At 63.4% G+C, this 55844-nt stretch carries 57 protein-coding genes; 30 read left to right on the top strand and 27 right to left on the bottom strand.

The features are described 5' to 3' along the window. Nucleotides 1-220 precede the first annotated feature (220 nt). Complete coding sequence (locus tag NKH38_RS24595) at nucleotides 221-1765, top strand: helicase HerA-like C-terminal domain-containing protein (RefSeq protein WP_352763928.1); 1545 nt, start codon at nucleotides 221-223, stop codon at nucleotides 1763-1765. 71 nt (nucleotides 1766-1836) lie between these two features. Next, entirely contained in the window at nucleotides 1837-2706 is an 870-nt protein-coding gene (locus NKH38_RS24590) for an aldose 1-epimerase (RefSeq protein ID WP_352763931.1), read from the top strand. A 4-nt stretch (nucleotides 2707-2710) separates the two neighbouring features. Here NKH38_RS24590 and NKH38_RS24585 read toward each other — a convergent pair whose 3' ends face one another. From NKH38_RS24585 to NKH38_RS24545, 9 genes are all read right to left on the bottom strand, one after another. Continuing rightward, entirely contained in the window at nucleotides 2711-3187 is a 477-nt protein-coding gene (locus NKH38_RS24585) for a DUF4189 domain-containing protein (RefSeq protein ID WP_023687219.1), read from the bottom strand. Continuing rightward, nucleotides 3184-3879, bottom strand: a complete 696-nt coding sequence (locus NKH38_RS24580) for a hypothetical protein (protein ID WP_023727661.1) — start codon at nucleotides 3877-3879, stop codon at nucleotides 3184-3186. The genes NKH38_RS24585 and NKH38_RS24580 overlap by 4 nt, the downstream gene beginning before the upstream one ends. Before the next feature lie 13 nt (nucleotides 3880-3892). After that, nucleotides 3893-4468 (bottom strand): invasion associated locus B family protein, encoded by a 576-nt coding sequence (locus NKH38_RS24575; protein WP_023670757.1) that lies wholly within the window; start codon nucleotides 4466-4468, stop codon nucleotides 3893-3895. A gap of 9 nt (nucleotides 4469-4477) precedes the next feature. Further along, a complete protein-coding gene (locus NKH38_RS24570) occupies nucleotides 4478-9055 on the bottom strand; it encodes a YadA-like family protein (RefSeq protein WP_352763936.1) in 4578 nt (1525 codons plus the stop codon). A gap of 1 nt (nucleotide 9056) precedes the next feature. Continuing rightward, nucleotides 9057-9476, bottom strand: coding sequence for a hypothetical protein (locus NKH38_RS24565; RefSeq protein ID WP_352763939.1), 420 nt, complete (start codon nucleotides 9474-9476; stop codon nucleotides 9057-9059). Between the two features lie 233 nt (nucleotides 9477-9709). Beyond that, on the bottom strand, nucleotides 9710-10645 hold the full coding sequence (locus NKH38_RS24560; protein WP_352763941.1) for a helix-turn-helix domain-containing protein: 936 nt from the start codon (nucleotides 10643-10645) through the stop codon (nucleotides 9710-9712). A 790-nt stretch (nucleotides 10646-11435) separates the two neighbouring features. Next, nucleotides 11436-11636, bottom strand: a complete 201-nt coding sequence (locus NKH38_RS24555) for a hypothetical protein (protein WP_023684556.1) — start codon at nucleotides 11634-11636, stop codon at nucleotides 11436-11438. A 289-nt stretch (nucleotides 11637-11925) separates the two neighbouring features. Then, on the bottom strand, nucleotides 11926-12735 hold the full coding sequence (locus NKH38_RS24550) for a L,D-transpeptidase (RefSeq protein ID WP_023692792.1): 810 nt from the start codon (nucleotides 12733-12735) through the stop codon (nucleotides 11926-11928). 175 nt (nucleotides 12736-12910) lie between these two features. Continuing rightward, complete coding sequence (locus NKH38_RS24545; protein WP_023673689.1) at nucleotides 12911-13573, bottom strand: haloacid dehalogenase type II; 663 nt, start codon at nucleotides 13571-13573, stop codon at nucleotides 12911-12913. 168 nt (nucleotides 13574-13741) lie between these two features. On the opposite strand from NKH38_RS24545, the gene NKH38_RS24540 reads away from it, so the two are divergent. From NKH38_RS24540 to NKH38_RS24525, 4 genes are all read left to right on the top strand, one after another. Continuing rightward, the gene (locus NKH38_RS24540; protein WP_352763944.1) at nucleotides 13742-14620 is read left to right on the top strand and encodes a branched-chain amino acid aminotransferase; all 879 of its coding nucleotides are present in this window, start codon (nucleotides 13742-13744) and stop codon (nucleotides 14618-14620) included. A 105-nt stretch (nucleotides 14621-14725) separates the two neighbouring features. After that, entirely contained in the window at nucleotides 14726-15328 is a 603-nt protein-coding gene (locus NKH38_RS24535; RefSeq protein ID WP_023673687.1) for a superoxide dismutase, read from the top strand. Between the two features lie 159 nt (nucleotides 15329-15487). After that, complete coding sequence (locus NKH38_RS24530; RefSeq protein WP_023684552.1) at nucleotides 15488-15925, top strand: c-type cytochrome; 438 nt, start codon at nucleotides 15488-15490, stop codon at nucleotides 15923-15925. 9 nt (nucleotides 15926-15934) lie between these two features. Then, on the top strand, nucleotides 15935-16885 hold the full coding sequence (locus tag NKH38_RS24525) for a cytochrome c (RefSeq protein WP_023731016.1): 951 nt from the start codon (nucleotides 15935-15937) through the stop codon (nucleotides 16883-16885). Nucleotides 16886-16891: 6 nt separating this feature from the next. Here NKH38_RS24525 and NKH38_RS24520 read toward each other — a convergent pair whose 3' ends face one another. The 3 genes from NKH38_RS24520 to NKH38_RS24510 form a co-directional block, all read right to left on the bottom strand. Further along, nucleotides 16892-17281 carry an SET domain-containing protein gene (locus NKH38_RS24520; protein WP_023673684.1) on the bottom strand — a complete coding sequence of 130 codons (390 nt, stop codon included), beginning with the start codon at nucleotides 17279-17281 and terminating at the stop codon, nucleotides 16892-16894. A 146-nt stretch (nucleotides 17282-17427) separates the two neighbouring features. Next, complete coding sequence (locus NKH38_RS24515) at nucleotides 17428-18054, bottom strand: LysE family translocator (RefSeq protein WP_023702202.1); 627 nt, start codon at nucleotides 18052-18054, stop codon at nucleotides 17428-17430. Then, entirely contained in the window at nucleotides 18051-20222 is a 2172-nt protein-coding gene (locus NKH38_RS24510; RefSeq protein WP_352763947.1) for a S9 family peptidase, read from the bottom strand. The genes NKH38_RS24515 and NKH38_RS24510 overlap by 4 nt, the downstream gene beginning before the upstream one ends. A 114-nt stretch (nucleotides 20223-20336) precedes the next feature. Here NKH38_RS24510 and NKH38_RS24505 point away from each other — a divergent pair, with 114 nt between their 5' ends. Together NKH38_RS24505 and NKH38_RS24500 are read left to right on the top strand one after the other, a co-directional pair. After that, nucleotides 20337-20711, top strand: a complete 375-nt coding sequence (locus tag NKH38_RS24505; protein ID WP_023702200.1) for an SH3 domain-containing protein — start codon at nucleotides 20337-20339, stop codon at nucleotides 20709-20711. A gap of 412 nt (nucleotides 20712-21123) precedes the next feature. Next, nucleotides 21124-21549 (top strand): Ros/MucR family transcriptional regulator, encoded by a 426-nt coding sequence (locus NKH38_RS24500; RefSeq protein ID WP_023673680.1) that lies wholly within the window; start codon nucleotides 21124-21126, stop codon nucleotides 21547-21549. A 126-nt stretch (nucleotides 21550-21675) separates the two neighbouring features. Here the strand turns inward: NKH38_RS24500 and NKH38_RS24495 are convergent, their stop codons facing one another. Continuing rightward, the gene (locus NKH38_RS24495) at nucleotides 21676-22104 is read right to left on the bottom strand and encodes a SufE family protein (protein ID WP_023673679.1); all 429 of its coding nucleotides are present in this window, start codon (nucleotides 22102-22104) and stop codon (nucleotides 21676-21678) included. 116 nt (nucleotides 22105-22220) lie between these two features. Further along, nucleotides 22221-22589: a DUF5330 domain-containing protein gene (locus NKH38_RS24490; protein ID WP_023684546.1), complete on the bottom strand. Its 369-nt coding sequence runs from the start codon at nucleotides 22587-22589 to the stop codon at nucleotides 22221-22223. 531 nt (nucleotides 22590-23120) lie between these two features. Between NKH38_RS24490 and NKH38_RS24485 the strand changes: the two genes are divergently transcribed. From NKH38_RS24485 to NKH38_RS24475, 3 genes are all read left to right on the top strand, one after another. After that, the gene (locus NKH38_RS24485; protein WP_023709816.1) at nucleotides 23121-24866 is read left to right on the top strand and encodes a sensor histidine kinase; all 1746 of its coding nucleotides are present in this window, start codon (nucleotides 23121-23123) and stop codon (nucleotides 24864-24866) included. After that, the gene (locus NKH38_RS24480) at nucleotides 24841-25629 is read left to right on the top strand and encodes a peptidoglycan-binding domain-containing protein (protein ID WP_023670159.1); all 789 of its coding nucleotides are present in this window, start codon (nucleotides 24841-24843) and stop codon (nucleotides 25627-25629) included. The genes NKH38_RS24485 and NKH38_RS24480 overlap by 26 nt, the downstream gene beginning before the upstream one ends. A 73-nt stretch (nucleotides 25630-25702) precedes the next feature. Then, complete coding sequence (locus NKH38_RS24475) at nucleotides 25703-26050, top strand: DUF1491 family protein (protein ID WP_023670160.1); 348 nt, start codon at nucleotides 25703-25705, stop codon at nucleotides 26048-26050. On the opposite strand, the gene NKH38_RS24470 is transcribed toward NKH38_RS24475, so the two are convergent. From NKH38_RS24470 to NKH38_RS24455, 4 genes are all read right to left on the bottom strand, one after another. Then, complete coding sequence (locus NKH38_RS24470) at nucleotides 26037-27044, bottom strand: hypothetical protein (RefSeq protein WP_352763950.1); 1008 nt, start codon at nucleotides 27042-27044, stop codon at nucleotides 26037-26039. The two genes, NKH38_RS24475 and NKH38_RS24470, sit on opposite strands and share 14 nt — an antisense overlap. A gap of 396 nt (nucleotides 27045-27440) precedes the next feature. Beyond that, nucleotides 27441-27989, bottom strand: coding sequence for a DUF1254 domain-containing protein (locus NKH38_RS24465; RefSeq protein WP_023702197.1), 549 nt, complete (start codon nucleotides 27987-27989; stop codon nucleotides 27441-27443). Continuing rightward, entirely contained in the window at nucleotides 27982-28566 is a 585-nt protein-coding gene (locus NKH38_RS24460; RefSeq protein WP_023670163.1) for a DUF1214 domain-containing protein, read from the bottom strand. Before NKH38_RS24460 ends, NKH38_RS24465 begins: the two co-directional genes overlap by 8 nt. Nucleotides 28567-28639: 73 nt before the next feature. Then, the gene (locus NKH38_RS24455; RefSeq protein ID WP_023687235.1) at nucleotides 28640-30799 is read right to left on the bottom strand and encodes a transglycosylase domain-containing protein; all 2160 of its coding nucleotides are present in this window, start codon (nucleotides 30797-30799) and stop codon (nucleotides 28640-28642) included. A gap of 127 nt (nucleotides 30800-30926) precedes the next feature. Here NKH38_RS24455 and NKH38_RS24450 point away from each other — a divergent pair, with 127 nt between their 5' ends. The 3 genes from NKH38_RS24450 to NKH38_RS24440 are packed head-to-tail and all read left to right on the top strand — an operon-like array spanning nucleotide 30927 to nucleotide 32766. Next, complete coding sequence (locus NKH38_RS24450; protein WP_280800251.1) at nucleotides 30927-31055, top strand: aminomethyltransferase family protein; 129 nt, start codon at nucleotides 30927-30929, stop codon at nucleotides 31053-31055. Nucleotides 31056-31075: 20 nt separating this feature from the next. Beyond that, a complete protein-coding gene (locus tag NKH38_RS24445; protein ID WP_348528070.1) occupies nucleotides 31076-31231 on the top strand; it encodes a hypothetical protein in 156 nt (51 codons plus the stop codon). Next, on the top strand, nucleotides 31213-32766 hold the full coding sequence (locus NKH38_RS24440; RefSeq protein WP_352763955.1) for a trimethylamine methyltransferase family protein: 1554 nt from the start codon (nucleotides 31213-31215) through the stop codon (nucleotides 32764-32766). The genes NKH38_RS24445 and NKH38_RS24440 overlap by 19 nt, the downstream gene beginning before the upstream one ends. A 12-nt stretch (nucleotides 32767-32778) precedes the next feature. Here NKH38_RS24440 and NKH38_RS24435 read toward each other — a convergent pair whose 3' ends face one another. The 3 genes from NKH38_RS24435 to NKH38_RS24425 all read right to left on the bottom strand — a co-directional run bounded on the left by NKH38_RS24435 (nucleotide 32779) and on the right by NKH38_RS24425 (nucleotide 35134). Further along, nucleotides 32779-32943 carry a hypothetical protein gene (locus NKH38_RS24435; RefSeq protein ID WP_023687237.1) on the bottom strand — a complete coding sequence of 55 codons (165 nt, stop codon included), beginning with the start codon at nucleotides 32941-32943 and terminating at the stop codon, nucleotides 32779-32781. Nucleotides 32944-33078: 135 nt separating this feature from the next. Continuing rightward, complete coding sequence (gene groL, locus NKH38_RS24430; RefSeq protein WP_352763958.1) at nucleotides 33079-34707, bottom strand: chaperonin GroEL; 1629 nt, start codon at nucleotides 34705-34707, stop codon at nucleotides 33079-33081. A gap of 64 nt (nucleotides 34708-34771) precedes the next feature. Next, entirely contained in the window at nucleotides 34772-35134 is a 363-nt protein-coding gene (locus tag NKH38_RS24425) for a co-chaperone GroES (protein WP_023698577.1), read from the bottom strand. A 247-nt stretch (nucleotides 35135-35381) separates the two neighbouring features. On the opposite strand from NKH38_RS24425, the gene NKH38_RS24420 reads away from it, so the two are divergent. After that, a complete protein-coding gene (locus NKH38_RS24420) occupies nucleotides 35382-35645 on the top strand; it encodes a hypothetical protein (RefSeq protein WP_023670169.1) in 264 nt (87 codons plus the stop codon). Next, a complete protein-coding gene (locus tag NKH38_RS24415) occupies nucleotides 35642-35908 on the top strand; it encodes a DUF1488 family protein (protein ID WP_023670170.1) in 267 nt (88 codons plus the stop codon). The genes NKH38_RS24420 and NKH38_RS24415 overlap by 4 nt, the downstream gene beginning before the upstream one ends. 43 nt (nucleotides 35909-35951) lie before the next feature. Here the strand turns inward: NKH38_RS24415 and NKH38_RS24410 are convergent, their stop codons facing one another. Together NKH38_RS24410 and NKH38_RS24405 are read right to left on the bottom strand one after the other, a co-directional pair. Continuing rightward, nucleotides 35952-36143: a hypothetical protein gene (locus NKH38_RS24410; RefSeq protein ID WP_023731023.1), complete on the bottom strand. Its 192-nt coding sequence runs from the start codon at nucleotides 36141-36143 to the stop codon at nucleotides 35952-35954. A 7-nt stretch (nucleotides 36144-36150) separates the two neighbouring features. Next, nucleotides 36151-36360 (bottom strand): hypothetical protein, encoded by a 210-nt coding sequence (locus tag NKH38_RS24405; protein WP_023702192.1) that lies wholly within the window; start codon nucleotides 36358-36360, stop codon nucleotides 36151-36153. A gap of 217 nt (nucleotides 36361-36577) precedes the next feature. On the opposite strand from NKH38_RS24405, the gene NKH38_RS24400 reads away from it, so the two are divergent. Further along, nucleotides 36578-36985: a DUF3168 domain-containing protein gene (locus tag NKH38_RS24400; protein ID WP_023702191.1), complete on the top strand. Its 408-nt coding sequence runs from the start codon at nucleotides 36578-36580 to the stop codon at nucleotides 36983-36985. 6 nt (nucleotides 36986-36991) lie between these two features. Here the strand turns inward: NKH38_RS24400 and NKH38_RS24395 are convergent, their stop codons facing one another. Then, nucleotides 36992-37378 (bottom strand): ester cyclase, encoded by a 387-nt coding sequence (locus tag NKH38_RS24395; RefSeq protein WP_023684533.1) that lies wholly within the window; start codon nucleotides 37376-37378, stop codon nucleotides 36992-36994. A 280-nt stretch (nucleotides 37379-37658) separates the two neighbouring features. Between NKH38_RS24395 and NKH38_RS24390 the strand changes: the two genes are divergently transcribed. The 8 genes from NKH38_RS24390 (at nucleotide 37659) to NKH38_RS24355 (ending at nucleotide 44827) form a co-directional block, all read left to right on the top strand. After that, entirely contained in the window at nucleotides 37659-37919 is a 261-nt protein-coding gene (locus NKH38_RS24390) for a hypothetical protein (RefSeq protein ID WP_023670174.1), read from the top strand. Between the two features lie 82 nt (nucleotides 37920-38001). After that, a complete protein-coding gene (locus NKH38_RS24385) occupies nucleotides 38002-38667 on the top strand; it encodes a response regulator transcription factor (protein ID WP_023731025.1) in 666 nt (221 codons plus the stop codon). After that, complete coding sequence (locus tag NKH38_RS24380; protein ID WP_352763965.1) at nucleotides 38651-40069, top strand: ATP-binding protein; 1419 nt, start codon at nucleotides 38651-38653, stop codon at nucleotides 40067-40069. Before NKH38_RS24385 ends, NKH38_RS24380 begins: the two co-directional genes overlap by 17 nt. A gap of 175 nt (nucleotides 40070-40244) precedes the next feature. After that, nucleotides 40245-40688, top strand: coding sequence for an RT0821/Lpp0805 family surface protein (locus NKH38_RS24375; RefSeq protein WP_023687241.1), 444 nt, complete (start codon nucleotides 40245-40247; stop codon nucleotides 40686-40688). An 85-nt stretch (nucleotides 40689-40773) separates the two neighbouring features. After that, the gene (ccmI, locus tag NKH38_RS24370; RefSeq protein ID WP_023731026.1) at nucleotides 40774-41928 is read left to right on the top strand and encodes a c-type cytochrome biogenesis protein CcmI; all 1155 of its coding nucleotides are present in this window, start codon (nucleotides 40774-40776) and stop codon (nucleotides 41926-41928) included. A 3-nt stretch (nucleotides 41929-41931) separates the two neighbouring features. Then, nucleotides 41932-42375, top strand: coding sequence for a cytochrome c maturation protein CcmE (gene ccmE / locus NKH38_RS24365; RefSeq protein WP_352763967.1), 444 nt, complete (start codon nucleotides 41932-41934; stop codon nucleotides 42373-42375). Then, on the top strand, nucleotides 42375-44366 hold the full coding sequence (locus NKH38_RS24360; protein ID WP_023731028.1) for a heme lyase CcmF/NrfE family subunit: 1992 nt from the start codon (nucleotides 42375-42377) through the stop codon (nucleotides 44364-44366). Before ccmE ends, NKH38_RS24360 begins: the two co-directional genes overlap by 1 nt. After that, complete coding sequence (locus NKH38_RS24355; RefSeq protein WP_023670181.1) at nucleotides 44363-44827, top strand: cytochrome c-type biogenesis protein; 465 nt, start codon at nucleotides 44363-44365, stop codon at nucleotides 44825-44827. Before NKH38_RS24360 ends, NKH38_RS24355 begins: the two co-directional genes overlap by 4 nt. On the opposite strand, the gene NKH38_RS24350 is transcribed toward NKH38_RS24355, so the two are convergent. Continuing rightward, on the bottom strand, nucleotides 44824-45132 hold the full coding sequence (locus NKH38_RS24350) for a type II toxin-antitoxin system RelE/ParE family toxin (RefSeq protein WP_023670182.1): 309 nt from the start codon (nucleotides 45130-45132) through the stop codon (nucleotides 44824-44826). The genes NKH38_RS24355 and NKH38_RS24350 overlap by 4 nt on opposite strands. Beyond that, on the bottom strand, nucleotides 45129-45398 hold the full coding sequence (locus NKH38_RS24345) for a CopG family ribbon-helix-helix protein (RefSeq protein WP_023684527.1): 270 nt from the start codon (nucleotides 45396-45398) through the stop codon (nucleotides 45129-45131). The genes NKH38_RS24350 and NKH38_RS24345 overlap by 4 nt, the downstream gene beginning before the upstream one ends. Nucleotides 45399-45589: 191 nt before the next feature. On the opposite strand from NKH38_RS24345, the gene NKH38_RS24340 reads away from it, so the two are divergent. From NKH38_RS24340 to NKH38_RS24320, 5 genes are all read left to right on the top strand, one after another. Beyond that, nucleotides 45590-47143: a Do family serine endopeptidase gene (locus tag NKH38_RS24340; protein WP_023702184.1), complete on the top strand. Its 1554-nt coding sequence runs from the start codon at nucleotides 45590-45592 to the stop codon at nucleotides 47141-47143. Between the two features lie 253 nt (nucleotides 47144-47396). Next, nucleotides 47397-48071 (top strand): response regulator transcription factor, encoded by a 675-nt coding sequence (locus NKH38_RS24335; RefSeq protein ID WP_023670185.1) that lies wholly within the window; start codon nucleotides 47397-47399, stop codon nucleotides 48069-48071. A gap of 107 nt (nucleotides 48072-48178) precedes the next feature. Then, entirely contained in the window at nucleotides 48179-49654 is a 1476-nt protein-coding gene (locus tag NKH38_RS24330) for a sensor histidine kinase (protein WP_023692818.1), read from the top strand. Beyond that, nucleotides 49654-52620 (top strand): bifunctional [glutamine synthetase] adenylyltransferase/[glutamine synthetase]-adenylyl-L-tyrosine phosphorylase, encoded by a 2967-nt coding sequence (locus NKH38_RS24325; RefSeq protein ID WP_352763971.1) that lies wholly within the window; start codon nucleotides 49654-49656, stop codon nucleotides 52618-52620. The genes NKH38_RS24330 and NKH38_RS24325 overlap by 1 nt, the downstream gene beginning before the upstream one ends. 64 nt (nucleotides 52621-52684) lie before the next feature. Further along, nucleotides 52685-53158 (top strand): EF-hand domain-containing protein, encoded by a 474-nt coding sequence (locus tag NKH38_RS24320; protein ID WP_023702181.1) that lies wholly within the window; start codon nucleotides 52685-52687, stop codon nucleotides 53156-53158. A 104-nt stretch (nucleotides 53159-53262) separates the two neighbouring features. On the opposite strand, the gene NKH38_RS24315 is transcribed toward NKH38_RS24320, so the two are convergent. Further along, a complete protein-coding gene (locus NKH38_RS24315) occupies nucleotides 53263-55584 on the bottom strand; it encodes a PAS domain-containing sensor histidine kinase (protein ID WP_352763975.1) in 2322 nt (773 codons plus the stop codon). Nucleotides 55585-55844 lie beyond the last annotated feature (260 nt).

The raw sequence follows: 55844 nt of genomic DNA, 5'->3' as shown, positions 1-55844 counted from the left end.
GACGAACCATGAACGATTGCCAAACAGCGGCAAAATCCGCAAGTTCCAAAAACCGATTTGGAGGATTGGTTCAATTTAGACGATTGGCCCAATCTGGATGAATAGCCAACTGGATGGATAGCCCAATTGGAGAATAGCATTGTCGCTGCGCAATGGCCTGACTATACCCTGCGGCAAGGCCACAGGCTTTTAACACATCAGTTTGCGGAGACATGGCCATATGGCTGACGACACCAGCATTTTCCTCGGCGCCAGCCGCAAACCCGACGACAGCGATCAGCGCGCCGAACAGCTCTTGCTGCAATATGGCAACCGCCATGGCCTGATCACCGGCGCCACCGGCACCGGCAAGACGGTCAGCCTGCAGATCCTGGCCGAGGGGTTTTCCAATGCCGGCGTGCCTGTGTTCTGCGCCGATATCAAGGGCGACCTGTCTGGCATCGCCATGATGGGCAAGGCGCAGGATTTCCTGGTCAAGCGGGCCGAGCAGGTCAAGCTCGATCCCTATGACTTCCAGGAATTCCCGGTCATCTTCTGGGACCTGTTCGGCGAGCAGGGCCATCCGATCCGCGCCACCGTCTCGGAAATGGGGCCGCTGCTTCTGTCGCGGCTGATGAACCTCTCCGAAGCGCAGGAAGGCATCATGAACATCGCCTTCCGCATCGCCGATGAGGATGGCCTGCTGCTGCTCGACATGAAGGATCTGCAGGCGCTGCTGGCCAACATCGCCGAGCGCGCCGACGAGATCAGCTCGCGGTACGGCAATGTCACCAAGCCGTCGGTCGGCGCAATCCAGCGCACGCTTCTCGTGCTGGAACAGCAGGGCGCGGCGCATTTCTTTGGGGAACCGGCCTTGCGCATCGCCGACATCATGCGCACCACCCGCGACGGCCGTGGCGCCATCAGCGTGCTTGCCGCCGACAGATTGATGATGAACCCCAGGCTCTACGGCACCTTCCTGCTCTGGCTGATGTCGGAGCTGTTCGAGGAATTGCCCGAGGTCGGTGATCCCGACAAGCCGAAGCTGGTGTTCTTCTTCGACGAGGCGCATCTGCTTTTCGACGAAGCGCCGAAGGTGCTGATCGACCGCGTCGAGCAGGTGGTTCGCTTGATCCGCTCGAAAGGCGTCGGCGTCTATTTCGTCACGCAGAACCCTTTGGATATCCCTGAAAAGGTTCTCGCCCAGCTCGGCAACCGTGTGCAGCACGCGCTGCGCGCCTATACGCCGCGTGAGCAGCAGGCGGTCAAGACCGCCGCCGACACTTTCCGGCCCAACCCGGATTTCGACTGCGCCACCGCCATCACCCAGCTCGGCACCGGCGAGGCGCTGGTCTCGACGCTGGAGGTCAAGGGCGTGCCGTCCATGGTGCAGCGGACATTGATCCGGCCGCCGTCGTCCAGGCTTGGCCCGATCACGGCGGACGAGCGCCGCAAGCTGATCGACCAGAGCCCGGTCGCCGGCCAGTACGACCAGACCATCGACCGCGAATCGGCCTTCGAGATGCTGCAGAAGAAAGCCAGGGATGCGCAGGACGAGCAGGCGCAGCAGGCCGACACTGGCCGCTCGCGCTGGACTATTCCGGGCTTCGGCAATGACGATCCGCCGCCGCCGCAATCAGGCGGTCGCCGCGCCCCGGCGCCGCGCCCGTCCAACCGCCAGACGGTGGCCGAAGCCGCGATCAAAGCGGTGGTGCGCTCGGTCGGCTCGTCGGTCGGCCGCGCGATCGTGCGCGGGATTCTGGGCAGCCTGTCCAGGGGGCGGTGAAAAGTGTCAGCCAGCCCGCCTCGGACATGATCAGCGGCCAGAACATCGCTATCGACGGCGGTTGGTGAGGGGTGGCCGGCCTCCTGGAACTGCGCGACGACCGCGCCCGTCTGGTCCTGGCGCCGCAAAAGGGCGCGGCGATCGCCCGCTTCGACGCACTGGTCTGCGGCGCAACGGTGCCGCTGCTCCGCCCCGACGATGGCACCGGCGCCTCCGGCTGCCAGCTTCTGGTTCCCTGGTCGAACCGCATCTCAGGCGGCGGTTTCGCCTTCGACGGCCGCTTCCATGCGATCGAGCCGAACGTGCCGGGGGAGGCCTTTCCAATCCATGGCGACGGCTTCCAGAGGGAGTGGCGGATTGCCAGCCACAGCGCCACCGAGGCAGAACTGGTCCTCGACGCCGGTGGAATCGCCCCCTACCGATATACGGCGCGGGTCGCCTATGCGCTGCATGACGGGGCCTTGGATGCCACGCTCACGGTGGAGAATCGCACCGGCATTCGCCTGCCTTACGGGCTCGGCTTTCATCCGTGGTTCCCGCGCAGCGCCGGAACGACGCTCGAGGCGAAGGCGGCGCGGGTCTGGCTGGAGGACAAGCATCATCTGCCGGTCGGCGTGGCGCCGGTGGCCGATTACCCCGCGTGGAATTTCTCGAACGCCTCCCTGTTGCCGCGGAGCTGGGTCAACAACGCCTTCGACGGCTGGGACCGCCGCGCCAGGATCACCCGGCCCGAGGACAGGATCGCTATCTCGCTCACCGCCTCGCCATTGCTCGACGTCTTCATCCTCTATTCGCCGTCGCAGGATGCCGATTTCTTCTGCTTCGAGCCGGTGTCGCATACCGTCGATGCGCATCACGGCAAAGGGCTGACCCCGCTTGAGCACGGCGCTACGCTGAGTGCAAACATGCGGCTCGATTGGCGTTCCGCTGCTTCGCTCTGATGCGTCATGTGCACACCCACTCGCGGATCTTGCATTTTTGTCCGTTCCGCTCGCACGCCTGCAGTGTCAGGTCTTCGGCATCCCGGCGTGTTTGCGCCGTCTCGGCGCCCCAACTGGTCAGCCGCCCTTCCGGCTTCTCGCCTACGGCGAGGGCGCCGCAATGCTTGTAGGGAAAGCCGGTATTGTCGTCATCGTCCCAATGGCGATGGTTGCGGAATACGCTGACCACGGCGCAGCTGCCGCCGCCGGCGTTCTGGCAATGCTTCAGCGCGATGTCCATCGCCTCCTGCCGCTTGTCGGCGCCCCAAAAGAAGCCGTGCTTCTCGTCGGGGCTCGAATAGGCGATCGCCGCCCAGATGCCTCTCTCCTCCTGGGCCGGCGGCTCGGGCACGTCCGCCGCCGGGGCGAGGTCCGCCGCGCCCAGCCGCCCGGCGCAAAGCAACAGCATGCCGATCGCCGCAATGGCGGAATTAACCCTCATTGTACGCCTCCTTGTTTTCCTGCTGCCGAGGCCACGGAAATGACGACGCAGCTGTTGCCGGTGGGCAGCAGCATCGCGTTGCCCCCTCCATTGGCCAGTTCGTAGACGCTGATTTGTCCAAGATTGTTGGCGAGCTTGCTGTCTTTCGGAAGCAGGGCCGGAACATCGGCGCAATTGGCCGCGAATGGCGCCACCCTGACCATCGTACCTTCGCAAACGGATGCGGTGGGTGCCGCGAACACCAGGCCTGCCGCCGGGCCGCTGTAGCCCTGTGTGGCGTAGTTCATGCCGACCAGGGCTTCCACGAGGTGTTTGTCGGGGGCCTCGTTGTTCCAGATCGACTGGACGCTGTACGTCGTGCCGGTTGTCAGCATCTGCCCAAGGGCTGGGAAAATGTTGGAACAAGACTGCAAGCCTGCCTCTTTGGCGTGTTGCAGAAATGGCGTCTCGGCCAGGGCCGGATTGGGCTGGTTGGTCTCCGCGACCGCCGGCTGCGGCAATAAATTGTGGAGCAGGTCGTAGCGCATGGCCGCGAAGCCGGCCGTGGCGACGACGGCAATGGCGAGCAACGAGAAGACAGCGGTCCTCGCGCGGTTTCGTTGCGGTCTGCTCCGGTCTTCGATGCCGACCCGGACAGCATCCTTTCCCTGGTTGCGGGACATTATCCGGTCATGGATCGATTGCTGGTTCATCGCGATTGCCTCGTCAATTGATCGCCGCAACGGCCGCGGCCAAGCCCTTGAGGGTCGCGGTTACGTTGATCGTCCTGCCATCCGTGGTCGGGAAGGAGATGACGGATGCCGCGGCCTTCGAAATCTGTTCGCGCATGATCGGACCAACCGGCAGCATGCCGACGCAGACGGCCTGATTGCATCCGTCGAGTTGAATTTTTATCGGCTCCTTGCGCCCCTCGAATGTCAGCGAGACAGGAGCGTCGCTCTTGGCGATCGGCGGGGCGCGCAAGATCATGTAGGGGTTGCCTTCCTTGGTGGCGGCAAGCGACCAGCTGAACGCAACCTGTCCTGCCTGGTCCTCGATGATCTGGGTGACATTGCAGACCTTTTGGCGCGCCTTCAGGTTCTCGTCGCAGATCAGCGTCCAGTTCTCGAACGGACGGGTGGTCCGTTGATATTCGCCAAGCTTCGCATCCGCAGGGATCGCTACGTCGGAAGGTTTTACCCTGTAGCCGGAAGGGATCGCTTCCTGCCCGGCCGCTAACGGGCCGGACAGGAGCATTGACGTCATGGATATCGCGACAGCAAGGACTGCCTGCCTGATCATGGCCGGGCTCTAGTTCAGCGTAAGACTGACGCCCGCGCCGACACCCCAGTGTCCGCCTGCCGTCGTACCGGACAGGTTCGCTCGAACACGTCCTTCCTCGCTGGTGTAGCCGGCGCCGAAGGCCAGGGCGCCTTCACCGCGCCAATAGCCTCCGCCGGCGGCCACGCTCAGCTTGCCGGGACGATCGTCGTAGCGCAGCGAGCCGGCCGCCAAGCCGATTGCCGCAGCCTGGCGCGCCTCGCCCCTGACCTCTCCCATGTCCATGTTGAGCTGGCTGAGTTTGGAGTCCGCATACGCATTGGCTTGCTGCAGCGTGGTGGCCGCCACCTGGTTGGTGTAGTTCTTCGAATTGTCCAGGTTGAGTGCTAACCCGCTGTTGAACTGCTGAACATTGACCGCATCGGTGTTGGCAACGCCCGCCCCGACATTGTGGATGACGACCGGCGTGTTCGGGTCGCCGCCGGCAAGGGTAATCGAGTTGGACTTGTTGCCGTTCCCGTCCTTGTCGTACTGGACGGCGAACTGGTTGAGGTCGCCGACGCTACCCTGCATGGCTTCGACCGCCTGGTTGGTGGCGAAGAGCTGGCTGCCGTTGATGGCGTCGGTGGAGGTGCCGCTGATCCGGCCCGCCGCGACATTGGTGACGGTGCGCTCGTTGCCGACGGTGCCGACGCTGACCGTGCTCGTCGGAGCTGCTCCGGCGAAAGTATAGGCAACGCCGTTGATCGTGGTGCCGGTGGTGGCGACCGCCGCCGCCGTCGTCGAGCCCGCGCCGAGCGCGACGCTGCCCGGCTCGTTGGCCTTTGCGCCGGCGCCGAGCGCCACCGCCTGCGCTCCGTTGGTGGTCGCGTTGGTGCCGAGGGCGATGCTGTCGGCCTGGTTGACGGTCGAATTCTGGCCGATCGCGATGCCTCCCGGCGCCGTCTGCTGCACGATGGCGCCATTGCCGATGCCGATGCCGTTGTCGCCATTGACGGTGGTGCGCGGACCGACCGCAACCGAATCGACGCCGACCGCGAGCGAGTCCGCGGCCGTCGAATTGGCATGGAAATACAAGCTTCCCGTCACCGCGAACGAGCTCAGCGCGCCCTTCAACTGGCGAAGCGTGACCGCGTCCTGGTCCTGCGTGCCGTCGGCCACGTTGATGATCTGGCGATAGGAGGTGGAGGTGCCGACCGAGACGGCGCCGAGCAGGCTCATGTCCGCGGTGTTGTAGGGAATGAGGCCGGTGCCGGAGAGGATCGATCCCGATACGGGTGCGACCGCCCGATCCGAAACCGAGCCGGCGCCGAGCGCCACGCCGCCGATGACGCTGGCCTGGGTGTCGCGGCCGAGCGCCAGCGCATTGTCGGCGCTCGCGGTCGCCTGGTAGCCCAGGGCGGAAGAGCCGATCCCTTGCGCGAAGGAGTCCGCGACGGCAAGCGTCCTGTCGTTGGTGCGCACATAGCGGATGCCGTCGCCATTGGCGTCGGTGTAGGCCAGCGAGGTGTCGCCGGTAATATTGCTGATCGAATTGCCAAGATTGGTGATGTCAGCAGTATTGGCGGCGATATCGGTGGTGTTCTGCGTCACCTGCTGGTTGGTCGCAAACAGCTGCGAGCCGTTGACCGCATCGGTCGAGGAGTTGCTCAACTGCCCGGCCGCGACGTTCTGGATCTGGCGTTCGGCGCCCACCGAGCCGACCGAGAATGCACCCGCGGGCGTCGCGCCGGCGAAGGTGTAGGCAACGCCGCCGATCGTGGTGCCGCCGACCGCCGTGGTCGCGGTCGACACCGCATTCGCGCCGATCGCCACGTCGCCGGCATTGTTGGCCACAGCATTCGGGCCGATGGCAACGGAATCCGTCCCCAGCGCCTGCGAATCCGCCAGCGTCGAATTGGCGTGGAAATACTTGATGCCGCCGCCCGTGCTGATGCTGTTGATCGTGTTGCCGAGATTGGTGATGTCGGCGGTGTTGGCGGCGATCGCCGTCGTGTTCTGCGTCACCTGCTGGTTGGTGGCGAAGAGCTGCGAGCCGTTGATCGCGTCGGTCGACGAATTGCTGAGCCGCCCCGCCGCGACATTGGTGATGGTCCGCTCCGCGCCGACCGCGCCGACGCTGACGGTGCTCGTCGGCGTCGTGCCGGCGAAGTTGTAGGCGACGCCGCCGATCGTCGTGCCGGCGGTGCCGACCGCCGCGGCGGTTACCGAGCCCGAGCCGAGCGCCACGTCGCCGGCGTTGCTGGCGTTGGCGAGGGCGCCCAGCGCGATTGCATTCTGGGCGCCGGCATTCGCTCCTACGCCGAGAGCGGTCGCTTGAAAGGCGGTTGCAAACGCGTTCTGGCCGATCGCGGTGCTGGACGTGGCTGTGGCATTGGCGTTGGCACCGACGGCGGTGCTGTATTGGCCCGAGGCCTTGGAGATGTATCCCATCGCCGTTGCGTCAAGCGCCGATGCGACGGCGCCGCTGCCGAAGGCCGAGGCGTTGGCGTCGGAGGCGCTCGAATTGGTGCCGGCCGCGATGGCGTTTGTCCCCGTCGCGGTCGCGACTGGTCCGATAGCAACGGAGTCCGTGCCCGTTGCGGACGAGTCCGCCGCCGTCGAATTGGCGTGGAAATACTTGATGCCGCCACCGGTGCTGATGCTGTTGATCGTGTTGCCGAGATTGGTGATGTCGGCGGTGTTGGCGGCGATGGCCGTCGTGTTCTGCGTCACCTGCTGGTTGGTGGCGAAGAGCTGCGAGCCATTGATGGCGTCGGTCGACGAATTGCTGAGCCGGCCCGCCGCGACATTGGTGATGGTCCGCTCCGCGCCGAGCGCGCCGACGCTGACAGTGCTCGTCGGCGTCGTGCCGGCGAAGCTGTAGGCCGTGCCGCCGATCGTCGCGCCGCTGGTGCCGACCGCCGTCGCGGTCACCGAGCCCGAACCGAGCGCTACGTCGCCGGAGCTTGCCGTCGCCGTCGCGCCGTTGCCCAGCGCGACATTGCCGGCAAGGCCGGCTGCACCCGCCGTCGAGCCATTGCCCAGCGCCACGGAGCCTTGCCCGACGGCCTTGTTGTTGTTGCCGATGGCAACCGCGCCTGCGGCCTGGTTTGCGGCTGTGGCGGTTGCCGTGCCGTCGCTGTTGGCGATGTTGTTGGCGCCGCCGGTGAAGGCGCCGGTGCCGCTGGCATAGCTCGGATCGCCGATGGAGACCGCGCCGTTGCCGTAAGCCGTGTTGCCGGCGCCAATGGCGACAGCCTTGCCGCCCGTGGCCGTCGCGGCCGTGCCGATGGCAACCGCGTCGGCGGAATTGGCGACCGCAGCATTACCGATCGCCACGGCGTTGGTGGCACTGGCCTTGGAGCCGATGCCGAGCGCGGTGCTGGCAATCCCGCTAGCGGCGGCGCTGACACCGGCGGCAAGAGAATTGTCTCCCGTCGCATTCGCGCCGGACCCGAATGAGGAGGCGTTCGCGCCGCTGGCGACAGCCGTGTTGCCGATCGCTGTGCTGGCGGAGCCACTCGCAACCGAGGTAGCACCCATCGCCGTGGCGAAAGCGCCCGAAGAGAGCGAATTGGTACCGATCGCGATGCTGTTGGGCACAGCCGTGTTGGCCTGAACGCCCGCCTGCGCGCCCGTGCCGAATGCGATGGACTGGTTGCCCCATGCACTGGCTCCTCTACCCACCGCTGCGGCGTTCGTTCCCGTTGCTTTGGTCAGGACGCCAATGGCAAGGGCGTTTTGCTGATTTGCTGTGACATCCGTGCCAAGGGCGATGGCGCCTTGGGCCAAGGCCCCTGACCCCGCAACGGTGCGCGCGCCGATATTGATAGAGTTGATATCGGACGCGACCGACTGGAAGCCTATCGCGATGGCGTTTTGACTGCCTGCATTGGCGTTGGTACCTTGGGCAAGGGAATCGATTCCGCTCTGGGTTGCTTGATATCCAAGCGCCATACCGCGCAGGCCACTAGCACTGGACTGATAGCCCATGGCGTATGCGTATTGGGCGCTGGCTACCGACCCGTAGCCAGTGGCGAACGCATAATTGTTGCTGGCCGTGGCGCCGACACCGACCGCGGTGGAGTTCGATCCCGAAGCGTGGGAGTTTGTGCCCAGTGCGCTGGCCCCGGCCGCAGTGGCGTCGGACTGAACGCCAATGGCTACCGTATTGATGTTGTTTGAAATCGCGCCGCCGCCGATCGCCACCGCGCCGCCGGTGCCTGTGGCCTGCGCATCCTGGCCGATTGCCACTGCGTATTGCGTTGACCCGACAGATCGGGTCCCGATCGCAACAGCATTGAGCTGAGAGGCCGTCGCGGCCGGGCCGATAGCGACTGAGCCACTGGCCGTCGCGGTGCCGCCGCCGGCGGCATACTGCGCGGACGCCGGGGTGGCGATGCTCCCGAATGCGATTGCACCCAGCGCCGCTGCCGCAATTCTGCCGCTGCCCAGCGTGCCAAGCCCCAGACATTTGCGTCGCATGCCGAGCACGCGGCACGCGTTGCGCAGCACCGCCATCAGGCGGCGCCGCACCGAGCGGCTGTCGGCCGCGCCCGCGATCCAGTTTCCGACAAAGCTTGAAGAAAGTTCGATCCTTCTCCGCCCCTCGACGCGTTTGGTCATGCTAGTTTTTCCTCGCAATTGCCGAGGCGCTCTGATGTGCCGCACCATTCGCCTCGGTGGCCAAAAAATCTTCGAAATTGCGCGTCTTCTCCCGCAACGAGAGACCGACCTTCGCGCCTTGTTTTTCAATCAGCTGATAGGCGCTCGCGACCCATGGCTGCGTCGGTTCTGGAACCGCATGCAGTGCAGCCTCCGTCCGTTCCGGCGGCAGGTTTACCGCCACCAGCGCGCGGCAGAAATCGAAATGAAATCCCGGATCGCCTTCACCACAAGCCGGAGAGGTCAGTCCAAGCACGAAACAGGCCAGGAGATGGTCGAGTTCCGCAGCGCTGATCCGGCTGGCGTATTGGCGTTGCAGTGCAGCCCAGGCCGCTTCGGCCTTAGGCGCGAAGACCTCGATTTCCGCGAATTGAATGTCCATGGGACAATCCGACATGCTGTATCATCTGGTTGCTCCCCCGCCCCAAATGACTTCAATCGCGACCATGAGCACATTCGCGGTGCAGGTATTTTGGAATAATCCGGAATCTTTGTAGGAAAATCCGGTATTTGGTCCCTGCGCGACAACTGTGACTGCTCTGCCACACAACCTTCGACTATACTGAAGATCAATCGAGGTATCGCCGCGGACAATCATGCGCGCCGCAACAGTCGTTAACGTTGCAGCTTCACCTGCCTGGGGGTTCTGTTCCGGTATCTGGACATGGTGACTGTCAAGTGGCTCTGGTCCGAGAATCCACTGAGATGAGCGACTTCCGCAATCGACAGGTCGCTCTCGATGAGAAGTTTTTCGGCGAAATCGAGACGCAGCCGCAGCAGGTATTTGTGCGGCGGCTCGCCAAAGGTCTTGGTGAATGCCAGGATGAAATGGCTCGGCGAAAGGCCACAGAGTGCGGCCAACTCGGCCACCGCGATTTTGCTGGAAAAATTTACCTCCAGGAATTCGCGCACCCGCCGGGCGCTGCGGTTCGACAGACCGCCCTTTGGGGCTTGTGGCAACTTTCGCGCTCCTGCGTAGTTCCGAAGCAAATGGACGCCGAACATGGTGACCATCGAATCGATATAGAACTCGTTTGGAGTTTCCCGATCCGTCAGTTCCGCCTTCAGCAATTGCGCGAGTTGCAGCGCTTGGAAGTCGACGGTCCCGTACGGCGGCGGCTGAAGCTCGGCATGGCCGGTGTCGAATTCACGCGTTGCCAGCTCGAAGAGACTCTCGGGGGTGAGCGCCACGATTACGCTTTCCGTGGTGGATGACCGGGTCACCTTGCCGCCGAGGTCGGCTGGGACGATCATGATCATGCCGACGTCGCCGTCGTATTCGTGGACTTTGTCGCTGCCCAGCGATGCCGCAATCCCTGGTGAGGGTGTAAGCAGAACCGAAGCGAAATGTTCCGCCGCTTTGAATGTGTGTGATCCCGGCCCATGAACGACATGAGCCGCGCCGCCTCGAAACGTGACCAGGTAGCGCCCCGCGCTTTCCGGAATTCCGTCGAAGATGCGACGATCCGCGCGCCGCCGCTCTGTCCCGGCGCTTTCCTGGACGTTGCCTCTATGTTGCATCTTCGTCTCTGCCACTGCTGCGCCGATCAATCCAATCCTGTGCTGTATCGAGGCGCCCAGAATTCACGTTTGCTCCTGGGCGTTCCTTCGAATCCTACAGATGCTGCTTTATATTGCAAAGAAGAATTTGAGCTCAAATGAAAATTTTACCAGGATTTTGACTATAAATTTACAGGTTTGAATTTTTAGCCAAGGCTACCTGACTATTTTCCGATCTTATCTTACCATTTTGCCTAGTTATTGTGCATAGTGTGTATTCCGAATATAGATCGCGCGGCCATTGACAGAGTTGGTCGACTATCTGTCATTGCCACGGACGATCCGGCAGCAGTTATCGCCCGAATCATGGCTTCTTTCCCTTGTGCTTCTTCATGGCGGTGGCCAAATGGCCTTGATCCGAAAATCCCGCGAGGTAGGCGACTTCGGCGATGGCGACCCTCCGGGAGCGATCCAGGGCTGCGGACAGAGCATATCCCGCTCCCCCGCATGGTTGCTCTTCTGGGATTGGCATTTTCGGGGATTATGTCCGAGGGCGTGCCGATCGACCCGATCGGCGCCTGCGCTGCGTTCCTGAACCTCGCCCGCATTTTTCATTCAGCCTTGCCTCAGCCGCTTTGCCAGCCCATCGAAATTCCGTGCCGTGCAAACAGCCAACCCGGAAATCCGGACGGTAATTTGTATCCCCCATAGTCCTGCCCAAAGGCAGCGTAGCGCATCCCGTGGATAGAAAAAACATTGTAAGTGAAGAAAAAAGTTCGCGCGAGAAAAACATGGCCTGGCTTGGCCGGCGCTACGGAATTATCCGGCTCACGCAGGCCTGCTAAAGATCGCCTCGGCGTTTCTCGTACAGATCCCAGGACAGCTCGACCATTGCCAGAAGAACGTCTTCCTGGCTCCACCCGGCGGCAACCGCCGCCTCGACAATTCCGCGGACGAGCGGCAGCAATTGGCGCTCGCATTCGGCCGACAGGTTGGCCTCGGCGCCGTCGGCAGGCGGACTATCGAAATCAAATCCCACCATCGGCGTTCCCCCGCCATCAATGATCTAATGAAATGTATGTCTCTGCAATCATACTCCCGTCTAATATACATCAATCGGTAACGAAACACAGCAGCGTCGAGATTGACAGGGCATGGCCGCCCCGATTGCAGCGGCTCCATGGTTCGTCTGGACGTCTTTTTTGGCCTCCTGTTGCCGGCATTGCACATCTTGGATGCGAACCCCAGGCATTCGCGTAAAGCTATCGGGATCCTGGCGAGCTTTGCCGCATGGAGCGGAACCTGCCGCTTCATGGCATCGATGAAGTCGATCAGGTCACCGGGCCGAGCAGGACCGAGCCATCCGGCACCCCGCCATCGATCGGGATGGCTCTGCGGTTTGCGCTCGCCGCCATCGGCTGGCCGATGTCGGACGTCACGATGACCGGGCTCTTCGACGGCACGCGGTCGTAGAGGTCGATGATGTCCTGATTTATCAGGCGCACGCAGCCTGACGAGACGGATTTGCCGATCGAGTTCCATTCCGGCGAGCCATGCAGGCGGTAGAGCGTGTCGACGTTGTCGTGGAACAGGTAGAGCGCGCGGGCGCCGAGCGGGTTCTTGAGGCCGCCGGGCATGCCGCCGTTCTTGGCGCTGTATTCTTCCAGTTCAGGCTGGCGGGCAACCATCTCATCGGGCGGCGTCCATTTCGGCCATTTCTGCTTCCACTGGACGACAGCGTCTCCCGACCATTCGAAGCCGGCGCGGCCGAGGCCGACGCCGTAACGGATCGCCTGGCCGCCTTCGCGCACCAGATAGAGGAAATGGTTGGTCGTATCGACGATGATGGTGCCTGGCCGCTGGCCGGTCGGATCGGGAACGATCTGGCGCAGGAACTGCGGGTCCATCTTCTTGATCGGGATGGCCGGGAGCTCGAACCCGCTGTCGGAAATCGGGCCGTACATCGTCGCATAGTCGCCGAGCGGCGGCTCGTCATAGGTCGGCGGTGGCGGTTCGACCGGCGCCGGCGCCGGTCCGGTGGTGGTGCAGGCGGAGACCGCAATCGAAGCGGCGCCAAGGGCTGCAGCATTCAGAAAGCCGCGACGGCTCAGGCGATAGGGGTCGATTTCGGTCTTCAACATGGTTGCCTTTTTTGAGTCTCGAATCGCAAGAAAGCGTGAATGCCTTCAAGCGGCGCAGTGGTCGGCCTCCCCCAATGCCTGACGCGATAGGCGGTTCCGATTCTGGCCTGAGGGTGGACAAACAAAGGCGAAGCTGTGACCGCCCTGCCACTGTTGCTCGAAGGCAACAGAGTGATCAGCCGCCGGTCAGCAGGCCTTCAAGCGACGGCAGGATCAGCGCCGGCGGGAAATCCCGGTATTCCTCGGGCTGGTTGGCGCGGTTGATCCATACGGTGCGAAAGCCGAATTTGGTGGCGCCGGCGACGTCCCAGCGGTTGGACGACTGGAACGAGACGGCGCCCGGATAGAGTCGCCAGCCCGTCGCCACCATGTCGTAGGTCGACGGGTCGGTCTTGAAGCGCCTGACGGCGTCAACCGAAAAGATATCGTCCAGCACCTGGTCGAGGGCGGCCGACTTGACCGCCGCTTCCAGCATCTCGGGCGAGCCGTTGGACAGGATTGCGAGCTTGGCGCCGGATGCTTTCAGCGCCTTGAGCACGGCCGGCACTTCCGGATAGCAGTCGAGCCGCCAATAGGCTTCGAGCAGCTTGGCCTTCAGTCCCTTGTCGGCGGAGGGAACCTTGAGCAGGGCGAAATCGAGCGCCTGTTCGGTGAGCTGCCAGAAATCGGCATAGCCGCCCATCAGCGTGCGCACCCAGGAATATTCCAGCTGCTTGGCGCGCCAGATTTCCGAAAGCAGCGGGCCGTCGGGGCCGATCTCGCCGTCATGACGGCGCACGGCTGCGTGCACGTCGAACAACGTGCCATAGGCGTCGAAAACGTAAGCCGCGTAATGCATGGCGACAGTTTTGAGGGCAGGCGGCGCAAGGTGCAAGCATCGATTACAGTCTTGATCGCTTTCTTGGGGCGCTCTGGCCTCAACAAATCCGCTCCATGCCGGTTGACGGCGCCGGTCAAAGCATCTTCCAATGCCTGGCAACAAACAGCTTTGAAGCGGAACCGAACAATGACACTGGCGACTGCGGCGCTATCGGCGACATGGACCTTCGTCGACGGCGACTGGTACGAAGGCAACGTCGCCATCCTTGGTCCGCGCAGCCACGCCATGTGGCTCGGCACCAGCGTCTTCGACGGCGCCCGCTGGTTCGAAGGCGTCGCCCCCGATCTCGAGCTGCATGCCGCTAGGGTGAACGCATCGGCGACCGCGCTCGGCCTCGCGCCGTCGATGAACGTCGACCAGATCGTCGGCCTGACCTGGGACGGGCTGAAGAAGTTCGACGGCAAGACAGCGGTCTACATCAGGCCGATGTACTGGGCCGAGCATGGCGGCTATATGGGCGTGCCGGCCGATCCGGCCTCGACCCGTTTCTGCCTCTGCCTTTACGAATCGCCGATGATCTCGCCGACCGGCTTTTCGATCACCGTGTCGCCGTTCCGGCGGCCGACCATCGAGACCATGCCGACCAATGCCAAGGCCGGCTGCCTCTATCCCAACAATGGCCGCGCCATTCTCGAAGCCAAGGGACGCGGCTTCGACAATGCGCTGGTGCTGGACATGCTGGGCAATGTCGCCGAGACCGGAACCTCGAACATCTTCCTGGTCAAGGACAGCCACGTGTTGACGCCGGCGCCCAACGGCACCTTCCTGTCCGGCATCACCCGCTCGCGCACCATGACGCTGCTTGGCGATTACGGCTTCAAGACCACGGAGAAGATGCTGTCGGTGCGCGACTTTCTCGAAGCCGACGAGATATTTTCGACCGGAAATCATTCCAAGGTCGTGCCGATCACCAGCATCGAGGACCGCGATCTGCAGCCCGGGCCGGTGGCCAAGAAAGCGCGCGACCTTTATTGGGAATGGGCGCATTCGACTTCCGCCGGTTGAGCCGCTAAAAGGCAATTGGCGCTTCATTCCGGAGTTGTTCCAGATCAATGCAGCCCTATCTTAATCCGGTATCCGCACCGGATTTTTCCATGAGGAGTATGACCGATGGCTTTTGAATTGCCCGCCTTGCCCTACGACTACGAGGCCTTGCAGCCTTACATGTCGAAGGAGACGCTGGAGTATCACCACGACAAGCACCACAAGGCTTATGTCGACAACGGCAACAAGCTGGCCGCCGAAGCGGGCCTTGGCGATCTGTCGGTCGAAGAGGTGGTCAAACAGTCGTTCGGCAAGAATGCCGGCCTCTTCAACAACGCAGCCCAGCACTACAACCACATCCATTTCTGGAAGTGGATGAAGAAGGGCGGCGGCGGCAACAAGCTTCCGGGCGCCCTGCAGAAGGCTTTCGACGCGGATCTCGGCGGGTACGACAAGTTCAAGGCCGACTTCATCGCCGCTGGCACCACGCAGTTCGGCTCGGGCTGGGCCTGGGTCTCGGTGAAGGACGGCAAGCTGGCAATATCCAAGACGCCGAACGGCGAGAACCCGCTCGTCCATGGCGCATCGCCGATCCTCGGCGTCGATGTCTGGGAACATTCCTATTACATCGACTACCGCAACGCGCGGCCGAAATATCTCGAGGCCTTCGTCGACAGCCTCATCAACTGGGACCATGTCCTTGAAATGTACGAAGAGGCGAAAGCCTGATCGACCCAGAGAAGCCCCGGTACTCCGGGGCTTTTCTTTCTCAGCTGAAGCAGCAGGCACACAAAATTCGGCAGAATCCGGCCGGCGGACAGGGAATAATCCCGGCCCGCCCTCCGTTAACGTTAGGTCGCGACCCCTCATCATCCTGGAGCCAATTGAATGAGAAAGCTTGTTATCGCCATCTCTATGCTCAGCCTCGCCGCCTCGGCGGCTTTTGCCGACCCGATCCTCGACCGACAGGGACTGATGAAGGAACGAGGCAAGATCGTCGGCGGCCTGTCAAAAATCGCCAAGGGCGAGGCAGACTTCGATGCCGCCGCCGTGCTGACGGCGCTGCAGGCGCTGCAAGTCAATGCCGAGAAGTTCGATGTCGACACGCTGTTCCCGGCCGGCAGCGACAGCGGTGATACCACCGCCTCGCCCAAAATCTGGAAAGACATGGCGGGCTTCAAATCGACCGAAGACAAGTACCTCGCCGACGTCAAGGCCGCAGTCGCCGCCGCACCCGCCGATGTCGATGCGCTGAAGGCGCAGATCGATACGCTCGGCAGTGATTGCGGCACCTGCCACAAGACCTATCGGGTGAAGAAGAGCTGATCCCGGGCAATGCCCTTGTGGAAAAAATTTGTCGGCGTCGCCCTTGTCCTGGGCGTCGTCGGTGCGGGCGCCGGCTGGCTGTTGTCGGCGCCGGTCAAGCTCGACACTGGCACCCTGGCGCAGCTCGGCCCCGGCGACGCCGCCAGGGGCAAGCGCATTTTCAATGCCGGCGGCTGCACCTCCTGTCACGCCAAGCCGGGCTCGCAAGGCGACGCCCGTTTGCAACTGGTCGGCGGCCTCGAGCTCAAGACGCCGTTCGGCACCTTCGTGCCGCCCAACATCTCGCAGGATCCCAAGGACGGCATCGGCGCCTGGACGGTCGAGGACCTTGCCAACGCCATGCTGAAGGGCGTGTCGCCGTCGGGCGAGCATTTCTATCCGGCCTTTCCCTACGCGTCCTACGCCCGCATGAAGCCGGCTGATATTGCCGATCTCTATGCGTTCCTGAAGACGCTGCCGGCGGTCGCCGGCAAGGCGCCCGACAATTCCCTGACTTTCCCCTTCAACATCCGCCGCGGCCTCGGCCTGTGGAAGCGGCTCCATCTCAGCAAAGAGCCGGTGATTGCCTTTGCCGATGGCACGCCTGATCTGGTACTCGCCGGCCGCTATCTGGTCGAGGGGCCCGGCCATTGCGGCGAATGCCACACGCCGCGCGATGTCACCGGCGGCACCAGGAAGAGCCAGTGGTTGGCTGGCGCGGCGGCCGCCGAAGGCAGCGGCATCGTGCCGAACATCACATCGGGCGAAGGCGGGCTCGGTGACTGGTCGGAAGCCGACATCGCCAACTATCTCGAAACCGGTTTTACCCCTGATTTCGATTCGGTCGGCGGCGCCATGGTCGACGTGCAGCGCAACATGGCCGAACTGCCGCCGGAAGATCGCGCGGCAATAGCCGCCTATCTCAAGGCGGTGCCGCCGCATCCCAACGGCTACCCGGTGCGCAGCAAGCCGGCCAAGTGATCCCGGCTACAGGTGGCGATCGCCGAGGAAGTCGAAGCCCGTCTCGAAGAAATGGCTGTAATTGCAGGTCAGTTCCTCGCCGGGTGCGATGTCGCGCAAGGCATAGGTTTCCTCGGGCGAGGAGACATCGCAATTCGGTTCGTCGTCATGGTTCATGTAGCGGGCGTCGTCGGCTTCGAAGACGATGTAGTTCGGATCCCGGCGGTCTGGATAGGAATAACGGTCGAGATAGTTCTTCACCGGGCCGCTCTCGCCTTCATAGGTCTCGACGTCGATGATCCGGTCGAATCTGGGGTCGAGCTTCCAGACCAGCGTGCCCTTGGCAATGTGGTTCCTGGCGAAAACCCCGATGCCCTGGATCGGTGATTTCTCGAGATAGGTGTCGACGAGCAACATAGTGGCCCCTTTGCGTATGTCATGGTCTGGAAGGTGGCGCGCATTGGGTAGCGCGCAGCCATTGCAAATGCGAGTGAAAATGAGCAGCCTGGAATTCAAAAAGTGACGACCGGCGCGCCTCGACGGGCGCGCCTTTCGCATCGACATCAGCGCTGCTGCAAGGCCAGACGGACGCCTAACGCGCAGTAGATGCCGCCAACCACCTTGCCTTGCCATTTCACCACCGACGGATTGCGGCGCAGGAACGTGCCCAGCCGGCCCGCACTCACGGCAAAGACGACTGTGCTGAAAAGGCCGAGCAGAACAAAGATTATTCCCAGCGTCATCAGCTGGAGCATCACCGATCCGTTTTCAGGCCGCACGAACTGGGGCAGGAAGGCGAGGAAGAAAAGCGCCGTCTTTGGGTTAAGCACTTCGGTCAGGACAGCTTGACGAAACGCCTTGCTGGCGGAGATCGCGAGTGCGCCGGCAGTAGGGTCGGCCGGTATTCTCTCGATGATTGCGCGGATGCCGAGGTAAACGAGATACGCCGCGCCGATATATTTTACGACGCTGAACAGCGTTGCCGAAGTGGCGATGATCGCCGAAATGCCGACCATCGCCATGATGGTATGGAACACATCGCCAGCCGCGACGCCCGCGCCCGTCGCGACGCCAACCCTGGTTCCGGAACTCGTCGCTCGCGTGACCGTCAAAAGCGTGGCTGGGCCTGGAATAAACACAAAGCCAAGCACAACCGCTATGTAAGCCGTCAAGGTGGATAGATCGATCATTGCGACGCCTCCGTTGCATTCTCAGCCTTGCCCGTCACCCCAGGTTCGGGCTTGCCCGTAACCTCGGGTTCGGCCTTGCCAGTCACCTTGAGCGCAAAGGAATAGGTGTAGGCGATCTCCTCCAGCCTGGAGAACCGGCCCGACGCGCCGGCATGGCCGGAATCCATGTTGATCTTGAACAGCACCGGATTGTCGCCGCTCTTGCGCTCGCGCAGCCGCGCCACCCATTTGGCCGGCTCCCAATAGGTGACGCGCGGATCGGTGAGGCCGGCCAGCGCCAGTATCGGCGGGTAGTCGTGATCGGCGACATTGTCATAGGGTGAGTAGGCGGCGATCGTTTGGTAATCTTCCGCCGACGCGATCGGGTTGCCCCATTCCGGCCACTCCGGCGGCGTCAGCGGCAAGCTTGCGTCGAGCATCGTGGTCAGCACGTCGACAAAGGGGACCTCGGCAACGATGGCGCCGAAATTTTGCGGCGCCATGTTGGCGATCGCACCCATCAGCATGCCGCCGGCCGAGCCGCCTTGCGCGACGATGCGGTCGTGTTGGGTGTAACGCTCGGCGACGAGATGCTGCGCGACGGCGATGAAATCGGTGAACGTGTTCATCTTGTGCGCCCGCTTGCCGTCGTCATACCAGCCATAGCCCTTGTCCTTGCCGCCGCGGACATGGGCGATGGCAAAGACAAAGCCACGGTCGACCAGCGAGAACCAGTTGGTGTTGAACGCCGCCGGGATGGCAATGCCGTAAGAGCCGTAGCCGTAAAGCAGGCACGGTGCGGAGCCATCGAGCGGCGTGTCGCGGTGGTGCAGCAGCGAGACCGGCACCAGTTCGCCATCGGCGGCCGGCGCCATCAGCCGGCGCGTGACATAATGATCCGGATTGTGACCGGACGGCACTTCCTGGGTCTTCAGCAGCACACGCTCGCGGCTGCGCATATTGTAGTCGAAGACCTGCGCCGGGGTCGTCATCGACGAATAGGTGAAGCGCATGATCTCGGTGTCGTATTCATAGGACCCCGACAGGCCGAGCGAGAACGCCTCTTCGTCGAACGAGATCAGATGCTCCTCGCCGCTGCGGCGATCGCGCACGACGATGCGCGGCAGCCCTTCCTTGCGTTCGAGCCTGACCATATGATCCCTGAAGCCGACCACCGACAGGATCAGCCGGCCTGGCTCGTGCGCCACCAGCTCTTCCCAATTGGCGCGAACCGGGTCATTAGCCGGCGCCGTCATGATCTTGAAGTCCTTGGCGCCGTCGGCATTGGTGAGGACGAAGAAGATGTCGCCGCCTTCTTCCAGATCATATTGCAGGCCAGTCTCGCGCTTTGCCACCAGCTTTGGCTCGGCGAAAGGCTCATCGGCGCGCATCAGGTGATATTCCGAGGTTTCGTGATCGTTGATCCCGATCATGATCCATTCGTTGGAGCGCGTGCCGCCGACATCCATGAAGAAGCCGGGATCGGTTTCCTCATAGATCAGCCGGTCATTAAGGGGGCTGCCGCCGAGCGCGTGGAACAGCACCTTGGACGGGCGATGATTGTCGTCGAGCCTTGTGTAGAAGAAGCCGTCATCGGCGGCATTCCAGACGCCGCCACCACTGGTGGCCTCGATCTGGTCGCTCAGTTCCTTGCCGCTGGTGAGATCGCGCACGCGAAGTGTGAAGAATTCAGAGCCCTTGTCGTCGAACGCCCACAACAGCTTGCGGTGATCGGCCGAATGGTCGACGCCGCCGAGGCGGAAATAGGGCTTGCCCTCGGCTTCCGCGTCGCCATCGAGCAGGATCTGCTCATCGCCGCCATCGCGCGGCATGCGGAAATAGCGGGGCTGTTCGCCGCCAAGCTTGAAGGATGAGCCGTAAGCATAGGGGCCATCCTTCATCGGCACCGTCGAATCATCTTCCTTGATGCGCCCCTTCATCTCGCCGAACAGCTGCTTCCGAAGCTCTAGCGTATCGGCCATAAGCACTGCTTGATAGGCGTTTTCGGCTTCGAGATGGGCGCGGATGCGGCCCTCAAGCAGGGAAGGGTCCCTGAACATCGCCTGCCAGTTCTCGGCCCTCAGCCAGGCATAATCATCTGTGCGGGTAATGCCGTGATGCGTGTCGAAGACGGGGTGTTTCTCGGGGATCGGCGGGCTGGCGGACGGAAAAGCTGAGGTCTTGGTCATTGCGTCTCACTGAAGAAATTACTTGAATGGCAAATGAACACGCCGATCAGCGCGGGTTCAAGGGCCGGGATGTATTGGTTGCGGCGGGCTCGGGAGATGAGCCAAAAGGAGAGGATGATGAATTTCCATATCAACACCGCTGCGGCTCTCGCCGTCGTCGCTTCGACCGTTCTGGCTTTCACCGGCCAGTCTCATGCAACCGCGTTCGCCGCTTGGCAAGTGGCTGGCGTGCCGTTCGGCGACACGCTCAACGTTCGCAAATATCCGTCCGGCACCTCGCAGAAGCAGGCCGCCTATCCCAACGGGACGATCCTGCAGATGACCGGCAAGTGCACCGGCGGCTTGAATCTTCTGGAGATCGCCGGCCAGCCGCACTGGAAACAGAAACAGGCAATTCGCTATCAATGGTGTCAAGTTTGGCACGACCCGGCGCAAAATGGTGGTTTTGTTAGTGGCTGGGTCTATGGAAAATACCTCACGCCGTATTGAATCCGGTCAGACCGAAGATCTTCTTCGGCGGGTTTCGCCAACGCTTTGCAACTTGCGGTTTGGTACGAATCCGACAATCAGCTGCCCAAACCTTGAAGCATAGATCAAGCATCGCTGCCCACTTTATGAGTCCCTGCTGATTTAGCGATGGCGTGACCTTACGTCATGCTAGTCCTGGTCCGACCAGAAAATATCGCGAAGTTACAGAGTGCACGAAAGATTGAAGCTGAAGAGCGACTATTCGATGAATATCGTTGAATATAGCGCAAGATGCGAATTGACTTACTTTGTCTGTGGGCTCATTAAGATGCCCGGACGCGAATCCATGAAGCTCTTCCCGCGTGAAATTCGCGCCATGCCCGATCTTCCAAAAAGGGCGCAAACAGAAACATCCTTCGTTGGGGCCTAAACCATGGATATCGTCGAAACACCTTCCAGAAATAGCGATGCGCTGATCGAGCTGACCGCCGATGTGGTGGCAGCCTATGTCAGCAACAATCCCGTGCCGGTCGGCGAATTGCCGAACCTTATCGCTGATGTCCATGCCGCTCTCGGGCGCGTGGGCGGAGCAAGCGAACAGCCTCCGGCCGACAAGCAGAAGCCTGCGGTAAACCCGAAGCGCTCTGTTCATGACGATTACATCGTCTGCCTTGAAGATGGCAAGAAGTTCAAGTCGCTGAAGCGCCACCTGATGACCCATTACGGTCTGACGCCCGATGAATACCGCGAGAAGTGGAATCTCGACGCCAGCTATCCGATGGTTGCCCCTAACTATGCCGCTGCCCGTTCGCAGCTGGCCAAGAAGATGGGCCTCGGCCGCAAGCGCAAGGGGCGGTAACACCGGCTCCAATGGACAAGATCAACGGCGCCCCTTACGGCGCCGTTTTTGTTTCTAGAACAATTCCAGGAAAACTGCCGAGCGCTTTCCCTTGGAATTGCGTCGAAAGAAGAGAAGATAGAGCAATCAAGCAGTCTGCTTGAGAGCCATCTCGGCGTCCCGCTTGACGCGCTTGACCATCGAGCGCAGGCCATTGGCCCGCTGCGGCGACAGATGTTCGTCGAGGCCAAGCGACCTCAGCGTCGCCTCTGCGTCCGTTTCAAGGATCTGGCTGGCAGTCCGTCCCGAAAACAGCGCCAGCATGATGGCGACCAGACCGCGCACGATATGAGCGTCTGAATCGCCTGTGAAGGTGATGACCGGATCGGCGCCCGGCGCTCGGCTCGTGGTCAGCCAGACCTGGCTGACGCAGCCCGGCACCTTGTTGGCGGCGTTGCGTTCGGCGTCGGGAAATGGCGGCAGCGCTTCGCCGAGCTCGATCACATAGCGATAGCGGTCTTCCCACTCGTCGAGCAGGGAGAAGTCGTCGCGGATCGTCTGGATCGTCGTGGCCATTGCTCGCGATATAGTCATCCGCGGCTGCGGCGTCACGGAAAAAGAAGAAAAGCACCGCAGGCATCGAGAGGTCCGACCGGCCTGCGGTGTCGCTGTAGATACAGCTGAAACGGTGTTTAGTTCTTCGCCACCAGCTTGGCAGGTATGTTGACTGTCGCCGGCAGCACGATGTCCTTGGCGACGCTGCCGGTGGCCAGCGATGTATCGGGCGAGGTCTCGGCGCTCTTGTCGTCCAGCATGGCGGCGGCGATCTTGGCGGTTTCCTTGGCCCGGGCGCTGATCGTATGCATCGCCGACTTGCCGGTTTCGCAGACGTCCGGCTTGCGCTCGCAAATGCCCGCGATGTCGCCGACCGCTTCGCGCGCCGCAAAAAGCGCCTGGAACGGCCCGACGCTCTCGCGGCCATCCTCGTCGGGGCCGACGGTCAGCGGCAGCGCCAGCAACACCAGCGAAAACCAGAACGCCATTCTTATCAAAAAGCCCATCGATCTGCCCTCTCGTCCAATGACCGGATCATGCGTCCATGCGCAATGACCTCTTTATATCAGCGACAATGGCACATGAGGCGCAAAGGACGGCTTTCTTGCTCAGCGAAAATTTTCCTCAAATTTTAGGCAAATTCGAAGCGAGGCGTTTTGCAGTGCATTAGCCTCAAATGCCGGCAATTTTCTTAACCTTGCAGTAACCATCTAAGCGATTGTTGCGCATGGATATCTTCAGAAGAGCAGGCATGCCGGCTCAGGGTTTCGCAGCCACGGGCACGCCCTTTGCACATAACGCTCCGTTTACTATGGCCACAAATGGCGGTGCATTCCGGTGCCGGCGCTCCAATTTTTGCCGCAGCGCGCTCGTTGTTCCGGTCAGCCTTATTCATTCCTTAAACGCTGGATGCGAGTTTCAAACAAGCAAAAGCGACCTGCAAAGCAGGGCAGTCACGACCGGGTGCGAGTGCGTTGAGTTTGACAACTGCCAGATATATTGAACTGCCTGGCGCGCTGGCGGCCGGTTGCGAACGCATGGTCCATCCGGCCATCATCGGCCAGGGCGATCGCCTGCGCCAGCGCCGGTTCATCGGCATCATGCTTGCCGCTCCGTTCTTCGCCGCCGGTGCGGCGGTGACACTGGTCACCTCGGGCATGGGCGCCGCCGTCACCGTCGCAGCCATTTTCGCCGCCTTCGGTCTTTGCTGGTTCGCCGCCTTGCTGGTGGCGGCGTCAGGCAAGATGGCGCTGGCAGCCCAGGTTGCCCTTGCCGCCGGCGGTCTTGCGCTTGCCGGCGCCGTCGCGGCAGCAGGCGGCCTGGCGTCGCCGGTTGCGCTGCTGGCCCTGGCACTGCCATTCGAGGCCTGGTGGATCGGCGGTTCAAAGCGCGCGGCACTTTGGGGCGGCCTCTCGGCCTTGGCCGCAATGCTGCTGCAGCCCTTTGTCGCCTCTGTCGTCCCGCTCGGCGGGGCGCAAGTCGCGGCGTGGCACTGGCTGCTGCCGCTCGCCTGGGGCCTGACGCTGGTTCCCCGGCTCGCAGCCCTAGGCGATGCCGCACGCGCGCAGCCCGCGCTGCTTCCAAACGACCGCCTTGAAGACATGATCGACGCCGTTGTCCTGCATGTCGCCCGGCATGGCGAGGTCCTGGATGCCTCGGCCAAGGCGCGCACCATCCTGAAGCTGCCGCCGGAACTGCTTTTCGGCGCCGGGCTGTTCGACCGCATCCACCTGTCCGATCGCGTCGCTTATCTCAGCGCGCTTGCCGACATGCGCGATGGCGCCCTGGCGCGCCGGCTCGATCTTCGGGTAAGGCTGCCGCAGGACGGCAGCGCCTCGACGGCCGACAATTACCGGCCATTTCAGCTCGAACTGATGCGCGCCGAAGAGCAGCAGGAGACCTTCACTCTGCTGCTGCGCGAGAACGACGAAACTGCCGAATTGCGCGACGAGCTTGCTGCCGCCAATGAGGCCGCAGCGTCGGCCGAGGTGGCAAAGGGCCGCTTCCTGGCGGTCGTCAGCCATGAGCTTCGGACGCCGCTCAACGCCATCATCGGTTTTTCCGACATGCTGCTGCATGAGATGTTCGGCGGCTTCAAGGACCCGCGCCAGAAGGAGTATGTCAGCCTGGTGAAGGAGTCGGGCCAGCATCTGCTTGCCGTCGTCACCTCCATCCTTGATGTCTCGAGGATCGAGGCCGGCGCCTACGCGACCGAGCCCGAACCGTTCCGATTCATCGAAGCGGTCGAGATGTGCCAGTCGATGATGCAGCTGCAGGCGAATGCCAAGAACATCGATCTCCAGGCGCAGATTGCGCCGGACGCCGGGGAGATCAATGCCGACCGTCGTGCCGTGCAGCAGATCCTGATCAACCTCGTCTCCAATGCGGTCAAGTTCACGCCCGATGGCGGCAATGTCGTCGTCGGCGCCAAGCGGATCGGCTCGCGGCTGCATTTCTGGGTCAGGGACACCGGCATCGGCATCGCCGAGGAAGATTTTGTCAATCTCGGCAAGCCGTTCATGCAGATCCAGAACGACTATACGCGCCGCTTCGAGGGCACCGGGCTCGGCCTGTCGCTGGTCAAGGGCCTGGTGGCGCTGCACGACGGCACGATGTCGATCGAAAGCATGCCGGGCGAGGGGACGACGGTCACGATCAGCCTGCCGGTGAACGGGCCGAAGAGGAGCGCGACCGACAGGAACGGGGTGCTGCCGATGCCCGCGACCAGGACGAAAGGCGACGCGAAAGGGGACAGGAATGGCTCGCTCCGCAAAACAGCCTAAGGCGGTCAAGCGCCGCAGCGGCGCGTTCGAGGCCGGCGCGATTGCGCTGGGCGGCGCGATCTCGCGCAATCCGGTCCTGGTCGGCGGCTCGACCGCCTTCCTGGTGACGCTGTTCTACGTTTCCGCCAACGCGCTGTGGTACCAGCCGTTTCCGCATGCCGGCGCCTTCTTCGCCACCCGCAGCATCGAGGGTTTTCCGCACCCCGGCGCGGACGAACCCGAAACCACCATCAACATCCTGCGGCCCGGCCCGGCTCCGGTCAAAAGCGATCCGACCGTCGAGCAGGTCCAGGGCATCCTGAAGGATCTCGATTTCTACACGGGAACGGTCGACGGCATTTCCGGGCCGAATACCCAAAAGGCGATCCAGGCATACCAGCAGAAAGTTGGCCTGCCGGCCTCCGGTGAGATCGACGCCGTCCTGCTCGACCAGCTCGGCGCCAAGCAGACAACAGCTGGCATCCCGCATCCTGTGCCGAGGCCCGTGGATATGGCCGCCGCTCGAGTTGCCGCGCCCGAGGCCGCGCCTGCGCCCATCCCGGTTTCCGCGCCGGTATCCGCCCAGGCGCCCGATGCCCGCATCGTCAAGATCCAGGCCGGCCTGAAGGCATTCGGCAATGACGACATGCAGCTCGACGGCGTCGTCGGCGCCCGCACCAAGGCGGCGATCAAGGAATTCCAGTCGCTATTCGGCCTGCCGGAAACGGGCGAGCCCGACGAGGTCGTCTACGTCAAGATGCGCGAGATCGGCCTGACCAATTGAGTGGTCAAGACGACCGCTCGCGGATAGACGAAAATCCGGCTAAGACGCCGCGCATGTCCTCCGGAGCCTCGTCATGCGCGTAACCACCGAGTTTTGGGTGTCGGCCCTGCTGCGCCGTGTTTTCGGCGCCGGCGGCTTTGCGGCCGTCGTCAAGCGCGGCGCAACCGAGGCCGGCGCTGTCTTCGTGCTCTCCCGCGGCAGGCTGGGCGACGTCTCCCTGTTCGGCCCGGCGCCGCAGACGAGCTACGATTCGGACAAACCGGATGATCGCTTTTTCACGCTGCTCGGCGCCGGCGACGATGCCGCCGCGCTTGACGCCAGGCTTGAGCGGGAGAAAAAATTCGATCCCGACATCTGGGTGGTCGAGATCGAGGCCGCAACGGTTTCCGTCGAGGAGCTTCTCTCCGTCAAGACGCCTTGAGGCTGGCCGCTAAGCTGGCTTTGTCGTCCGGCGCTTGGTCGCCATTCGCGGCGACAGGGGTGTTGCCGCGCACCGCTCGCGACAATGTTTCGGCCTTCCAGCCGCGCACCTTGTCGAGCGCCGCCTCGTGGTGCAGCAGCCGGTAGCGGTCGAGGAAGATGCGGATCGCCTGCGGGTGCGGAAACTCCCGGGGGTAAACCGCGACCACGATCAGGAATGCCCTGTCCTCGCTGAGGTCGAGCGCCCGCAGCGCGGCGAGCAACGAGACATAGCTCGAATGCTCGGTCAGCGACCGCGCCGTGGAGAAGTCGATGTCGAGCGCGTCGGCAAGCGCGGTCTGAAAGAAGGCGGCGTTGCCGGTCAGCGCCGTCTCGCGCAGCTTGCTGTAAGTTGCTGAGCCGACGAAGGGATTGACCGATGTCGCCTCGCCCTCGGCGAGCATCATCGAGCGCAGGCGGCGCCTGGCGGTTTCGGCGGCGCTGCCGGGCAGTTTTGGTGCGCTGGGAGCGGCGGCAGCGGCTTCGGCACCGTTGCCCGCCACGTCGGCGATCGGCTCGGGCTGCCGCACGCGCACCAGGGTCGGCTTTTCCAGCGACTTGATCAACTGCGCGATGGCCGGGTTCAAATCCTTGCGGCGGGCAATGGCGCGCGCATGCGGCAGGCCGTGGCGGCCGATCAACGCGATCAGGTCGATGTCGCCCAGCGCCCGCGAACGGACGAGCAAAGGCGCGCAGACATCGACCGGCTCCTCGCAAAGCCGCCGCACCAGGGCGGCCGGCGCATATTCGCATTCGGACAGGGCGGCGGCGACATAGCGGCGCGATTCGTCCGGCACGCTGTCGAACAGCGGCAGCGTCAGATCCTCGAGCTGGGCGATCTCGCGGCGCGACGGGCGGGTCAGCGAGCAGAACGCCGACACGGCGGCGCGAAACAGCCTTTCGGCTTTTCCCGATTCCGTCCGTATGGCGATTTGCCTGAAATCCGAAGCTGACACGGAAGATACGCCCGACACTCGACACAACCCGGACCATGCTCAACCGCAACTGTGTCGGTTTCGCGCTAGGCCTGGAACAAACATCAAATTAGCCGCGATCCGTTAGCGCTCCGTTAACCCTCTGCCGGCCTTAATCACATTTGGAGGCGTTGCGTTGTGCTCCGGGGCAACCGAGAGGAATACGCGAACCATGGGCATGGTACTGTCTTTCGTGCCGCGATCGGCACCAGTCAATCGAGCAGTTCAGGACACCGGTACGCCGGCGGCGGTGATCATTTTTCCCGGCGTCCGCTACGAGCATCCGCCATTGGCGGGCCAGGCGCGACCGGCGGACCAGCCGGGCACACCACGGACGCCTGTTCCGCACCACTGAATTTGCTGGTCGTCGGGGTGAGGTCAGTAGTCCTGCAGTTCGCAGGAGCTCTGGTCCAGGAACTGCGACACAACCGGCTTCCAGCTGTCGTCAGGCACCAAGGCGCGGATGACGAAGATGCCTTCCTCGATCGGCGCCTCGACGAAGATCGCCCCTTGCAGGTCTTCGGGAAGCTCCCTGCGCACGTCGATCATCTGTGCCGGCGTCAGCACCACGGTGTCCAGCTTGTTGCCGGTCGCCGTGCGGTCGTTGAATGAATAGAAATTGTGGCCGTTGCGGTCATAGACCGACACCGACCAGAACGGCACGCTGCCCGGCGCTTTGATCCGCACCACGCCTTCGGCAAGGTCGAAGCGGCAGGCGGCGGCGTAAAACAGCGGATCCACCGACTTCACCACCGGCGCGCCGCCCGCCTCGGCATCCAGCCTGGTCATCTTGTAGAGGTCGGACGCCATCGCCAGCCGTGACCAGGCATCGCGCTCGGTAAATTCCGGCACCAGCAAAAGCACCACGATGTGGACGATGCCGGCGCCGAGCAGGCCGAGCAGGATGGCGTGCAGCAACCTACGCATTGCAGCCAGCCTTGACGATCCGGGGCAGCGACACGTCGGAAAGGCCGGTGCTTGAGGCAATCGGCGTGTCGTAGAAGGTGAGCACGAAATACATCCGGCCAAAACCTTCGGTCAGAAGCCAGTTGCCGGGGGCCGGACGGTTGCCGACGGCGATGATCACCGAATTGTCGGGCTGACGCAGCACCTGGTAGGATTGCAGCGCCGCCAGCCTCGGCTTGCCGGTGTCGACCACGCCGAGCGATTGATCCGCGGCATAGAGCGTCCAGAACCGGGCGGTCGGGAAACTGCCTTCGATCCTGTAGTCGCATTGCCGCTGAAGCTCATCGCCGGCCGCATCGCGTTCGGCGATGAAGGACAAGCCTTCCGCCTTGCCGAGCGCCAGCACGCCCTCGCGCGCCACGCGCGCCTTCGAATAGGGGTCGGCATCTTGCGTGCCGATCTCGGGGAAGGCGGTCCATTGGCCGATGCTGATCGCGCCGACGCCGCTCTGCGCCTGCAGCGCATACCAGACGCTGCCGCCGCCGAGGCCGATGGCTATGGCAAGCGAAAGCAGCGTGAAAAAGGCGGTCTTGAGCATGAAGAACCGGGACGAGAGAATTATCGTTCGGGGATATAGCGGGGCAGGCCACAGAGCAAGCAGCGCTGTGGAATCAAAGCGCCGACAGGGTCTCCGGTGTCTGCGGCGAGCCGAGCACGGGCGCTGTCTGGAACACCTTGGTCATCTCGCGCAGCGTCTGTGTCGTGCGGCTGGACAACACCGCCGGGCGCTCGGCCGCGGCATCGGCGGCTGCCTGATCGGCGTTTTTCTTCTCCGCTTCCTCGGCTTTGGCCGCGATCTCTTCGTCGACGAAGGGCTTGTCTAGGCCGGGGATCGGCTTCAGGTCGATATTCTGGTGCGCGTAGACCATCAGCCGCTGCCACACCATCGCCGGCAGCGTGCCGCCGGTCATGTTGCGGGTCGGGGTGAAGTCGTCATTGCCGAGCCAGACGGCAGCCGTGTAATTGCCGGTGAAGCCGACGAACCAGGCGTCGCGGTAGGATTGCGTCGTCCCCGTCTTGCCAGCGACGACGATGTTGGGCAGCTGCGCGCGCCGCGCGGTGCCGATCGCCGGCACCGCAGCCAGCATGGTGTTCATGTATTTCAAAGCCTGTTCCGACAGAACCCGATGCGGCGCCGGCGCATCCTTGGCAAAGTCGTAGACGACATCGCCGGTGCGGGTGACGAGCTGGGTGATGCCGTGCCGCGAGCCGGCGAAGCCGTTCTGCGCGAACACGCTGTAGCCCGTCGCCTGGTCCATGACCGTCATGCCCGATGTGCCGAGCACCATGGTCTTGTGCGACTCCAGCGGCGATTCCACGCCGAATGATTCGGCCATCGCCTTGATCGGGCCGATGCCGAGATAGTCCTTGGCCAGCCGTACCGGCACGGTGTTGATCGATTTGGCGATCGCCGTGATCAGCGTCACATTGCCGGCCGAGCCGCCATTGTAATTGTGCGGTGACCAGCCGCCCCAACTGATCGGCCCGCCTGAGACGACGGAGTCCGGGGTGAACCCGTGCTCCATGGCGGTGGCGTAGACGTAAGGTTTGAACGAGGAGCCGGTCTGGCGCAGCGCCTTGGTGGCGCGGTTGAACTGGCTTGCGCCATAGTCGCGGCCGCCGACAATGGCGCGTACCGCGCCATTGGTCTCGATCACTACAACGGCGCCCTCGGTGACGTTGTATTCCTTGCCGAACTGGCGGAGATGGAATTCGACGGATTCCTCCGCCGCTTTCTGGATGTTGGCGTCGAAAGTGGTGTGTGCGACCAGCGAATGCTGGCCGGGCTTGGCGATCTTCTTGACCTCATCGAAGGCCCAGTCGAGGTAATAGTCCGGGCTCTTCTGCTCGCCGCGGTCGACGATCTCGGCTGGATGCAGCCTTGCCTGCAGCACCTGGCCTTCGGTCATGAAACCAGAATCGACGAGGTTCGACAGCACCACATTGGCGCGAGCACGGGCGGCGGGCAGGTTGATGTGCGGGGCGTATTTGGTCGGCGCCTTGAACAGGCCGGCCAGCATCGCCGCCTCGGCGAGGTTCAGATCCTTGACGCTCTTGCCGAAATAGAAATCCGCCGCCGCCTCGATGCCGAACGTGCCGCCGCCCATATAGGCGCGGTCGAGATAGAGCTGCAGGATCTCCTTCTTCGACAGATTGGCCTCCAGCCACAGCGACAGGAAGGCTTCCTTGATCTTGCGCTGGAAGGTCCGCTCATTCGACAGGAACAGGTTCTTGGCCAGCTGCTGGGTGATGCTGGAGCCGCCCTGGACGACGGAATTAGCCCGCACATTCTCGAAGATGGCGCGCGACAGGCCGAGCACGTCGATGCCGTAGTGCTCGAAGAAGCGTCGGTCCTCGGTCGCCAGCACCGCTTTGATGACATGGTCCGGCATCTCGTCGACAGGCACGGAATCGCGCTGGATGATGCCGCGCTGGCCAATCTCATTGCCGTAGCGGTCAAGGAAGGTGACGGCGAAATCGCCCTGACTGCGCCAGTCGCCGGTGGTGATCTGGAAGGCCGGCATCGCGAGTGCGAGCAGCACGACGACGCCGCCGGCGCCCATCGTAAAACCTTCGCTCAGCACCTCGATGATGCCGCGTCGCCAGCCGGTGACTCGGAAGCGCCGCGAAAAAATGGTCGCCGATTCCCAGAACTGGCCGGCCTTGAAGCCGATTTCGTAGAGCGAGGAATCGATCCACGCGTCCACCGCCAGCAGTGCGGCGGCGATCGGACCTCTTCGTCTTGGACGTCGTTCTAAAGGACTGGCCATTCCCGAAACTCACCCAACCCACCTGAGAACCGCAAGCGGGCAATTTCAGGGCGGGCATACCCGGCGAAGACTATTCTTCCATTTCAGCCCGGCTCACAAGGGCAGCCAGGCCACACCGCACGGTTTGTTGAGCGCCGCCCGGATCGTGACGCTGGAGGTCGACGCCGTCGATGCCGACGCCAGTGGCTTCGAGCCAGTCTGGCACAAGGGCCGGCGCGTCGGCTTCGTCGCCTCGCCGGCTATGGCTACACAATAGGCAAAAGCGTCGCGCTGACGTTGCTGGGCGACGAATTCGCCGGGGAGGGGACCGCGCTTTGGGTGCACATTGTCGGCGTCGAGCGGCCGGCGCGAATTATTCCGGCCTCGCCATACGACCCCGAGGGCAGGCGATGCGGCAATGAGGAGTTTTGGCCATGGTCGATGACATTATAAGGGAGACCAGGCGCGAGCGCCGGCGCGGGCACACCGGTGAGGCCGGCAGCGGGTCAAGCCGCCACCCGAACTATCGCTCGCTCAAGAACCCGTTCCTGCCGCAGCCGGTGTTTTCGGACGACCAGGTCGCGGCCATCCACGACACGGCGTTGCGCGTGCTGGAAGAGCTCGGCATCAAGGTGCTGCTGCCGGAGGCACGGGCGATCTACGCCAAAGCCGGTGCGCTGGTCGACGAGGACAGCCAGATGGTGCGCATCGGCCGCGATATTGTCACTGCGGCACTGGCCTCGGCGCCGAAATCCATCCGGGCGCTGGCGGGCAACCGTAGCCGCGATCTCATGCTGGAGCTCGGCTCGATGACGTTCCTGGCCGGAGCCGGGGCGCCCAACGTCACCGATCTCGAACGCGGACGGCGTCCGGGCACGCTCGCCGCTTTCGAAGAACTGACCAAGCTTGTTCAGAATTTCGACGTGCTGCATATGCTCGGCCCCTGGATCGAGCCGCAGGATGTCGACAACCATTTGCGCCACTATGCCGTCAACCGTGCGCAGCTGACCCTGTCGGACAAGTTCCCCTTCGTCTTCGCCCGCGGCACGCCGCAGGTCGAGGATGGGTTCGAGATGATCAGGCTGGCGCGCGGGCTCTCGCAGGACGAGTTCCTGGCCGGCGTCCATTGCTACACCGTGATCAACACCAATTCGCCGCGCCAGCTCGATATCCCGATGGCGCAAGGCATCATCGACTTCGCCAGGGCCGGCCAGGTCTCTGTCATCACGCCCTTCTGCCTGGCCGGCGCCATGGCGCCGATCACCGTCGCCGGCGCATTGACGCTGCAGCATGCCGAGGCGCTGGCTGGTCTCGCGCTGGCGCAGATGGTGCGGCCGGGCGCACCGGTGGTCTACGGATCCTTCTCCTCCAATGTCGACATGAAGTCCGGCGCACCGGCCTTCGGCACGCCCGAGCACGTCAAGGCGACGCTGGGCGCCGGCCAGCTGGCGCGCTTCACCGGCCTGCCTTGGCGGTCCGGCGGCGGCAGTGCGGCCAACATTTCCGATGTGCAGGCGGCGCACGAGACGCAGTTCGCGCTGTGGGGCTCGGTGCTTGCCGGCGCCACCGTCTGCATCCATGCCGCGGGCTGGCTGGAGGGTGGCCTCAGCGTCTCCTACGAGAAGCTGATCACCGATATCGAGGCATTGCAGACGGTTGCCGAACTCTGCGCTACGACCCCCGGCGACGAGGATTCGATCGGCTTCGAGGCGATCGCTGAAGTCCAGCCGGGCGGGCATTTCTTCTCCGCCGGCCACACCATGACGCGCTACCGCACCGCCTTCTACGAGCCGCTGGTCGCCGATTGGTCGAGTTTCGGCAGCTGGACGCAGTCCGGTTCGAAGTCGGCCACCGAGCGCGCCACCGGCATCTGGAAGCGGACGCTGGCCGACTTCCAGCCGCCGGCGTCGGCCGTTGCCACATCCGATGTGCTCGACGAGTTCATTGCCCGCCGCACCGAAGAGGGCGGAGCGTTGCCGGTGTCGTGAGGTTGGCAGCCGTCACGTCGGCCGCTTGTCGCCGGTCTTCGACGGCTCGCGGCGAATCGGCCCGGCATCGGCCTGCCTGTGCTTGTCGGCGGCAATCCGGCGGATGCGATCGAAGCGGCTCTCCTCCGCCGGCTTGGTCGCGGATACAGCGTTTGGCTTCGGGGCGAATGTGATCATCTGTCGATCTCCCTGTCGTTGATGACTGGTCTTGACTGACTGACGGAAATTCCTGGCTCGCCGGGGAAATGTCCCCGGCAGCCTGTTTTGATTTATGCCCGCCCAGATTCCCAGCGGGCAATTTTCGGGCGATGGTCAGTAGCCGCCCATGCCGCCACCGCCGCCCGCAGGCGCCGCATCCTTGGCCGGAACGTCGGTGATCATCGCTTCGGCGGTGATCAGAAGGGCGGCGATCGAGCCGGCGTCCTGCAACGCGGTGCGCACCACTTTCGCCGGGTCGACGATGCCGGCCTTGATCATGTCGACATAGACCTCGTTCTGGGCGTCAAAGCCCTGATTCTGGTCCTTGCTGTCGGTCAGCTTGCCGACGACGATCGAGCCTTCGACGCCGGAATTCTCGGCGATCTGGCGGATCGGCGCTTCCAGCGCCCTGAGCACGATCGAAATGCCGGCGGTCACATCGTCATTGGCGCCGGTCAGGCCGGCCAGAGCCGATCTTGCGCGCAGAAGCGCCACGCCACCGCCGGGCACGATGCCTTCTTCCACCGCCGCGCGCGTCGCATTCAGCGCGTCGTCGATGCGGTCCTTCTTTTCCTTCACTTCAGACTCGGTGACGCCGCCGACGCGGATCACGGCGACGCCGCCGGCGAGCTTGGCCAGCCGCTCCTGCAGCTTCTCCTTGTCGTAGTCGGACGTGGTCTCCTCGATCTGGCCCTTGATCTGCGCGATGCGCGCCTGGATGGTCGCCTTGGTGCCGGCGCCGTCGATGATCGTGGTGGTGTCCTTCTCGATCAGTACGCGCTTGGCGCGGCCAAGCATCTCGATGGTGACGTTTTCGAGCTTGATGCCGAGATCCTCGGAAATCATCTGGCCCGATGTCAGCACGGCGATGTCTTCCAGCATCGCCTTGCGGCGATCGCCGAAGCCCGGCGCCTTGACGGCCGCGACCTTGAGGCCGCCGCGCAGCTTGTTGACGACCAGCGTCGCCAGTGCTTCGCCTTCGACGTCTTCCGAGATGATCAGCAACGGCCTGCCGCTCTGCACCACTGCTTCGAGGATCGGCAGCATCGCCTGCAGATTGCCGAGCTTCTTCTCGTGGATGAGCACGTAAGGCTCTTCCAGTTCGACGCGCATCTTGTCGGCATTGGTGACGAAATAGGGTGAGAGATAGCCGCGGTCGAACTGCATGCCTTCGACGACGTCGAGTTCGGTGTCGGCGGTCTTGGCCTCCTCGACGGTGATGACGCCGTCATTGCCGACCTTGTCCATCGCCTTGGCGATCATGGCGCCGACGCTGGCATCGCCATTGGCGGCGATGGTGCCGACCTGCGCGATCTCGGCCGACGACTTGACCTTCTTGGCCTTCGCCTTGATGTCCTTGACCACGGCGGCGACAGCCTGGTCGATGCCACGCTTGAGGTCCATCGGGTTCATGCCCGCGGCAACCAGCTTGGCGCCTTCGCGCAGGATCGATGCGGCCAGCACCGTGGCGGTGGTGGTGCCGTCACCGGCGAGGTCGTTGGTCTTCGAAGCCACTTCGCGCACCATCTGCGCGCCCATGTTCTCGAACTTGTCAGCAAGCTCGATTTCCTTGGCCACCGTCACACCGTCCTTGGTGATGCGCGGCGCGCCATAGGCCTTGTCGATGATGACGTTGCGGCCCTTGGGGCCGAGCGTGACCTTCACCGCATTGGTGAGGATCTCGACGCCGCGCAGCATGCGGTCGCGCGCGTCGGTGGCGAATTTGATTTCCTTGGCAGACATTTTTTTCAATCCCGTTGGTGTGGTGAAGCAAGCGGCTCGCCGGAGCCTGGCAAAGCCAGGCCGGTCAGGCAGCCTTCTTGGCTTTGACGCTCTTCTCGGTGACGACCGTCCCGCTCTTGCCGATAGCGGCCGTCTCGCTCTTGTCGATGACGCCCATAATGTCGGCTTCCTTCATGATCAGCAGGTCCTCGCCGTCGATCTTGACCTCGGTGCCCGACCATTTGCCGAACAGGATGAAGTCGCCGGCCTTGACGTCGAGCGGAACAAGCGCGCCGTTTTCGTCGCGTGCGCCCGGCCCAACGGCGATGACTTCGCCTTCCTGCGGCTTTTCCTTGGCATTGTCGGGAATGATGATGCCGCCCTTGGATTTGACATCGCCTTCGGCGCGCCGGATGACGACGCGGTCGTGGAGTGGCCGAAACTTCATGAGAACTTCTTTCTGGGGCCGGCATAGGCGACCGCGCCGTTCTTATAGGCGTGTTGGCTCTCGATAGATAGGAGTGCCAAAAATTATTCGTGGCCAAAATTAAATATTAAAAAGTATTATGATGTCTGCAGGGTTCGAAACGTCGCGAGGCGCCTAGATATTTCAAAAAATTGAATTTCGAGGCAAAAGTGACTATTTATATCGTAAGTTCGATTTCACAATTTCAGGCACGAAGGAGATTTAGGCGATGGCCGAAGGCAATCAGAGCATCATGGAAAAAGCTGAAGCCCGCTTCATGGACAAGCAGAAGAAGACGGCCGAGCGCAACAAGGCAACCTCCGACTACATGTCCGAAGCGAGGGCCAGGGAGATCAAGACGGCAAGGCTCAGGGAATTGCGCCTGGCCAAGGAAGAGGCCGACCGCGTCGCGGAAGCCTTGAACCCGACACCGAAGAAGAAGCGGGCGACAGTCAAGAAAGCCGCCGCCGCGCCGAAGGGGGGCACGTCATGAGCCTGACATTCCCCAATCCAAGTCGCTTCTATGACGAGGCCGGCAAGCGCATCCGCTTTGTCGGCCACGACGGCATGTTCCAGATTTCCTTCTCTGTCGCAGCCGATGCCCTCTCGAAGGCGCCATCAGGGACGGCGACCGCGGAAGCCACCTATCTGGCGGCTTTCGACACCGCGTCCAGCTCCATCCATGACATTGCCAGCAAGGCCTACGCCCGCACCCGCAAGAGCATATATGTGCTCACAGCCGCGGATTTCGGTTAGCGCGCGTTCGTCTTGCAATCAGAGCGGCTGAGATCAGCGTGCGTCAGGACTTGCGGTCGGCTTTTGCCCGCCGCTTGACGTCCCGGCTGTTCAGGCGGTCGGCCATCGCTTCCGCATCGCGCACATTCATGGCCACCATTACCTGTTGCTTAAGCTCGACAGGCTGGCCGGTGAAGATGTCGAAGATAGTCCAGCTCTCGGGCTCGTCCATGCGCAACGCGTAGCGGTTTGTCATATCGGCATCAGGCCTTTGACATGAAAAATGCCGCCGCCAGGATCAGGATTGTCCAGGCCACCACCGACAGCTTCAAGGCCAGGCCGCCATGCATTGAAAGTATCTCGCGCATGCGCAGGGCCACGGTGCTCTTCGACAGGGCGGGTGCTGCCGCAATCGCGACCGGGGGCTTGACGCCGAGCTTTCCAAAAGCCGGCAGCAGCGGTGGCGTTCGCATGAAATGACCTCGAATTGCCGGAGAAAACAGGGCTCCTCATAACACCCTTCTTGAAACTCCCCGCATGCCAAATAGAACCCGGTCCGTGAAAGGGCCATGCCGCCCGATTCGCCGCCTTCCATCAGGCGGATCGTCATCTGGCGAAATCCGTGCAACGCGGTTAGGTTGCGCGCGAAACTGAGGTTGTTCAAAGCGTGACAGGCGAACGGAGACGACGATGACGGCGCCCGGCGATTTGCTGCAAGCCTTGTTCATGAGATTGAAGAGCGATGCCTCGCTGACGGCGCTGCTCGGCGGCGCCGGGTTGCGCGAGCAGGCGGCCGACAGTGCCGCCTTCCCTTATGTGACCTATGGCAGGACCAGCGCATTCGATCTGGACACCGGCGCCGACAATGATGACGACCAGCTCATCACGCTGCATGTCTGGTCGAAGGCGCAAGGCGAGGCCGAGACGCGTCTGATCATGGACAGCATCCGGGCGCGCCTTGACGGCGCCGCTTTCGCCACCGGCTCGCGCGACCAGACCCGCCTGTCCTTGGAGTTCGCCGAGGCCCGCTACGACGAGGACCTGGCGCTCTACCACGGGGTGCTGCGGATACGCGCCCTCACCGAGCAAAATGATTGAAGCAACCTAGATTTGCGCCTGGATCTCGGCCTTGTCGATGACTGACCACACCTCGCGGATGCGACCCTCTCCGAATTCGTAGAAAACATTCTCAGCGAACGACACGCGCTTGCCGTTCACCGGCAGGCCGAACAGCACGCCCTTGGGATGACAGTCGAAATGCAGGCGCGCCGCCACGCGCGGCGGCTGGCAGACCAGCAGTTCGATGTTGAAGCGGAGGTCGGGAATCGCCTCGAAATCGCCTTCGAGCATACGGCGATAACCCGACAGGCCGAGCATTTCGCCATTGTGCTGCACCTCGTCGCCGACAAAGTCTCCAAGTTTCGCCCAGTCCTGGGCATTCAGGCAAGCGATATAGCCCCGGTAAAGGTCGGCAAGGTCTTTATCCGTCATGGCGCACTCCGATGATTTGGCGTTTCCCGCGCTATTTAGGGCGGCCCTTCAGAATGGTCTCGCCTTGACCTGTTCCCAATCTGGCTGCGAATTGAGAACCTGCGCGCAAACACCATAGCCGCGCAGCCGGTTTTCCGGTTATGAATCCATTGCCCGGTCTGAGGGACTGGGCGGTAGGATCGCATTCATTCGTTGCGCGCGCAGGGGGTATTGCGGGGATGGATTTTCACCCGTTCACCGTTCATTTCACGTTCAGCACAGTTGCGTTACAACGCCGACCATGAAAACGCTTCGCTCTCATGTCAGAACCGCGATACTGGCGCTCACGGCGGCCGGCCTGTTGGCGTCGCAAGCGACGCCGGCAGCCGCGGCGGATTGCTACGCGATCGGCCAGCAGGTTGCCGAGCAGAATGGCGGCACGCTGGCCAAGGCTTCGCAGACGACGCGTGGCGGCCAGGAGGTCTGCGTCATCGTCGTGCTTGTGCCGGGCAAGGACGGCCAGCGTCCGCGCCGCTCCGAGATCGTCGTCCCGGCGAACTGATCCAATCTTCCCCCTTGCAGGGCTCGTTTCCCAGACCACCGGAATCGGCCTATATCTGACACATCAACAGGCCTGACCGATCATGCGCGTACTCGTCGTCGAAGATGACAAGGATCTCAACCGGCAGCTGGCCGACGCGCTGGTCGATGCCGGCTATGTCGTCGACCGCTCCTATGACGGCGAGGAGGGGCATTTCCTCGGCGACACCGAGCCCTACGATGCCGTCGTGCTCGACATAGGCCTGCCGCAGATGGACGGCATCAGCGTCGTCGAGCGCTGGCGCCGCAACGGCCGCAAGATGCCGGTGCTGATCCTGACAGCGCGCGACCGCTGGAGCGACAAGGTGTCGGGCATCGATGCCGGCGCCGACGACTATGTCACCAAGCCGTTCCACATCGAGGAGGTGCTGGCCAGGGTGAGGGCGCTGATCCGCCGCGCCGCCGGCCATGCCTCGTCCGAGCTCACTTGCGGGCCGCTGCGCCTCGACACCAAGGCCTCCAAGGCCGATGTCGCCGGCGTGCCGCTGAAGCTGACCTCGCATGAGTTCCGCCTGCTGGCGTATCTGATGCACCATATGGGCGAGGTGGTGTCGCGCACCGAGCTGGTCGAGCATCTCTACGACCAGGATTTCGACCGCGATTCCAACACCATCGAGGTCTTTGTCGGCCGGCTGCGCAAGAAGATGGGCATCGACATGATCGAAACCGTGCGCGGCATGGGCTATCGCATGCGTGAGCCGGAGGCGTAAGGCGGAACCGCTCCCCATACCAGCAAGGAAGCCTTTTTCGGCGCGGCTCTGGCCGCGCTCGCTGGCCTTCCGCGTCATCGGATTTTCCACGATCTGGGCGATCCTCACCCTGATCGTCATCTTCACTCTGATCACCACGCTCTACCGCCAGGCCAGCGAGCGCGGCTTCGACAGCCTGCTGTCGGCGCATCTGTTCAATCTGATCGGCTCGGTCGGCGTTTCCGAATCCGGCCAGCTCACCGGTGCTCCCGACCTTGGCGACCTGCGCTTCTCGGAGCCGAATTCGGGCTGGTACTGGTCGGTGGAGCCGGCTTCCGAAGGTGTGCACGGCAACCTTCATTCGTCCTCGATGACCACGACGATCCCGTCGCCGACCGTCGCCGAGGTGCCGTTCAATTCGAGCTTCCAGCGCAGCTACTCCACCGACGGTATCGGCGACGAGCAGCTCGAAGTGTTCGAGAGCGAATTCGTGCTCGACGCCAAGAACCGCGCCGCGCGCTTCCGCGTGATGGGCAACAAGACCGAGCTCGAACAGGAGATCGCCACCTTCCAAGGCCGATTGCTGACCTATCTCAGCCTGTTCGGCGTCGGCATGATCGCCATCAATGCGATCGCTATCCTGCTCGGCCTCCAGCCCTTGCGCCGGGTTCGCAACGCGCTTGCCCAGGTGCGCGAAGGCACGGCGCAGCGGCTCGATGGCCGGTTTCCCGCCGAGATCGAGCCGCTCGCCAACGAAACCAATGCGCTGATCGAAAACAACAAGCGCATCGTCGAGCGCTCGCGTACGCAGGTCGGCAACCTTGCCCATTCGCTGAAGACGCCGCTCGCCGTGCTGATAAATGAGGGCCGGGCTCTCGGCGGCGCCAAGGGCCAGCTCATCGCCGACCAGGCGGCGTCGATGCAGAAACAGGTCGACCACTACCTGCAGCGGGCACGGGTCGCGGCGCAGCGCGACAGCGTCGTCTACCGCACGCCGGTGACGCCGCTGGTGCAGCGCATGGCGCGCGTGCTGCAAAAACTCAAGCCTGATGTCAGCCTGTCGCTTACGCTGCCGGCGGCCGACATCGTCTTTGCTGGCGAGCGCGAGGATTTGGAGGAACTGCTCGGCAACCTTCTCGACAATGCGATGAAATGGGCGAAGAGCACTGTTGCCGTATCCGTCACGCCGGCCGCAGCCGGCCTGTTCGAGCTATCGATCGAGGATGACGGTCCCGGCATCCCCGAGGACAAGGCCCGCGACGTCTTGAAACGCGGCCGGCGCCTCGACGAGACAAAGCCGGGAACCGGGCTCGGACTTGCCATCGTTGCCGACCTCGTCAACGAGTATGGCGGGGCGCTGGCGCTGGAACGCTCCACGATGGGCGGGCTGAAGGCGGTTGTGCGCTTGCGGAGCTTGCAATGATGTACTGCCCAGGGCCAATCGACACGGCCGAATGCCTGTGTTATGGCGGCCCCTCGATTGCGCAAAAGCCGTTAAGAACGGCCAAATTTCCGACAAATATCAATACTATGACGTCCTGACGCCCCCCGATGACGCGGCCCCCAGCGCATCCCGTTCAAGAAAACCGGTTGTTGGCATGAAGATTCGCGTTGCGCTCGTTTCCGCACTGCTCGCTCTTTCCGGCTGCGGGACGCTGGGCAAGGGCAGTGGCCCGGATATCTCCATCACCAACCCGCCCGCGTCGCCTCCTTCAGGGGCCAAAGTCGCGACGACGATCATCTCGGCCATGGCCGGCGGGCTCGTCGGCGGATCGATCGGCAGCGGCCTGAACAGCACCGAGAAGCGCAAGGCGCTCGAGGCGGAATACAAGGCGCTCGAATATACGGCGAGCGGCCAGAAGGTGACGTGGAAGAGCGACAGTTCGGCTCATTCCGGCGAAGTCGTCGCGGCCCAGCCCTACCGCGTCGGCTCGCAGGATTGCCGCCAGTACACCCATACGGTGTTTACCGGCACGGCCGGCCAGACCGCGCGGGGCACCGCATGCCGCAACGCCGACGGCAGCTGGACGCCGCTGACCTGAACATTGGGCCGGGGTCGGAATCCCGTCAAAGCGTCGCAGCACCCTCATGTTGTGAGAGCAGGGCTCTCGCTCTATTGGAAGAACCATGCTGTTCTGGGTCATAGCCGCAATCCTCACGCTAGGCGCAAGCCTGACGGTGCTGCTGCCGCTGACCAGTGGCGGCAAGGACGCTCCGACCAGCAGCGACCACGACCTCGAAGTCTATCGCGACCAACTGGCCGAGCTTGAGCGTGACGCCGCGCGCGGGCTGATCCAGCCGGCGGAAGCCGAGGAGGCGCGCGCCGAAATCGCCCGCCGCATCCTTCGCCTGGGAGATGTTGGTCAAGCCAATGTCGGTCAAGCCGATGCGCCTGGCACGCGGCAGCCGTCAAAGGCGGCAAGGCTGGTGGCAACGGCTGCGGTACTGGCGGTCCCTCTGCTCAGCTGGGGCCTTTACAGCCAGCTCGGCTCGCCGGATCTGCCGTCGCAGCCGCTTGCCGAACGGCTGGCCAAGAATCCGGCCGATAGTTCGGTCGACGAGTTGGTGGCGCGCGCCGAGGCCCATCTTGCCGCCAACCCTGGCGATGGACGCGGCTGGGACGTGCTCGCCCCGATCTATCTGCGCCTGCAGCGCTTTCCCGATGCCGTGACCGCCTATCGCAATGCCATCCGCCTCGATGGCGACACGGCTGCCCGCGAGGCCGGTCTCGGCGAAGCGATCGCCAATGCGGCCGGCGGCATCGTTTCGGCCGATGCGCAATACGCTTTCGAACAGGCGCTAAAACTCGACCCGGGAAACGCGAAAGCCTCGTTCTATTTGGCGATGGCGCTGGCCCAGGAAGGCCGCATACCCGAGGCAACCACGGCTTGGCAGAAAATGCTCGATTCCCTGCCGCAGGATTCGCCATGGCGCGGAGCTGTCCAACAGGCACTGGCCGAGGCCGCCAACCGCAGCGTCGCGTCAGGAGAGCCCGCCAAAGGCCCCGACGCCGCAGCCGTCGATGCCGCCTCGTCGATGGCGCCGCAGGACAGGCAGGCCATGATCGAAACCATGGTCGCCGGCCTCGACGAAAAATTGCGGCAAAATCCGCGCGACACGGAAGGATGGATGCGGCTCATTCGTTCCTATGTTGTGCTGGGCAAGGCCGACCAGGCGCGCGACGCGCTGCATCGCGGTATTGCCGTGTTTGGCGCCGACAGTGAGGAAGCGAAGAAATTCACCGCCTTTGCCGCCTCGCTCGGCCTGACGGCGACGGAGTAGGACATGACGCGCAAGCAGAAGCGATTGTCGGTGATTGTCGGAGGTCTTGCCTTCTTCGGCGCCGCCACCGGGCTGACCTTCTATGCGTTGGGCCAGAAGGCCTCCTATTTCTATATGCCCGCCGATCTGACCACCGCCAGCTTGCAGCCGGGACAGCGCATCAGGCTCGGCGGCCTCGTCGAAAAGGGCACGGTCGTGCGCGGGCAGGGCGCGGCGGTTGCGTTCTCGGTCACCGACACGCACAAATCGGTCAAGGTCAGCTATACCGGCATCCTGCCCGATCTGTTCCGCGAGGAGCAGGGCGTCATCACCGAAGGCAGCTTTGGCGCCGACGGCGTTTTCGTCGCCGACAGCGTGCTGGCCAAGCATGACGAGCGCTACATGCCCAAGGAAGTCGCTGACGGGCTGAAGGCCAAGGGCGTGTGGCAAGAGAGCAAGAGCCAGTAATGGTTGAGACCGGACACTTCGCGCTCGTCCTCGCCTTTGTGCTGTCGCTGGTGCAGACGCTGGTGCCGCTGATCGGCGCCCGTACCGGCAACCAGAGGCTGATGGCTGTCGGCGGTCCCGTCACGGTCACAGGCTTCGCGCTCACGGCGCTATCGTTCGCAGCACTCGCCGGCGCCTATGCAAGTTCCGATTTCTCGGTGGCGAGCGTGTGGGAAAACTCGCATTCGCTGCAGCCGCTGATCTACAAGATCACCGGAACCTGGGGCAATCACGAAGGCTCGATGCTGCTCTGGGTGCTGATCCTGACCTTCTTCGGTGCGCTGGTCGCCGTCTTCGGCTCCAACCTTCCGGCGACGCTGCGCGCCAATGTGCTGGCCGTGCAGGGGGCTATCGGCGCCACCTTCTTCCTGTTCATCCTGGCGACATCCAATCCGTTCACCCGGCTCAATCCGGCGCCGATCGAGGGCCGCGATCTCAACCCGGTCCTGCAGGATCTTGGCCTCGCCATCCATCCGCCGCTGCTCTATCTCGGCTATGTCGGGTTCTCTATCTGCTTTTCCTTCTCGGTCGCCGCCCTCATCGAAGGCCGCATCGATGCCTCCTGGGCGCGCTGGGTGCGGCCGTGGACGCTGGTCGCCTGGATGTTCCTCACCGGCGGCATCGCGATGGGCTCCTACTGGGCCTATTACGAGCTCGGCTGGGGCGGCTTCTGGTTCTGGGATCCGGTCGAAAACGCCTCCTTTATGCCGTGGCTGGCCGGCACGGCTCTTCTGCATTCGGCGATCGTCATGGAGAAGCGTTCGGCGCTCAAGATCTGGACGCTGCTGCTTGCCATCCTCACCTTCTCGCTCTCGCTGCTCGGCACCTTCCTGGTGCGCTCCGGCGTGCTGACCTCGGTGCATGCTTTCGCCACCGATCCGACCCGCGGCATCTTCATCCTGTGCATTTTGACGCTGTTCATCGGCGGCTCGCTGGCCCTGTTTGCGCTGCGCGCCTCGCGGCTGACGGCCGGCGGCCTGTTCCACCCGATCTCGCGCGAAGGCGTGCTTGTCCTCAACAATCTGTTCCTGACCACGGCCACCGCCACCGTGCTGGTCGGCACGCTCTATCCGCTCGCGGTCGAGGCGCTTTCGGCCGGCAAGATCTCGGTCGGCGCCCCCTTCTTCAACCTGACATTCGGCCCGCTGATGGTGCCGCTGCTGGTCGTGGTTCCGTTCGGGCCGCTGCTAGCCTGGAAGCGCGGCGACCTCTATGCCGTCGCTCAGCGCCTGATGGCGGCTTTCGGCGCCGCTCTCCTGGCGATGCTGGTCACGGGGCTGTTTATCGACGGCGCGTCGGTGTTCGCCGCCCTTGGTGTCGGCCTCGCCTGCTGGCTGGTCTGCGGCGCGCTCACCGACCTCGCCGTCAAGTCCGGCTTTGGCAATGTGTCGCCCGCCATCATGCTGCGCCGTTTCGCCGGCCTGCCGCGTTCGGTGTTCGGCACTGCACTTGCCCATCTCGGCCTCGGGCTGACGACGCTCGGCATTGTCGGCACGCTGTGCTTCGGCACCGAAAGGATACTGTCGATGCATGCCGGCGAGAGCGTCGAACTCTCCGGCCACACGCTGCGTTTCGACGGCCTCTTCCCGGCGCAGGGTCCGAATTACAGCGAGCAGCGCGGCCGCTTTTCCGTGATCGGCGCCGGTGGCGGCGTTTCAGCCGAGATCACCTCGGCCAAGCGCTTCTTTCCGGTGCGGCAGACGACGACGACCGAATCCGGCATCGAGACGATCGGCTTCAGCCAACTCTATCTGTCGCTGGGCGATGAGGGCACCGATGGGTCGGTCGTGGTGCGCCTGTGGTGGAAGCCGCTGGTGACGCTGATCTGGGGCGGAGCTCTGGTGATGATGGCGGGAGCCGCAATGTCGCTGCTCGACCGGCGCCTGCGGGTTGGCGCACCCTCGCGCCGCCGCAAGCAGGCAGCCTCCATGCCGTCGGCAGGCGCGCCGTGAGCACCAGGTTCTCGTTGGCCTCGCTCACCCTGCTTCTGGCGCTGCTGTTTGCCGGCGCGGCGCAAGCGGTGAAACCGGACGAGGTTCTCACCGATCCGGCGCTCGAGGCGAGGGCGCGGCTACTGTCGGAAGGCCTGCGCTGCATGGTCTGCCAGAACCAGTCCATCGACGAATCCGATGCAGACCTCGCCCGCGACCTGCGCATCCTGGTGCGCCAGCGCCTGGTTGCCGGCGATACCGACCAGCAGGTGATGGACTATATCGTGTCGCGCTACGGCGAGTTCGTGCTGTTGAAGCCGCGCTTCAGCCCGCGCAACGCCTTGCTTTGGGGCACGCCGGTGCTTCTGCTTCTAGTCGGCGGCATTTTCATTGTGCTGACCACACGCTCCCGCCGCTCGTTGGCAACCAAGGCGCTGAGCGCCGAGGAACAGGCGGCGCTGGACAAGATGCTGAGCGACTAGCTCGGCCATTCCTCCAAAGGCCAGTCCCGCGACGTGTGGATGGCGCGCAGGATAACAATGCTCTGACGGCCGGCGATCAGGCGCAATTCATAGGCAATGATGTAGGGCAGGCGGCCGATGGGCTTCTCATAAGTGCCTGTTACCCGGCCAGGTCGGCCCGTCGCCATATCACCAAGGCCCCGGCCCATTTCACGGATACGGTCCGCGAGGCGTCGGGCGGCGGCAGGATTGTCCTGAGCGATAAAGGCAACTTGCTGCGTGAGATCGTCCAGCGCTTCTCGCGACCAGGTGACGAACCGCTTCACGCCTTGCCTGCGCGCCTGGCTTTCGCTGCTTCGATCACCGCGTCGAGCTCCGCCATGGCGTCGTCGTGGGGCACGACACGGCCAGCCTCTGCGTCGGCCATGCCACGTTTTATGCCTTCGATGATATCCAGCTCGCGATCGACATAGGCTGAGACCGCCTCGGCGGCGAGGAACGATTTACTACGCCTGGTATCGGTAGCGATCTGCTCCAGCTTCAGCTTGGTCTCGGACGAGACTCGAATGGTCATGGTGGTGCTTGCTGTCATTGTGAAAGCCTTGTGCTGAGTTGTGTACACCATAGGGCAGCAGGCGAGCGCAACCAAGCGATTTGTGCGACCGCCCAACATTACAAAACTTTCATGCACCGGAAATGGCGCCGTAATGTGCGCCTCTCTATTTCTCTTGTCCGAGGATGCTCTGCCTGAGCCGCATCCAGTGAAAAGAGGATACGAGACCCATGACTATCGCCCCCAACCCATATTCCCGCACCCGCAAACGCCTGTTGGCCGCCGCCGCTTCGCTGGCCATTGCCGGCGGCATCGGTTTCGGCGCCGTTGCCACTGGTACAGCTCCCGTTCTGGCCGACGCCGTGCGGGTCGAAGCGCCCCAGGTGCCGGGCTTTGCCGATGTCGTCGAGCGCGTTTCGCCGGCCGTGGTCAGCGTCAAGGTCAAGGCCAAGATCGAGCCTGCCGCCGATGACGGCTCCGACCAGTCCGACGATCCGGACGGCATGAACAACCTGCCCGACAATCCGCAGCTGCGCCAGTTCTTCAAGCAATTCCGCGGCTTTGGTGATCAGAACGGCCATGACGGCGGCAATCGTCGCTTCAGCCACCGCGACCATAACAACGACCAGCCGCGTCCGGTGGCGCAGGGTTCTGGCTTCTTCATCTCCGATGACGGCTATCTCGTCACCAACAACCATGTCGTCGAGGAAGGCTCCGCCTTCACAGTGGTGATGAATGACGGCAAGGAGCTTGACGCCAAGCTGATCGGCACCGATCCGCGCACCGATCTGGCGGTGCTCAAGGTCGATGGCGTCGGCAAGTTCACCTATGTCGATTTCGCCGACGATTCCAAGGTTCGCGTCGGCGACTGGGTGGTGGCCGTCGGCAATCCGTTCGGCCTCGGCGGCACCGTCACCGCCGGCATCGTCTCGGCCCGTGGCCGTGATATCGGCGCCGGTCCCTATGATGACTTCATCCAGATAGACGCTTCGGTCAACCGCGGCAATTCGGGCGGCCCGACCTTCAACCTTAACGGCCAGGTCGTCGGCATCAACACCGCGATCTTCTCGCCGTCGGGCGGAAGCGTCGGCATCGCCTTCGACATTCCGGCCTCGACCGCCAAGCAGGTGGTGCAGGATCTGATGAAGAGCGGCTCGGTGCAGCGTGGCTGGCTCGGCGTCGAAATCCAGCCGGTTACATCGGACATCGCCGAATCGCTGGGCCTGAAGTCGCAGAACGGGGCTCTGGTTTCGGGCGCCCAGGACGGTGGCCCCGGCAAGAAGGCCGGCATCACCGCCGGTGACGTGATCACCCAGGTCGAAGGCAAGGACGTCGCATCGCCGAAGGAACTGGCTCGTCTGATCGGCGCCTACCCACCCGGCAAGTCGGTCGACGTCACGGTGTGGCGCGACGGCAAGAGCCAGACCATCAAGGTCGATCTCGGCACGTTGCCATCCACTGACAAGCAGGCCTCGGCCGACCCGCAGCAGCCCGCGGCACCGGCAAAGCCCGCCGCGCTGGCCGATCTCGGCCTCACCGTCACCAAGTCGGAAAACGGCAAGGGCCTGGTGGTGACCGATGTCGATCCCGACAGCGATGCCGCCGACCGCGGCATCCAGCCCGGCGATGTCATCACCTCGGTCAACTCGACGGAGGTGAACGGCACCGACGACGTCGCCAAGGCGATGGCCGATGCGGTCAAGTCCGGCCGCAAGGCGGTGCTGATGCAGATCACCCGCGACGATTCAAACCGCTTCGTCGCGCTGCCAGTCGCCAAAGGCTGACATCACACAGTTTCCAGTGCGGCGGTTTCAACACCCCCGAGCCGCCGCACGGGAAGCAAGGGGCCGAACGCGTTAGTCAGTCATCGTGTTCTGCTCCCGGCGGCAGCGGGCCCCCATCGCCCGCTGCCGCTCTAACAGCGAAGCATGTCGCCCAAAAGTGCACTGCGGTTTGGCAAAACGACATGCTTGAACGAAAGCTTTTGCGCTCATGGCGGCCCCTCAATCTTCCGGCGAAATCGCGTATAACGGCTCTATGAAGATTCTCGTCATAGAAGACGATCGCGAGGCGGCCGACTATATGCAGAAGGCCTTTGCCGAGGCTGGGCACACCGCCCATGTCGCCGGCGACGGCGAAACCGGCTTTGCGCTGGCCGATGCCGGCGACTATGACGTGATGGTCGTCGACCGCATGATGCCACGCCGCGACGGGCTCTCCGTCATTGCCGGCCTGCGCTCGCGCGGCAACACCACGCCGGTGCTGATCCTGTCGGCGCTGGGCGAAGTCGATGACCGCGTCACCGGTCTGCGCGCCGGCGGGGACGACTATCTGACCAAGCCCTATGCCTTTTCCGAATTGCTCGCCCGCGTCGAGGTGCTGAACCGCCGCGCCAGCGCCAGGGAGGCCGAAACCGTCTACAGGGTCGGCGATCTCGAGCTTGACCGGCTGTCCCATTCGGTCAAGCGCGCGGCGCGCGAGATCACGCTGCAGCCGCGCGAATTCCGCCTGCTCGAATATCTGATGCGCCATGCCGGCCAGGTGGTGACGCGCACCATGCTGCTCGAAAATGTCTGGGACTATCATTTCGATCCGCAGACCAACGTCATCGACGTTCACGTCTCGCGCCTGCGTGGCAAGATCGAGAAGGGTTTCGACAAGCCGATCCTGCATACGGTTCGCGGCGCCGGCTATATGCTGAAGAGCGGCTAGAGCATGATCCCAAAAAGTGGGTACCGGTTTTTGGAGAAGATCATGCTCCAACAAAGGGGTAGGTCATGATGAGATTTCAGCCAAATCTCATCATGAGCTAGAACTCGATGGCCCTTTCCCTGCCGGCCATCATGAGGACGACGGCGGCGCGGCTTTCAGCGCTTTATTTCCTGCTTTTCGCGCTATGTGCCGTGTTGCTGGTCTTCTACATGACGTCGTTGTCGGCCCGCATGCTGACCGGCCAGACCCAGCAGACCATCAATGACGAGGTGCTCGGCCTCGCCCGTGCCTATCAGAGCGGCGGCCTGCCGCGGCTGGTGCGCGTCGTCGAGCAGCGCTCGCGCCAGCCCGGCGCCAACCTCTATCTCATTGCCGACGTCAACGGCCAGATCCTCACCGGCAACGTGCAGAGCCTGGCACCGGGGGTGCTCGAGACCGATGGCTGGACGACCGAACCCTTCTCCTATCGCCGTTTCGGCGAAGGTGAGCTCGAACGGCAGCGCAACCAGGCTTCTGACCCGAATGGCGCGCAGCCCGGCGAGACCGAAATTCAGTCCGAGGGCGAGAAGGGCCACAACGCCATCGCGCTGGTGCTGCGGCTGCCCAACCAGATGATCATGCTTGTCGGTCGCGATCTCGGCGAGCCCGAGCGCTTCCGCGCCGTCGTCCGCCGCGCCCTGATGCTGGCGCTGGGCATGATGGGCCTGGGCGGGCTGCTGATCTGGTTCCTTGTCGGCCGCGCCGCGCTGAAGCGCATCGACAGCGTCTCGGAGGCAAGCCGCCGCATTATGGGCGGCGATCTCACGGGACGGCTGCCGGTGACCGGCGCCGGCGATGAGTTCGACCGCCTGTCGGAAAACCTCAACACCATGCTGGCCAGGATCGCGACGCTGAACGAAGGGCTGAAGCAGGTCTCCGACAACATCGCCCATGATTTGAAGACGCCGCTGACCAGACTGCGCAACCGCGCCGAGGCCACACTTTCGGGCAAGCACAAGACCACCGACTACCGGCAGGCGCTGGAAGGCACCATCGCCGAATCCGACCAGCTGATAAAAACCTTCAACGCCATCCTGATGATCTCCAGGCTGGAGGCCGGCTATTCCTCGGAGAGCACCAGCAAGGTCGATCTCGCCGCCGCGGTGCATGACGTTGTCGAGCTTTATGAGCCGGTGGCGGAGGAGGCTGGCGTGGTGCTTGAAACTGCCGCGGACGGGAATTTTTCCGTCGATGGCAACCGCGAGCTGATCGGCCAGGCACTGTCGAACATCGTCGACAACGCCATCAAATACTCGACCGATGCGACGGAAAAGCCTGCCGTGCGCGTAGCCCTGCAGCGCGTCGGTCACGAAATCCGCCTTTCCGTTTCCGACAATGGCCATGGCATCCCCGACGACGCCGACCGCGCCAGGGCGACCGAGCGCTTTGTGCGGCTGGAAAAGAGCCGCTCCCAGCCGGGATCAGGCCTTGGTCTCAGCCTCGCCAAGGCGATCATGACTTTTCACAATGGCCGGCTTGAACTTCTGCCTGCCAATCCCGGATTGTCCGTTATCATGAGCTTCCCGGCGCGGGAGGACCATTGATGGCGGTGAGGATGGCTGCGAAACGGATCGAGACCGAATGGCGCCTGCAACTGGCGGCGCAGCTCGCGCCGCTGGATGAGACTCGCGCCCGGCGTGAACTGTCGGAGATCGCTGGCGATGCCAAGGACGAGAACCTGCCGCGTCTGGCGAAATTTCTAGGGGGCAAGGGCGCCGCACAGGAGTTTCTCGCTGCCGTCTTCGATCTCTCGCCCTTCCTCCGCGATGTCGCGCGCCGCCGGCCGCAAATCCTCGACGCGCTGTTCGATGACGGTGTCGAGGCCAGGCTGACCAGCATTGCCGAAGCGATCGGCAAGGCCGCCTTTGCCGAGACCGTTTCCGAATCCAGCCTGATGATGGAACTCAGGCAGTGGAAGGGTGAAGGTCACTTCCTGATCGCACTTGCAGACCTCTCCGGCGAGGCCGATACCGCGCTGACGGTAAGGCGCCTCAGCAATCTCGCCGATGCCTGTACCTGCGCGGCGGTCGACTTCCTGCTGCGCGACGCGCACAGCCAGGGCAAGCTCAAATTGCCCGATCCCGAAAATCCGTCACGGCAATCCGGCTGGATCCTGCTCGGCATGGGCAAGCTTGGCGCGCATGAACTGAATTTCTCCTCCGACATCGACCTCGTCGTCTTTTTCGATCCGGATGCGACGGCGATCGTCGATCCGCTGGACGCCACCGAGCTGTTTGCGCGCCTGACCCGCAGGCTGGTCCGCATCCTGCAGGACCGCACCGGGCACGGCTATGTCTTCCGCACCGATTTGAGGCTTCGTCCCGATCCAGGCTCGACGCCGCTGGCGATCTCGGTCGAGGCAGCACTTCGCTACTATGAGGCGCGAGGCCAGAACTGGGAGCGCGCCGCCATGATCAAAGCGCGTCCCGTGGCCGGCGATCTCGATGCCGGGGATGCGTTCCTGCGGGAATTGCAGCCCTATGTCTGGCGCAAATACATGGACTATGCGGCGATCGCCGACGTTCATTCGATCAAGCGCCAGATCCATGCCCACAAGGGTCATGGCGAGATCGCGGTCAAAGGACACAACGTCAAGCTCGGCCGCGGCGGCATTCGCGAAATCGAGTTCTTCGTCCAGACCCAGCAACTGATCGCCGGCGGCCGTTTTCCGGAGCTGCGCGGCCGCGAGACGGTGCCGATGCTGGGTGCGCTGGCCGCGCGCAACTGGATCACCGCCGATGCACGCGACGCGCTAACGCAGCAATATTGGTTTCTGCGCCGCGTCGAACACGCCATCCAGATGGTCGCCGACGAGCAGACGCATATTCTGCCCGACGATGATGAAGGGCTGGAACGCATCGCCCATATGCTGGGCTTTGCCGATGCCGCCAGATTTGCCGAAACCTTTCGCGCGGCTTTGCATGAGGTCGAGCGCCACTACGCCGCGTTGTTCGAGACCGCGCCTGAATTGTCGGCCGGCGTCGGCAATCTGGTCTTCACAGGCGATGTCGACGATCCCGACACGCTGCAGACCTTGCACGGCCTTGGCTTCCAGCGGCCAAGCGACATCTGCCGCGTGATTCGAGGCTGGCATTTCGGCCGCTACCGCGTCACCCAGTCTGCGGAAGCGCGCGAGCGGCTGACCGAACTGACGCCGGCGCTGCTCAAAGCCTTCGGCCAGACGCGCCGGGCCGACGAGGCGCTGGTTCGCTTCGACGAATTCCTCGCCGGCCTGCCCGCCGGCATCCAGCTGTTTTCGCTGCTGCAGTCGAATCCCGCCCTGCTGAAGCTTATGGCGACGATCATGGGCGCCGCGCCTCGGCTGGCGGCAATCATCACAAGGCGCCCGCATGTCTTCGACGGTCTGCTCGACCCGGCGCTGCTCGCCGAACTGCCCAACCGAGCCTATCTCTCAGCGCGGTTGGCCGCTTTCATCGAAGGCGACCGGGCTTATGAGGACGTGCTCGACCGTTTGCGCATCTTTGCCTCCGAGCAGAAATTCCTGATCGGTGTCAGGCTGCTCGCCGGCTCGATCGACCCGGCGCGCGCCGGCCGCGCCTTTTCCGATCTCGCCGACCTCACCATCGACGCCGCATTGCAGGCGGTGACCACCGAATTCGCGCTGCGTCATGGCCGCATCGCCGGCGGCACCGTGTCGCTGCTCGGCATGGGCAAACTCGGCAGCCGCGAGCTCACCGCCGGCTCCGATGTCGACCTCATTCTGCTCTACGACCACGACGCGAATGCCGACGAGTCCGACGGCGACAAGCCGCTCGCACCATCGCACTACTATACCAGGATGACGCAGCGACTGATCGCGGCTGTCTCGGCGCCGACCGCCGAAGGCGTTCTCTACGAGCTCGACCTGCGCTTGCGGCCATCCGGCAACAAGGGGCCGGTGGCCACCCACATCGATGCCTTCAAGAAATACCAGCGCCAGGAGGCCTGGACCTGGGAGCACATGGCGCTGGCCCGGGGGCGCGCCATCGGCGGCGACGCGGCCCTTTGCACCGAGGTCGAGGCCGAGGTCGCGGCACTTCTGGCCTTGCCGCGCGACGCCGCCAAGGTGAGGGCGGAGGCATCCGAGATGCGCGCGCTGATCGAGAAGGAAAAATCGCCGCGCGATCTCTGGGACATCAAGCTCATCTCCGGCGGCCTCATCGACCTCGAATTCATCGCGCAGGTGGCGGTTATAACCGGGCAGGTCGAAGGCGGCCGCAGGGTGACCGCGACCGGCGAAATCCTGGCGCATCTGTCGCCGGATTTCGCCGAGGCTGACGTCAGGCAGCAGCTTTGCGAAGCCTACCAACTCTATCTGGCGCTGACCCAGATGACGCGGCTTTGCCTCACCGGCGCATTCGAACGCGATGACGTTCCGCCGGGACTGTCGGATCTGCTTCTGGCGGTGACTGACCTGCCGGATTTCGGTGTGCTGGAAGCACACCTCAAGGAGACGTCGCAAAAGGTCAGAAAGGATTTCGACCTTTTGCTTCGTACGAAACGGTCGTGAGGGCGTGAAGCGCTGGCGGCTGTTTCGGATCGCATCGGGGGTGACGATGCAACAGGAGATACCCATGAGAAAAACAACCGGACTTGCCCTTGCCTTCGTCGCGCTTGCCGGCGCCGTTGGCACCACCGCCTACGCCGAGAACAATGCCAGCGCCAGAATGCGCGAGGGCGCGATGATGCGCCTCGACAAGGCGATGAAGGATTCCAACGGCACCATCAGCTTCGACCAGTTTTCCGACGCCATGAACGCGCGGCTGAAGAAGCTGGTCGCTGACAATGGCGGCAAGCTGACAGTCGCCCAGCTCGCCGACGCGCTGGAAAAGGCGCGGTTCGAGGAAATGGCCAAGCGCATAGTTGCCCGCTACGACAGCAAGGGCGACGGCACGCTGACCACGGACGACATCACCGGGCGCGAGAAGAAGGTGTTCGCCATGCTCGACCGCAACAATGACGGCAAGATCGAGCGCAACGAACTCCCAAAGAAAGGCCGCATGGGCCGCCACCACCAATGGGACGGCGGCGACGACAGCATGGAGTGAGATGGCGATATGTCTCCGGCGGCGAAAGCCGCCGGAGCCCTTACATGACCGGGGCTACTCAGTCCTTGAACGCGGCGGAGAGCACCGCTCGCATTGGCGGGCCGTCAGGCCGCCGTCTTCACCGCCAGCGCCGGCTTCTTCACCGGAATGCGCACCGACACGATCGTGCCGACGCCTTCGGTCGAGCGGATTTTCAGCGCGCCGCCCTGCAGCTCGGCCAGCGAGCGCGAGATGGCAAGGCCGAGGCCGGAGCCGGCGTGGTTCTTCGAAAACTGGTTCTGCACCTGTTCGAAGGGGCGGCCGAGCTTGCTCAGTGCCTCCTTCGGAATGCCGCAGCCATTGTCCTCGATGGTCAGCACCAGCGCGCCTGACGTGTTGCGGGCGCGCACCGAGATATGGCCGCCCTGGCCGGTGAACTTCACCGCATTCGACAGCAGATTGATGGCGATCTGCTTGATCGCCCGGCGGTCGGCGAACAGCGTCATCGTATCGGCGATGCGGGTTTCGACCGTGATCGATTTCTCCGCCGCCTGCAGCGAGATCACCCGCACCGTCTCGCGGATCAGCGGGCAGAGATCGATTTCCTCGCGGTCCACCGAGAATTGGCCGGCTTCGATCTTCGACATATCGAGTATGTCGTTGATGACGCCGAGCAGATATTTGCCGCTGCCGTTGATGTCGTTGGCATATTCCTCGTAGCGCGGCGAACCGAGCGGCCCGAACAGGCCTTGTTCCATCAGTTCGGAGAACCCGATGATGGCGTTGAGCGGCGTGCGCAGCTCGTGCGACATGTTGGCTAGGAATTCGGATTTGGCCCGATTGGCGGCCTCGGCGCGCTCGGTTTCCTTCATATATTCGCGGTTGAGCTCGACCAGTTCCTTGGCGCGCTCTTCCTCGGCCCGGCGGGCGAGGCTGAGGTCGTGGATGGTCGCCATCAGCCGGCGCTCGCTGTCGACCAGCTTTTCCTGGTGCAGCTTGATCTGGGTGATGTCGGAGCCGACGGAGACCGTGCCGCCGTCCCGGGTCCTCAGTTCGTTGACCTGCAGCCAGCGGCCGTCGGAGAGCTGCCGCTCGAAGGTTGCGCCCCCTTGCGGCCCGTTGGTGTTGGCCAGCCGCCGTTCAGAGGCGAAGGCCAGCATGCGCTCTTCAAGCACGGCGCGCGCAGCGCCCGGCATGACGTCGCGGTCCGACAGGCCGTTGTCCTTCTGGTATTTGGAATTGCACATGATCAGGCGCTGGGCGGCATCCCACAGCACGAAGGATTCGTTGATGTTTTCGATCGCGGTCCGCAGGCGCAGGTCGGCCGCCTCCGAGCGCAGCGCCAGATGCCGCTGCTCGGTGACGTCGACGGCAATGCCGATCAGCTGGATCTCAGGCGCTTCCGGGTCGATCACCTGGGCCCTGGCGCGCATCCACACCCACTGGCCGTCGGCGTGACGCATCCGGAACACCTGGTCGATATGGTCGATCTCGCGCTCGACGATTTTGTTGGCCAGCTCGAACAGGTCGCCGTCCTCGGGGTGGATGATGTCGTCGACCTCGCCGAACGACAGCATCGAGTTGCAGGGCTCGTAGCCCAGCATGTCGTACATCGAGCGCGACCAGTACATCTTGCCGCGCACCATGTCCCAGTCCCACAGGCCGCAGCGACCGCGAACCAGCGCCATGTCGATGCGCTGATGGGCTTCGAGATAGATGCGGTCGGCTGTCTGGGCGCGCGATGCCTGGCCGAAATAGGCGTAGAGGATGATGATCAGCACGCCGGCTGTCAGCACAAACAGCGTGACGTTGAGCGAGACGGTCTTGCGCCAGTTGTCGAACGCCGCTTCCTGCGGCACCAGCACGGCGGCGGCGTTCTTGCGGTCCCGGGTCAGGCTCACCGCCGCGTACCAGTCCTGGCCGCCGATGCTGACATCCATGACCCCGGCGCGGTCGCCGAACATGAACAGCGGCTGGCCGTCCAGCACCAGGCTGTCCAGCGATCGCCCTTGCCAGCCGGTCGACAGCGGCGACACGGCAATGATCTTGAAGGCGCTGTCGGTGATCACAAGCACATGGCTTCTGCCCATGGCGCCCTGGCGGCTCGTGCTTTCCAGAAGATCAATTGCACCGCTGGATGCCGCGGTCGGGTCGGCCGAGATTGCGTTCGCCATCTGGCCGGCGGCGAGACCTAGCACCGCCTTGCCGTCGCGCTCGGCCTCGTCGCGCTCGTTCATCAGCGACAGCACGCGCAGTGCGGCGATGACGATCAGGAAGATGATGATGAGAGCCGGTATCGAACGGCGCAGAAGGGGTTCGGCAGCCAGGAGCCGCCGGTAGGCTGGTTCAGCGATGAGCCGCGTATTGCCGGCGAGGCCGTCGCCTCGCGCCTTGCGCCGCTCAAAAGCCGTCCCTTCGGGCGCGCCCCACGCGTCCGCCTTGGCCATAAATGGCACTCCCCGAATTTCCGTACGCTTGACGATCCGGCAACACCGCACATCCGAATCGTCTGTAAAGAATCAAAGGTGATTCGCCTTGTCCAGAGGCGCGGCCGAAAAACATTAAAAATTGATTGAAATAACGCTGAAATCCCTCCCTTGAGGGCATAGGCGCTAAGATAGGTATTGCCCTGCGGAATCGGGTGTGATTCTACACTGCGATGACACACGAATCGCTTGTTGATGACGGCTGGGCCGAGACGATTGAG

Source organism: Mesorhizobium sp. M1078 (genome assembly GCF_040318615.1).
In the GTDB taxonomy this organism is placed as follows: domain Bacteria; phylum Pseudomonadota; class Alphaproteobacteria; order Rhizobiales; family Rhizobiaceae; genus Mesorhizobium.
This window is presented reverse-complemented; position numbering and strand designations above follow the sequence as displayed.

Coding starts and splice junctions, on each gene's coding strand:
- NKH38_RS24325 (WP_352763971.1), top strand. CDS start 49,654: ATGGCGGTGAGGATGGCTGCGAAACGGATCGAGACCGAATGGCGCCTG.
- NKH38_RS24580 (WP_023727661.1), bottom strand. CDS start 3,879: ATGAACCAGCAATCGATCCATGACCGGATAATGTCCCGCAACCAGGGA.
- NKH38_RS24360 (WP_023731028.1), top strand. CDS start 42,375: ATGGTTGAGACCGGACACTTCGCGCTCGTCCTCGCCTTTGTGCTGTCG.
- NKH38_RS24550 (WP_023692792.1), bottom strand. CDS start 12,735: ATGTTGAAGACCGAAATCGACCCCTATCGCCTGAGCCGTCGCGGCTTT.
- NKH38_RS24530 (WP_023684552.1), top strand. CDS start 15,488: ATGAGAAAGCTTGTTATCGCCATCTCTATGCTCAGCCTCGCCGCCTCG.
- NKH38_RS24455 (WP_023687235.1), bottom strand. CDS start 30,799: ATGGCCAGTCCTTTAGAACGACGTCCAAGACGAAGAGGTCCGATCGCC.
- NKH38_RS24480 (WP_023670159.1), top strand. CDS start 24,841: ATGGCTCGCTCCGCAAAACAGCCTAAGGCGGTCAAGCGCCGCAGCGGC.
- NKH38_RS24545 (WP_023673689.1), bottom strand. CDS start 13,573: ATGCATTACGCGGCTTACGTTTTCGACGCCTATGGCACGTTGTTCGAC.
- NKH38_RS24490 (WP_023684546.1), bottom strand. CDS start 22,589: ATGGGCTTTTTGATAAGAATGGCGTTCTGGTTTTCGCTGGTGTTGCTG.
- NKH38_RS24425 (WP_023698577.1), bottom strand. CDS start 35,134: ATGAAGTTTCGGCCACTCCACGACCGCGTCGTCATCCGGCGCGCCGAA.
- NKH38_RS24525 (WP_023731016.1), top strand. CDS start 15,935: ATGCCCTTGTGGAAAAAATTTGTCGGCGTCGCCCTTGTCCTGGGCGTC.
- NKH38_RS24335 (WP_023670185.1), top strand. CDS start 47,397: ATGAAGATTCTCGTCATAGAAGACGATCGCGAGGCGGCCGACTATATG.
- NKH38_RS24440 (WP_352763955.1), top strand. CDS start 31,213: ATGGTCGATGACATTATAAGGGAGACCAGGCGCGAGCGCCGGCGCGGG.
- NKH38_RS24475 (WP_023670160.1), top strand. CDS start 25,703: ATGCGCGTAACCACCGAGTTTTGGGTGTCGGCCCTGCTGCGCCGTGTT.
- NKH38_RS24585 (WP_023687219.1), bottom strand. CDS start 3,187: ATGAGGGTTAATTCCGCCATTGCGGCGATCGGCATGCTGTTGCTTTGC.
- NKH38_RS24515 (WP_023702202.1), bottom strand. CDS start 18,054: ATGATCGATCTATCCACCTTGACGGCTTACATAGCGGTTGTGCTTGGC.
- ccmE (WP_352763967.1), top strand. CDS start 41,932: ATGACGCGCAAGCAGAAGCGATTGTCGGTGATTGTCGGAGGTCTTGCC.
- NKH38_RS24570 (WP_352763936.1), bottom strand. CDS start 9,055: ATGACCAAACGCGTCGAGGGGCGGAGAAGGATCGAACTTTCTTCAAGC.
- NKH38_RS24465 (WP_023702197.1), bottom strand. CDS start 27,989: ATGCGTAGGTTGCTGCACGCCATCCTGCTCGGCCTGCTCGGCGCCGGC.
- NKH38_RS24330 (WP_023692818.1), top strand. CDS start 48,179: ATGGCCCTTTCCCTGCCGGCCATCATGAGGACGACGGCGGCGCGGCTT.
- NKH38_RS24415 (WP_023670170.1), top strand. CDS start 35,642: ATGAGCCTGACATTCCCCAATCCAAGTCGCTTCTATGACGAGGCCGGC.
- NKH38_RS24340 (WP_023702184.1), top strand. CDS start 45,590: ATGACTATCGCCCCCAACCCATATTCCCGCACCCGCAAACGCCTGTTG.
- NKH38_RS24345 (WP_023684527.1), bottom strand. CDS start 45,398: ATGACAGCAAGCACCACCATGACCATTCGAGTCTCGTCCGAGACCAAG.
- NKH38_RS24485 (WP_023709816.1), top strand. CDS start 23,121: ATGGTCCATCCGGCCATCATCGGCCAGGGCGATCGCCTGCGCCAGCGC.
- NKH38_RS24535 (WP_023673687.1), top strand. CDS start 14,726: ATGGCTTTTGAATTGCCCGCCTTGCCCTACGACTACGAGGCCTTGCAG.
- NKH38_RS24575 (WP_023670757.1), bottom strand. CDS start 4,468: ATGATCAGGCAGGCAGTCCTTGCTGTCGCGATATCCATGACGTCAATG.
- NKH38_RS24375 (WP_023687241.1), top strand. CDS start 40,245: ATGAAGATTCGCGTTGCGCTCGTTTCCGCACTGCTCGCTCTTTCCGGC.
- groL (WP_352763958.1), bottom strand. CDS start 34,707: ATGTCTGCCAAGGAAATCAAATTCGCCACCGACGCGCGCGACCGCATG.
- NKH38_RS24555 (WP_023684556.1), bottom strand. CDS start 11,636: ATGGTGGGATTTGATTTCGATAGTCCGCCTGCCGACGGCGCCGAGGCC.
- NKH38_RS24420 (WP_023670169.1), top strand. CDS start 35,382: ATGGCCGAAGGCAATCAGAGCATCATGGAAAAAGCTGAAGCCCGCTTC.
- NKH38_RS24315 (WP_352763975.1), bottom strand. CDS start 55,584: ATGGCCAAGGCGGACGCGTGGGGCGCGCCCGAAGGGACGGCTTTTGAG.
- NKH38_RS24540 (WP_352763944.1), top strand. CDS start 13,742: ATGACACTGGCGACTGCGGCGCTATCGGCGACATGGACCTTCGTCGAC.
- NKH38_RS24510 (WP_352763947.1), bottom strand. CDS start 20,222: ATGACCAAGACCTCAGCTTTTCCGTCCGCCAGCCCGCCGATCCCCGAG.
- NKH38_RS24500 (WP_023673680.1), top strand. CDS start 21,124: ATGGATATCGTCGAAACACCTTCCAGAAATAGCGATGCGCTGATCGAG.
- NKH38_RS24405 (WP_023702192.1), bottom strand. CDS start 36,360: ATGCGAACGCCACCGCTGCTGCCGGCTTTTGGAAAGCTCGGCGTCAAG.
- NKH38_RS24395 (WP_023684533.1), bottom strand. CDS start 37,378: ATGACGGATAAAGACCTTGCCGACCTTTACCGGGGCTATATCGCTTGC.
- ccmI (WP_023731026.1), top strand. CDS start 40,774: ATGCTGTTCTGGGTCATAGCCGCAATCCTCACGCTAGGCGCAAGCCTG.
- NKH38_RS24505 (WP_023702200.1), top strand. CDS start 20,337: ATGATGAATTTCCATATCAACACCGCTGCGGCTCTCGCCGTCGTCGCT.
- NKH38_RS24565 (WP_352763939.1), bottom strand. CDS start 9,476: ATGGACATTCAATTCGCGGAAATCGAGGTCTTCGCGCCTAAGGCCGAA.
- NKH38_RS24320 (WP_023702181.1), top strand. CDS start 52,685: ATGAGAAAAACAACCGGACTTGCCCTTGCCTTCGTCGCGCTTGCCGGC.
- NKH38_RS24520 (WP_023673684.1), bottom strand. CDS start 17,281: ATGTTGCTCGTCGACACCTATCTCGAGAAATCACCGATCCAGGGCATC.
- NKH38_RS24595 (WP_352763928.1), top strand. CDS start 221: ATGGCTGACGACACCAGCATTTTCCTCGGCGCCAGCCGCAAACCCGAC.
- NKH38_RS24410 (WP_023731023.1), bottom strand. CDS start 36,143: ATGACAAACCGCTACGCGTTGCGCATGGACGAGCCCGAGAGCTGGACT.
- NKH38_RS24390 (WP_023670174.1), top strand. CDS start 37,659: ATGAAAACGCTTCGCTCTCATGTCAGAACCGCGATACTGGCGCTCACG.
- NKH38_RS24495 (WP_023673679.1), bottom strand. CDS start 22,104: ATGGCCACGACGATCCAGACGATCCGCGACGACTTCTCCCTGCTCGAC.
- NKH38_RS24435 (WP_023687237.1), bottom strand. CDS start 32,943: ATGATCACATTCGCCCCGAAGCCAAACGCTGTATCCGCGACCAAGCCG.
- NKH38_RS24400 (WP_023702191.1), top strand. CDS start 36,578: ATGACGGCGCCCGGCGATTTGCTGCAAGCCTTGTTCATGAGATTGAAG.
- NKH38_RS24385 (WP_023731025.1), top strand. CDS start 38,002: ATGCGCGTACTCGTCGTCGAAGATGACAAGGATCTCAACCGGCAGCTG.
- NKH38_RS24460 (WP_023670163.1), bottom strand. CDS start 28,566: ATGCTCAAGACCGCCTTTTTCACGCTGCTTTCGCTTGCCATAGCCATC.